The 41,529-nt window shown below is 39.5% G+C and carries 41 protein-coding genes, 1 pseudogene and 1 riboswitch; of the genes and pseudogenes, 37 read left to right on the top strand and 5 right to left on the bottom strand.

What is annotated here, in order from left to right:
* Positions 1-270: 270 nt before the first annotated feature.
* The gene (gene mprF, locus EP1_RS10710; protein WP_067627232.1) at positions 271-2,853 is read right to left on the bottom strand and encodes a bifunctional lysylphosphatidylglycerol flippase/synthetase MprF; all 2,583 of its coding nucleotides are present in this window, start codon (positions 2,851-2,853) and stop codon (positions 271-273) included.
* 3 nt (positions 2,854-2,856) lie between these two features.
* A complete protein-coding gene (locus EP1_RS10705; protein ID WP_067627238.1) occupies positions 2,857-3,579 on the bottom strand; it encodes an alpha/beta fold hydrolase in 723 nt (240 codons plus the stop codon).
* Between the two features lie 184 nt (positions 3,580-3,763).
* Here EP1_RS10705 and EP1_RS10700 point away from each other — a divergent pair, with 184 nt between their 5' ends.
* The 12 genes from EP1_RS10700 (at position 3,764) to EP1_RS10645 (ending at position 15,544) form a co-directional block, all read left to right on the top strand.
* The gene (locus EP1_RS10700; protein ID WP_067627230.1) at positions 3,764-4,399 is read left to right on the top strand and encodes a lysozyme family protein; all 636 of its coding nucleotides are present in this window, start codon (positions 3,764-3,766) and stop codon (positions 4,397-4,399) included.
* Between the two features lie 151 nt (positions 4,400-4,550).
* Positions 4,551-6,371, top strand: a complete 1,821-nt coding sequence (dnaG, locus tag EP1_RS10695) for a DNA primase (protein ID WP_067627228.1) — start codon at positions 4,551-4,553, stop codon at positions 6,369-6,371.
* A gap of 22 nt (positions 6,372-6,393) precedes the next feature.
* Complete coding sequence (gene rpoD, locus EP1_RS10690; RefSeq protein ID WP_067627226.1) at positions 6,394-7,503, top strand: RNA polymerase sigma factor RpoD; 1,110 nt, start codon at positions 6,394-6,396, stop codon at positions 7,501-7,503.
* 286 nt (positions 7,504-7,789) lie between these two features.
* Positions 7,790-9,676 (top strand): cell division site-positioning protein MapZ family protein, encoded by a 1,887-nt coding sequence (locus EP1_RS10685; RefSeq protein ID WP_067627224.1) that lies wholly within the window; start codon positions 7,790-7,792, stop codon positions 9,674-9,676.
* Between the two features lie 117 nt (positions 9,677-9,793).
* A complete protein-coding gene (locus tag EP1_RS10680) occupies positions 9,794-10,651 on the top strand; it encodes a CvfB family protein (RefSeq protein WP_067627222.1) in 858 nt (285 codons plus the stop codon).
* Between the two features lie 113 nt (positions 10,652-10,764).
* Complete coding sequence (gene fur / locus EP1_RS10675; RefSeq protein ID WP_067627220.1) at positions 10,765-11,220, top strand: ferric iron uptake transcriptional regulator; 456 nt, start codon at positions 10,765-10,767, stop codon at positions 11,218-11,220.
* A 113-nt stretch (positions 11,221-11,333) separates the two neighbouring features.
* Positions 11,334-12,224, top strand: coding sequence for a site-specific tyrosine recombinase XerD (xerD, locus tag EP1_RS10670; RefSeq protein WP_067627218.1), 891 nt, complete (start codon positions 11,334-11,336; stop codon positions 12,222-12,224).
* Between the two features lie 13 nt (positions 12,225-12,237).
* Positions 12,238-12,597, top strand: coding sequence for a GNAT family N-acetyltransferase (locus tag EP1_RS10665; protein ID WP_067627216.1), 360 nt, complete (start codon positions 12,238-12,240; stop codon positions 12,595-12,597).
* A gap of 7 nt (positions 12,598-12,604) precedes the next feature.
* Positions 12,605-13,351, top strand: coding sequence for a segregation/condensation protein A (locus EP1_RS10660; protein WP_067627214.1), 747 nt, complete (start codon positions 12,605-12,607; stop codon positions 13,349-13,351).
* Complete coding sequence (gene scpB / locus EP1_RS10655) at positions 13,348-13,929, top strand: SMC-Scp complex subunit ScpB (RefSeq protein WP_067627212.1); 582 nt, start codon at positions 13,348-13,350, stop codon at positions 13,927-13,929. Before EP1_RS10660 ends, scpB begins: the two co-directional genes overlap by 4 nt.
* Positions 13,929-14,645 carry a pseudouridine synthase gene (locus EP1_RS10650; RefSeq protein WP_067627209.1) on the top strand — a complete coding sequence of 239 codons (717 nt, stop codon included), beginning with the start codon at positions 13,929-13,931 and terminating at the stop codon, positions 14,643-14,645. The genes scpB and EP1_RS10650 overlap by 1 nt, the downstream gene beginning before the upstream one ends.
* A gap of 66 nt (positions 14,646-14,711) precedes the next feature.
* A riboswitch (FMN riboswitch) is annotated at positions 14,712-14,830 on the top strand.
* Positions 14,831-14,950: 120 nt separating this feature from the next.
* Positions 14,951-15,544: an ECF transporter S component gene (locus tag EP1_RS10645; RefSeq protein ID WP_067627206.1), complete on the top strand. Its 594-nt coding sequence runs from the start codon at positions 14,951-14,953 to the stop codon at positions 15,542-15,544.
* Between the two features lie 61 nt (positions 15,545-15,605).
* Here EP1_RS10645 and EP1_RS10640 read toward each other — a convergent pair whose 3' ends face one another.
* Positions 15,606-15,818, bottom strand: coding sequence for a ferredoxin (locus EP1_RS10640; protein ID WP_067627204.1), 213 nt, complete (start codon positions 15,816-15,818; stop codon positions 15,606-15,608).
* Between the two features lie 29 nt (positions 15,819-15,847).
* Between EP1_RS10640 and EP1_RS10635 the strand changes: the two genes are divergently transcribed.
* The 11 genes from EP1_RS10635 to EP1_RS10585 all read left to right on the top strand — a co-directional run bounded on the left by EP1_RS10635 (position 15,848) and on the right by EP1_RS10585 (position 27,259).
* Positions 15,848-16,834 (top strand): helix-turn-helix domain-containing protein, encoded by a 987-nt coding sequence (locus EP1_RS10635; RefSeq protein WP_067627202.1) that lies wholly within the window; start codon positions 15,848-15,850, stop codon positions 16,832-16,834.
* A complete protein-coding gene (locus EP1_RS10630) occupies positions 16,825-18,219 on the top strand; it encodes a RecQ family ATP-dependent DNA helicase (RefSeq protein WP_067627200.1) in 1,395 nt (464 codons plus the stop codon). Before EP1_RS10635 ends, EP1_RS10630 begins: the two co-directional genes overlap by 10 nt.
* A 68-nt stretch (positions 18,220-18,287) precedes the next feature.
* Positions 18,288-18,944 (top strand): LysM peptidoglycan-binding domain-containing protein, encoded by a 657-nt coding sequence (locus tag EP1_RS10625; RefSeq protein ID WP_067627197.1) that lies wholly within the window; start codon positions 18,288-18,290, stop codon positions 18,942-18,944.
* Between the two features lie 60 nt (positions 18,945-19,004).
* A complete protein-coding gene (gene cmk, locus EP1_RS10620) occupies positions 19,005-19,676 on the top strand; it encodes a (d)CMP kinase (RefSeq protein ID WP_067627195.1) in 672 nt (223 codons plus the stop codon).
* A 146-nt stretch (positions 19,677-19,822) separates the two neighbouring features.
* On the top strand, positions 19,823-21,040 hold the full coding sequence (gene rpsA, locus EP1_RS10615) for a 30S ribosomal protein S1 (protein ID WP_067627193.1): 1,218 nt from the start codon (positions 19,823-19,825) through the stop codon (positions 21,038-21,040).
* Positions 21,041-21,488: 448 nt separating this feature from the next.
* Positions 21,489-22,799 (top strand): ribosome biogenesis GTPase Der, encoded by a 1,311-nt coding sequence (gene der / locus EP1_RS10610; protein WP_067627190.1) that lies wholly within the window; start codon positions 21,489-21,491, stop codon positions 22,797-22,799.
* Between the two features lie 227 nt (positions 22,800-23,026).
* Complete coding sequence (gene hbs / locus EP1_RS10605) at positions 23,027-23,302, top strand: non-specific DNA-binding protein Hbs (RefSeq protein WP_010744623.1); 276 nt, start codon at positions 23,027-23,029, stop codon at positions 23,300-23,302.
* 232 nt (positions 23,303-23,534) lie between these two features.
* Complete coding sequence (locus tag EP1_RS10600) at positions 23,535-24,245, top strand: hypothetical protein (protein WP_245630605.1); 711 nt, start codon at positions 23,535-23,537, stop codon at positions 24,243-24,245.
* Positions 24,246-24,400: 155 nt separating this feature from the next.
* The gene (locus EP1_RS10595) at positions 24,401-25,453 is read left to right on the top strand and encodes a hypothetical protein (RefSeq protein ID WP_067627188.1); all 1,053 of its coding nucleotides are present in this window, start codon (positions 24,401-24,403) and stop codon (positions 25,451-25,453) included.
* Positions 25,454-26,701 carry a tetratricopeptide repeat protein gene (locus EP1_RS10590; protein WP_067627185.1) on the top strand — a complete coding sequence of 416 codons (1,248 nt, stop codon included), beginning with the start codon at positions 25,454-25,456 and terminating at the stop codon, positions 26,699-26,701.
* Positions 26,702-26,713: 12 nt separating this feature from the next.
* On the top strand, positions 26,714-27,259 hold the full coding sequence (locus EP1_RS10585) for a YpiB family protein (RefSeq protein ID WP_067627183.1): 546 nt from the start codon (positions 26,714-26,716) through the stop codon (positions 27,257-27,259).
* Between the two features lie 43 nt (positions 27,260-27,302).
* Here EP1_RS10585 and EP1_RS10580 read toward each other — a convergent pair whose 3' ends face one another.
* Positions 27,303-28,193 (bottom strand): YitT family protein, encoded by an 891-nt coding sequence (locus EP1_RS10580; protein ID WP_083507540.1) that lies wholly within the window; start codon positions 28,191-28,193, stop codon positions 27,303-27,305.
* Between the two features lie 281 nt (positions 28,194-28,474).
* Here EP1_RS10580 and EP1_RS10575 point away from each other — a divergent pair, with 281 nt between their 5' ends.
* From EP1_RS10575 to lepB, 13 genes are all read left to right on the top strand, one after another.
* Positions 28,475-28,825, top strand: coding sequence for a nucleotide pyrophosphohydrolase (locus EP1_RS10575; protein ID WP_067627181.1), 351 nt, complete (start codon positions 28,475-28,477; stop codon positions 28,823-28,825).
* On the top strand, positions 28,822-30,051 hold the full coding sequence (locus EP1_RS10570; RefSeq protein ID WP_067627179.1) for a CCA tRNA nucleotidyltransferase: 1,230 nt from the start codon (positions 28,822-28,824) through the stop codon (positions 30,049-30,051). Before EP1_RS10575 ends, EP1_RS10570 begins: the two co-directional genes overlap by 4 nt.
* A gap of 29 nt (positions 30,052-30,080) precedes the next feature.
* A complete protein-coding gene (locus EP1_RS10565) occupies positions 30,081-30,440 on the top strand; it encodes a thioesterase family protein (RefSeq protein ID WP_067627176.1) in 360 nt (119 codons plus the stop codon).
* 74 nt (positions 30,441-30,514) lie between these two features.
* On the top strand, positions 30,515-30,967 hold the full coding sequence (locus tag EP1_RS10560) for a hypothetical protein (protein ID WP_067627174.1): 453 nt from the start codon (positions 30,515-30,517) through the stop codon (positions 30,965-30,967).
* A gap of 165 nt (positions 30,968-31,132) precedes the next feature.
* A complete protein-coding gene (locus tag EP1_RS10555) occupies positions 31,133-31,702 on the top strand; it encodes a MarR family winged helix-turn-helix transcriptional regulator (RefSeq protein WP_067627172.1) in 570 nt (189 codons plus the stop codon).
* A 79-nt stretch (positions 31,703-31,781) separates the two neighbouring features.
* Complete coding sequence (locus tag EP1_RS10550) at positions 31,782-33,656, top strand: ABC-F family ATP-binding cassette domain-containing protein (RefSeq protein WP_067627170.1); 1,875 nt, start codon at positions 31,782-31,784, stop codon at positions 33,654-33,656.
* A gap of 65 nt (positions 33,657-33,721) precedes the next feature.
* Positions 33,722-34,216 carry a dihydrofolate reductase gene (locus EP1_RS10545; RefSeq protein ID WP_067627168.1) on the top strand — a complete coding sequence of 165 codons (495 nt, stop codon included), beginning with the start codon at positions 33,722-33,724 and terminating at the stop codon, positions 34,214-34,216.
* Between the two features lie 109 nt (positions 34,217-34,325).
* On the top strand, positions 34,326-35,165 hold the full coding sequence (locus EP1_RS10540; protein WP_067627166.1) for a DegV family protein: 840 nt from the start codon (positions 34,326-34,328) through the stop codon (positions 35,163-35,165).
* A gap of 157 nt (positions 35,166-35,322) precedes the next feature.
* Positions 35,323-36,174 (top strand): SGNH/GDSL hydrolase family protein, encoded by an 852-nt coding sequence (locus EP1_RS10535; RefSeq protein ID WP_067627164.1) that lies wholly within the window; start codon positions 35,323-35,325, stop codon positions 36,172-36,174.
* Positions 36,174-36,818: a YpmS family protein gene (locus EP1_RS10530; RefSeq protein WP_067627161.1), complete on the top strand. Its 645-nt coding sequence runs from the start codon at positions 36,174-36,176 to the stop codon at positions 36,816-36,818. The genes EP1_RS10535 and EP1_RS10530 overlap by 1 nt, the downstream gene beginning before the upstream one ends.
* A gap of 32 nt (positions 36,819-36,850) precedes the next feature.
* Positions 36,851-37,072, top strand: coding sequence for a YozE family protein (locus EP1_RS10525; protein ID WP_067627159.1), 222 nt, complete (start codon positions 36,851-36,853; stop codon positions 37,070-37,072).
* A gap of 82 nt (positions 37,073-37,154) precedes the next feature.
* On the top strand, positions 37,155-38,576 hold the full coding sequence (locus EP1_RS10520; RefSeq protein ID WP_067627156.1) for a S41 family peptidase: 1,422 nt from the start codon (positions 37,155-37,157) through the stop codon (positions 38,574-38,576).
* A 28-nt stretch (positions 38,577-38,604) separates the two neighbouring features.
* Positions 38,605-39,153: a signal peptidase I gene (gene lepB, locus EP1_RS10515; protein ID WP_067627154.1), complete on the top strand. Its 549-nt coding sequence runs from the start codon at positions 38,605-38,607 to the stop codon at positions 39,151-39,153.
* Positions 39,154-39,240: 87 nt separating this feature from the next.
* On the opposite strand, the gene EP1_RS10510 is transcribed toward lepB, so the two are convergent.
* Entirely contained in the window at positions 39,241-40,170 is a 930-nt protein-coding gene (locus EP1_RS10510) for a dihydroorotate oxidase (protein WP_067627151.1), read from the bottom strand.
* Between the two features lie 766 nt (positions 40,171-40,936).
* Here EP1_RS10510 and EP1_RS10505 point away from each other — a divergent pair.
* A pseudogene (locus EP1_RS10505) lies at positions 40,937-41,529 on the top strand (cell surface protein); the annotation flags it as partial.

Raw genomic sequence — 41,529 nt, 5'->3', positions numbered from 1 at the left:
TGTTTTTTTAAACTAGATTCAATTGCAAAAGAGGGGCTTTCATATTTTCCATAGTACAAAATGATAACCATACTGGAAAGTTCGCTATACATGAAGAGCTGGAGCTCGCTGATTCTTTAATGGCTTTTAGTGGGGGAGATAATTTTCTGCTGAAAAAAGAGTCAGCCTAGTTAAATAGCAAATAATCATAATAAAACAGACGAAGAAACTCTGCTTATCAAAACTGATAAGTTGAGTCTTCGTCTGTTTGTTTAATAACTCCAAGTTTTATTAGGATTTCAAAAATAAGTGGCGTAATCCGCGTTCTTTCTTTTCGCCTTGAATCGGGGCGTTGTCGGTAATTAACAATGCGATCATTACATAACCAATCCAGCTGTCGCGGGAATACAAAACGTATTCTGAAAACCATTTATTGGCATATTTGTCTTTATATTCTTTTAAACCGCCAAAAGAATAAAAACGGGAGCCAAAATTATATACTAGATAGGCGATTCTTTCTTGCGTAAAACTTTTTCGAGAAGTTCCCACGTTGGCCAAAGGAGCCATGCCTAAATCGAAATATTCAAGTCCCATTTCATCGCGCGTGTATTGAAATAAGTTGATGAATAGAAAATCCATCGTACCGCTAGGCGCTCGTTCAGGACTGTGGCGCATCAAATCGATCGTTCCAATCGAATCAGTATAAGTAGGCATGAAATTCGCAAATGCGACAATTTCTTGCTGATCGTTTCTGATTACGGCAATGGGTGCACGTTGTAAATAGTCATTCGAGAAGAAACCGAGGGAAAAGCCCTTTTCTTTCCGTCCATCCAACCATTCATCTGAGATAACTTTTAAAGTGGTCATTGTTTCAGCAGAAAACGGTGGTTTAATAACATCAAACTGGTACCCTGCTTTAAGAACTTTGTTAAAACTAGCACGCTGACCCTTCATTTTTTTTCCGCTTAAGGTAAAATCTGGCAAATGAACGTGAGCTCGTTCGCCAAACTTGATAAAATCATAGCCAAATTCGTGAAGGATCATGACCATCTCTTCGCTATTTTCGTAAAAGACCGGCAAATAATTGTAACGATCAACTTCATTGATCAAAGCTTCCACAGCTGCTTCAAAATCATCCTTTTTTCCTGAAGGGTCACCCATAACTAAGATTTTATTGTTAAAGGTAGATAATTGAAAGAAAACAGTGTCTTCTACGCCATCATTATAGTAAAAAACTTTTTTATCGTTTAAAAAGACAAGTTGGCTATCGGGATTTCCGCCATAAGTAGTTAAAATATGTTGAATCCGTGCTTCGTCGGGGGTCTCACCGATTTGAATTCGCTTATTTTTCAAAAAACGAATCAGCAATAAAATAATGAAAGCTACTACTAAGATAGCGACAAATCCGACGAACCAGATTTTCTCACTAGGAAATAGGAAAAATTCTGGTAGATGATGACGATGATGAATGTTTGGACTGTTGTAAACACCAATAATGATGTATAAAATTGTCAGTCCACCGATAATGATTCCATCAATCGTCAACCACTCAGCCGAGTATACTAATTGCTCGCGAAACAATTCATTTTTAGAGAAAATAACAAAAAGTAGTAACAATGCTAAAAATGTTCCTGTTGAAATTCGAAATCCAGCTAAGATCGAATAGGAAAAGGTTAAGGCCACGATAACAATCGTAGGGATGTAGGCTCGTTTTACACGTGCCGAGATCCCGCGGCCGACCACAATCAATAAGAAGCCAAGCAAAATTGCTGGGAAAACAACGATTACGCGCGAGCGAATCGGATTCAAATGCTGCAGGAATGGCATCCGAATAAAAGCTTCAGGAATTGTTGCCGATAGAACCAACATGATTCCTGTAAAATACAATAGGATCGTCTCCAGTTTATGTGCCAGCTCTTTTAATAGGCTGACGGGAATTCCTTTGTAGCGCATATTGATAGTACTACCGAGACTCTTAAAGAATAAAATCAAACCAATAGCAAAAGGAATTAAGTAATAAAATAAACGAAATAGCAAGAGCCAAGCCACCACAGTTTCTCTCGGAGTTCCTAAGGCGGAGAGACCGATGATCATCATTAAGTCAAAACTACCCAACTCACCAGGAATCATTGAAGCGATCCCAATCACTGTTGCAGCGATAAACAACGGTACGACATCCCGAATACTGACATCGACGCCCATTAAAAGTCCAGTAGAGATAAAGCTGACTAAGACACCGGTCCATTCAAGCAGAGAAGTACCGATTAACTGAAGACGTTGAGAACTTTTCAGATCACCCAAATATTCGCCTTTCCCGAATAAACTCAAAGTAAAAACAATCGGGAAATATAAGCCGCCGCCGATTAGCCAGATCCAATATTGGCGCAGATACTGATTATGATCGTCGAACATCACGAGGAAAAAAGAGATCAGCGCATAAATAGACAGGCCTGACATGGTGAAGACTAAAATTTTCGACAAAGCCTGGACTACTTTTTTACCAGAAGTTTGCTTGCCATAAAATTCTGACCTTAGACCTGCACTGACAAAGCCGCCAAAGCCAGCGATATTATTTAAAGTATTGACTAGCCAGCTAGTTTCAAAAATGTATAGTTTTTTAGGTTTTTGTTCCAAAATATTGTTCAAGGTAAAGTCATAACCGATCATCGGTATGACAGAAACCAAGCCAATCAAAGCCATCAGTAAAATGTTCCAGATGCTAATTTGGCTAAAAATTGTTGAAAGCTGATTAAAAGAGATTGTTTTTGCGATATTAGATAATTCAAAGATAACGATAATAATCACGGAAAGTAAAAAAATCACTTTTAATTTACTTAGATGTGCTTTGAACCATGCAATTACCTTTTCCACCAAAAATCACTCCTTCTCAATTAGAAATTGCAAGACTTCTTGATTGAAACGCTTTGGATTTCTGCGGGCAAACATGTGTCCTTGACCCGAAACGATCGCGAAACTAGCATTAGGAATCGACCTAGCAATATACATAGAATGCTGGGTTTTAATCGAATCATGCTTGCCGACAATTACTAATGTAGGTGCTTGGATTTGTTCCAGATCGGCAGTAGATAAACCAATATCCCTAAAAAGCAGTCGAAGAATTGGTAAAAAGTTCCGCATCCCTGTATCCACAAAAGCTCCGATCCAAACGATAGCGTATTGGACATAACTCAACAGATGAGGGATTGTTCGGACGCCGCTGGGCACGGTGTTGCCGGCATTTAAAATCAAATGGTCAACTTTTTTAGGATAGAGACGGGCAAAAACCATTGCCAAATTAGCGCCATCGCTGAAACCTAAGAAATCAGCATGTTCAAGTTTTTCTTGCTCCATGATGGTCGCAAGATCTGTTGCCATTAATTGAAAGCTCGTTTCTTTTTGGGTATTCGTGGAGCGTCCATGTCCCCGGCTATCGACAACATAAACGTTAAAATGCTTGCTAAAACTGTTTAACTGTTTAGAAAAATATTTTCCGCTGCCGCCATTTCCATGAAGTAAAAAAAGGGCCGGACCTTGGCCGTATTTTTCATAATAAATTTCTGAACCATCACGCATATTTGCGAATTTCTTTTCATTTTTCACAACATCACCTACCAACCATAAGTATACCGATTTTTTCCACTCTTGCACATTAATTTAATTATCAGACGATAGGAAAACTTTAGAATAATTAATTAAATATAAAGCTGTTGATTAATGCTTTCAAAAGTTTGTTAAGTTCTTGTAGTATGAATAAAGAAAAAAAGAAGATGGTTGGGCAGATTTTATGTTGAAGATAATTGGGAAAATTCTAAAAATAATTATTACACTGGCAATTCTCATAGCGCTTATCGCTGGAGGGATTTTTACAGTTCGAACATATAACACTACTAAAATAGTCAATAGTTACCGGAATGACGTGCAACATTTAGCTGAACAAACCGGAGTAGGAGACTACACCGATATCATTTTGGGAATAATGTACACCGAATCCAAAGGAAAAGGGACGGATTTGATGCAAAGCTCCGAAAGTGCCTATGGTAGTCGGGGTAAGATTACGAGTCAGCAAGAGAGCATCGAAAGCGGCGTTAAACATTTTGCTGAAAGTTATCAGCAGGCTCAGGCTGCGGGCTGTGATTTAGAAACCGCAATTCAAGCTTATAATTTTGGAACAAAGTACATTCAATACGTCCAAGAACACGGCGGTAAAAACAGTGTAGAGCTCGCTGAAAAGTACTCGCGTGACGTATTGTCACCAGGCTATGGCAATGACCAACAGCACACGTATCGTTATATGCAGCTGCAGTCGGTTTTATACAATGGCGGTTATTTATATCAAAATGGCGGCAACATGTTTTATGCGGAGATTGTTCAAATGAACCAACGTTTTATTTCCTTCTTTGAAAGGTTTCAACATGCTTAAATTAATGAGCGGAAAACTTGTAATAATAAAGAAATATGCTAAAATGATAACTGTATAAATTTGTCTAAAAAAATCGCGCTGATCGGAAGATGAATTGGGGCGATTTTTTACAGCTGTTATCATATTTTTTGGGAATTGGAGTGAGGATTTTTTGGCGCAAAGAATTCCCCCACAAGTTATTGATGAGATTCGTGAAAAAACAAATATTGTCGAAGTGATTGGGCAGTATGTGCAATTAAAAAAATCCGGCAAAAATTATTTGGGACTTTGTCCATTTCACGAAGAGAAAACACCATCCTTTTCAGTTGCCGAAGATAAACAGATTTTCCACTGTTTTGGTTGCGGCAAAGGAGGTAATGTCTACACGTTTTTGCAGGAACTTGAAGGAATTAGCTTTCCTGAAGCAGTCAAAAAAGTTGCGAATATTGAACAAATTCCTTTAGATATTGAGATTTCAAGTGAACCGGTCAATCAGACATCTACGGATCATCAACAATTGATTGCTTTACATGAACGGACGCGTGATTTGTACCACCATTTATTGATGAATACCAAAGTTGGCGAAGCCGCGTTAACGTATCTTCATGAGCGAGGCTTAAGTGATGAATTAATTCGTGAATTCAAAATTGGTTTTGCACCGAATCAGCGGGATTTCTTGGTTCAGGTAGCTCAGCAAGAAAAAGTCAATACCGATTTGATGGAACGCAGCGGATTATTTATTCGTCGTGACGATGGTAGTTTCAGTGATCGTTTTTACCAGAGGGTAATGTTCCCCTTGAATGATTTTCGAGGCAAGCCAATTGGCTTTTCGGGACGGCTGTTGAAGACGCAAGATTTTCCGGGTGAGGATCAGCCCAAATATTTGAATTCACCAGAAACGGAGTTATTTAATAAACGCCAAGTTCTATTTAACTTTGATAAAGCCCGTAATGAGATTCGCAAGCAAGGTGAAGCTATCTTGTTTGAAGGTTTTATGGATGTGTTGGCGGCCTGGCAGGCAGACATAAAAAATGGTTTGGCTTCAATGGGAACGAGTTTGACGGAGCAGCAGATTTCAGCGATTGAACGGGTAACGGGACAAATTGTGATTGCTTATGATGGAGACGATCCTGGTCAAGCAGCAACTGATCGGGCGCTATCGATTTTAGGTGCTCATAGCCGCTTAAACTTGATGACGGTAACAGTACCGGAAAAACTCGATCCGGATGAATATCTGCGGAAATATGGTGTGACTGAGTTACAAAATTTATTGCAACACGGCCGACAAACACCGTTTGCTTTTAAAATGCATTATCGAAAAAAGGGTTTGAACTTGGAAAATGAAGCAGACCGTTTAAATTATTTAGAAGCGGTCATGCACGATTTAGTTCAAGTGCAGTCGCCGATGGAACAAGATCTATATTTAGGGCAGTTAGCCAATGAGTTTCAGTTGACTCGGGAGAGTTTGAAACAGCAGCTGCAAATGGTCCGGCAGACAATTCGTACCGAACGACGCCAGCAACAAGCACCGGTTTCTCCGGTTTCGGTGCAACCCGTCAAAAAAGTCTTGACCAAAGAAGAGAAAGCGGAACGAATGCTGTTGTATCGAAGTATGAATGAGTCTTCGATTCGTGAACAATTGGTTCAAACGGGATTTCAATTTATCCACGATCAATATCAAGAATTGCTTCTTTACTTAGATAGTTATATGATGGTTCATGGAAATTTTGTTTTAGCGGACTTCCTGAATTATTTAAAAGAGAATGAGATGAAGCAATTAGCCATCGACATCTCTATGATATCCATGTCAGAAGATAGTAATGAGCGAGAAATTTATGACTTAATGCGGGTGGTTTCACAATCTGGCATTGCTGAAGAAATCAAACAACGACAAAAAGAGCAGCTTGAGGCCAGAAAAAGCGGGAACCAACAGCGGGAATTAGAACTGACCGTTCAGATTATCGAATTGACGAAACGCTTGAAACAAGCCTAGAAGTGAAAGGGGCATTTATTTTATGGCAGATGTAAAAAATAAAAAAGAGTACGAAAAAGCGGTAGCAGCCTTAATTAAGGAAAAGAAACCAATGGGTCAAGTGGTGTATGATGAGTTGACCAATCGATTGGCGACTCCGTATGAATTAAATGCTGACGCAATGGATAAATTGATTCAAAAAGTTGAAGACGCGGGTGTCAGCGTAGTCGACGAAAATGGTGAACCTTCTAAGGCGAGTTTGAAACAAAATGAAAAAACAGCAAAAGCTGCGCAAAAAGAAGATTTATCGGCCCCAACTGGTGTCAAAATCAATGATCCGGTTCGTATGTACCTTAAAGAAATCGGCCGTGTGTCATTACTGACTGCGGAAGAAGAAGTTGAACTTGCGCTATTAATCGAACAAGGCGATCAAGAAGCGAAGCAACGGTTGGCTGAAGCAAACTTGCGTTTAGTAGTAAGTATCGCTAAGCGTTATGTTGGTCGAGGTATGCAATTTCTTGATTTGATTCAAGAAGGAAATATGGGTTTGATGAAAGCCGTTGAAAAATTTGATTACCGGAAAGGTTTTAAATTCTCAACTTATGCGACTTGGTGGATCCGCCAAGCCATCACTCGTGCGATCGCAGACCAAGCTCGGACAATCCGTATCCCAGTTCACATGGTTGAAACGATTAATAAATTGATTCGCGTTCAACGTCAATTATTGCAAGATTTAGGACGGGAACCAACTCCGGAAGAAATTGGTGCGGAAATGGACTTGCCAACCGAAAAAGTTCGTGAAATTTTAAAAATCGCGCAAGAGCCAGTCTCATTGGAAACACCGATTGGTGAAGAAGATGATTCCCACTTAGGTGATTTCATTGAGGATCATGGAGCAACTAGCCCAGCAGAACATGCAGCGTCTGAAATGTTGAAGGAACAATTGGAAGATGTTTTGGATACCTTGACTGATCGTGAAGAAAATGTTTTGCGTCTACGTTTTGGTTTAGATGATGGTAGAACACGTACGTTAGAAGAAGTGGGCCGTGTCTTTGGTGTTACGCGTGAACGGATTCGACAAATTGAAGCCAAGGCATTGCGGAAATTACGTCACCCTTCACGTTCAAAACAATTAAAAGATTTCTTAGAATAGCCTCTTTAAACTCTTTGAGAGATTTCTCAAAGAGTTTTTTTACTGTTCTGATTGAAAATACAGAAGATCTAAGTGCTTAGCAGAAATGCCGCCTGTTTTTTTCGAAAACACTCCTGCTAATCGCTAGTTGTTAAGAGCTTTTCCTAGATAAAAGCCTTTAAAAACAAGAAAAATCCATTGGAATTGAAATTTATTATTTTTGATTAATTCATTCGAAAATTGCTTGGAACATCCCCAAACATATGATAGATTAAAGCATACGATTGAAAAAAAGGAGCCGATTTCATTGCAAAAATGCCCCAACTGTGGTTTTGAGCCAGTCGAAGGATATGCGACTTGTCCGAAGTGTGGCTTTTCCTTACAGTTAAATGATCAAAACAATGAAGATAAAAACGATACAATCGAATGGTCTGAATTAGCTGAATTGCCAATTGAATCTGTCCAAAAGATGTTTAAAGAAAACGAGGATAAGCTGAAAGAAGCGGATGAAAAAGCAACGGTCGAAGAACCGATTGAAATGAATCCGATTTTGGCACAGTATATTCGTGAGCATAAAGAAGGTTTCGTTGCCTCAGATAATGATAAAAGTGAAATGGAAGTTGACGAAGAAAAATTTGACAGTGCTAAAAAACCGGATACGGATAGCCCGGTAGAAGTTGAAGCGTCAGAAATTTCAACGGCTGAATCGAAGTTGCCAACAGAAGAAAAAGATTCTAGTGAGTCAGAAGTCACAACAGAATCAGAGACCCTTGAAACAGCAGAGTCAGAAGCAGTCGAATCTGAGGAAAAATTTTCTACTACAACTGAAAAAGAAGCCATTACTGAAACGCCAACCGAATCCGAGGAGCCAGTAGAAGTAGAACCGGCGAAAGGTGAAGAATCAGAACAAACAGTAGAACCAGAAGTCACAGCAGAACCAGAGGCGCTCGAAACACCAGAGCCAGAAATGCTCAAATCTGAGGAAGAACTTTCTACTGCAACTGAAGAAGTAGAAATAGCAGCTGCTACTGAGACGCCCGCTGAATCTGAGGAGCCAGTAGAAGATATAAAATCCGAGAAAACTGCAGAGCCAGAAACACTAACTGATGCTGACGGAAATCTTTCCGTAAAAGATTCGGACACTTCCACAAAAACACCAAAGAAAAGTCGAAAAAAACGCTATATCACTTTAGCAGCACTGGCGGTTTTAGGAATTGGCGGAGGCTACTACTATCATCATGAAAAAGAAGTAGAAGCGCAGCGAATTGCAACAGTTAAAAAGGAAAATAAAGCGCTTGATTCAATTGCCGCCGATATTGCAAGTTATTATACCAATAAAGATCAGACCTTTTTAGTGGCGGATAAGGTCAATCAGGATCCTAGTAGTATTTCGGAAGAACTGGCTCAATATAAGGATAACAAGCGGTATGATGAGTTAAAAAGAGAATACGACTCGCTCACAGATAAGCAAAAAGCTGAACAAGCGGTTAATCAATTATTCGCTAATCCGGTGATTAATGGCGAGAAACTTGCTGAAAAGCCGTTACTTAAAGTAGCAGAACCTGTTAATACAACCGTCAATACTGATGATCAAGCCTTTAATAATTTATTGAATCAGGCAATCGATCTTGCAAAAGATCAATATAGTAAGGTCGAAGCAGCTAAAAAAGCGGCGGACAGTCTATTGAAGGATGGCAAGGTAATTGATTCTGTCAGTCGTGATCAATATAATGCGGCTAATAATGCAGTCAAAGCAGTGGCGAATCAAGCCTTAGTTCAATCTCAAAAGGATGAATTGACAAAAGTCGATCAAATGTTAAAAGATAAAGAGAAAAAAGCGGCTGATGAGAAAGCTGCAGCAGAGAAAGCCGCCAAAGAAAAGGCAGCTCAAGAAGCTCAAAAAAAAGCTGACACCGACACTAGTCAAGCCGGAGATACAAGCAGTGATGCTTATGCTTGGGCTCCTGGAGTCAAAGAGAAGGTGATTCAGACTTGTATCTCACGAGGCTACATCGTTGAAGGCGGTTATAGTCTGGAACCAGTAAAAATTGAAAACGGTGAAGGATACTACAATCTGTACGCCACTTCGAACCGAGCGTCGTTAACGAAAGGTTATTCGAATTCTGATTTACCGATGTATTTAGTTACAATCAACTGCAAAACTGGCTGGTTCAAAGGAAATGGACCAAATTAAAATAAAAAATAGGGCTGGGGAGGAATATCTTCCCAGCTTTACTGCTTGTTTTTTAGATTAAGCTCAACCCAAAGATATGTTTAATGTCTTTATTATGATGTGTTAGGAGAAAATGGAATGAATGAATTATTAGGTCAAGTATTTACCGGATTAATCATTGATGAAAATGATACGATGTATTTAGTCCAAAAGAATGGAGTAACTTTTCAGTTACTTAAAGATGCAGCAGAACCGCATGAAATCGGGGAATCTATCGAAGGTTTTGCCTATGTGAATCAAAAGAAAGCTGCCATGTTCACAACTACTATCCCGCAAGTTCGAATCGGTCATTATGCCTTTGGTGAGGTAACGGATGTTCGCCGTGATTTAGGTGTATTTGTAAATATCGGTCTACCGGATAAAGATTTAGTTGTTTCGCTGGACGAAATGCCAACGATGAAGGAGCTATGGCCTAAAAAAGGTGATCGTTTAATGATTAGTCTGCGGGTCGATGACAAGGATCGGATGTGGGGCGTTTTAGCAGATGAAGCGATTTTCCACTCACTGAGTCGTGCCGGGAATGCTGAAATGCAAAATGAAAATAAAAAAGGAACAATCTATCGTTTAAAAGTCGTGGGTTCGTACTTGCTGACAGAAGATTTCTATCTAGGTTTTGTCCATCCGGATGAACGCTATCAAGAACCGCGTTTAGGTGAAGTTGTAGAGGCGCGAGTAATTGGTGTTCGTCCTGATGGGGTCTTGAATATGTCATTGAAACCCCGCAGTTATGAAATGATCAATGATGATGCGGCGATGATTTTGACGTTATTGCAACGCAATTCTGAACATAGTCTGCCATATTGGGATAAATCGGCTCCTGAAGAAATTAAAGAAGCTTTTGGAATCAGTAAAGGTCAGTTTAAACGGGCAATCGGTCATTTGTTAAAAGAAAAATTGATTGAGCAATCAGAAGGACAGATTCGTTTAAAAAGCTAATTGAGAATGTTCTTGCATAAATATAGTGGATAAACTATAATAATTCTAAGAAAAACAGCGGTTTTCTATCCTGTTGTTTATAATAATTCTAAAATAGAAAAGGGAGGGTTTCTTTGAACGCAATCCTAGCCTTACAAAAAACCAAAAAACAACTTCATGATTCTGGCTTCAAATTAACTCCTCAGCGTGAAGCAACGGTTCTCGTTTTGTTGGAAAATGAAAAGGATCATTTGTCCGCTGAAGAAATATACTTTCTAGTTAAGAAAAAAAGTCCAGAAATTGGTTTAGCAACTGTCTACCGGACCTTGGAAATTTTGACTGAGTTGCACATCGTTAACAAAATTAGTTTTGATGACGGGTTGGCTCGCTATGATCTTCGAAAAGAGGGGGCAGAGCATTTTCACCATCATTTACTTTGTCTTGAATGCGGCAATATTGAAGAGATTGAAGAAGATCTTTTAGGAGAAGTTGAACGCGTGGTAGAATCTCGCTATCATTTTTTAGTGAAGGATCATCGCTTGACCTTTCATGGAATTTGTCAAACTTGTCAAGCAAAAAAAGAAGCATAAAGTTACAAGCTAAAAATGAATTAAGTTATAATGAAATTATAACGTCCCTTGTAAAGATACGTGCTATCATTTCAAGGGACTTTTTGTTATGATAAAGCGAAAGTGGTGAAAAAATGGATGAACAAATAACAGAATATCTGCATTATTTATCAGTTGAACGTGGACTTTCGGAAAATACGCGGACTAGTTATCAAAGGGACTTGCAGCAATACTTGTCATTTTTGCAAGAGCAGGGAATTAGCGAATGGCAAGCCGTGGATCGCTATACCGTGGTGGCTTTCTTAGCCCAATTGACTGAAGCTGGGAAGGCCTCTACTACAATCACGCGAATGATTTCCAGTCTTCGTCGCTTTCATCAATTTTTGCGTCAAGAGCGTTATACGGATCATGACCCGATGCAGCATATTGACAGCCCGAAAAAAGCGCAAAAACTTCCTCAGACCCTTTCGCTAGCTGAAGTTGAACGGCTAATTGCCACTCCTGATACGACGACCGATCTAGGAATTCGAGATCGTGCGATTCTTGAGGTGATGTATGCAACGGGGCTGCGGGTCAGTGAGTTGATTGGCTTGAAACTTGGGGATATTCATTTAGAGATGGGTCTTTTACAGACTGTTGGGAAAGGCGACAAAGAGCGAATCGTTCCCTTGGGGGATTATGCGATTCATTGGCTGGAGCGTTATTTATCAGAAGTTCGTCCTTTACTAACTAAAAAGACTCCTAATGAAACATTTCTCTTTGTAAACAACCATGGTCACGGACTGAGCCGCCAAGGAATCTGGAAAAATCTGAAGCAGTATGTCATCAAAGCAGAGATCACTAAAGATGTGACGCCGCATACTTTACGCCATAGTTTTGCCACGCATCTATTGGAAAATGGGGCTGATTTGCGGACGGTTCAAGAGCTGTTAGGTCACGCGGATATCTCGACAACCCAGATTTATACCCACATTACCAAACGGCGTATGACAGAAGTCTATAAAGAATTTTTCCCACGGGCTTGAAGGAGGAAAGAAAATGCTTACTCAATATCGAACGAATCAACGAAAAATCGCGATGGGGCTGTTAAGCTTTCATGATAATTTGAAAGACCAACGACATCTTTTAAAGGAAATTGATACATATGAAGCAGATGATCGCTATCAGCTTTTTTGCTACTACGATAAGGACTCTGAAAACGTTCAGGGAGTCATCGGTATCAGCGAATTAGATGATCAAGAGATCGTTTTGCATGATATCAGTTTAAATCCTTCTTATCGTGGCGAAGGAGTCAGTATTATGATGATGAATGAGTTGCAAGAAGTCTATCCCGAACGGAAAATCATCGGTACACCAGCGACTTCACCTTTTTTAGCAAAATGGCAGGAGCGTAAGTAAAAGTAAGATGGAAACCATTAATTTAAAATTAGATGTTTTTGAAGGGCCGCTAGATCTGCTACTGCATTTGATCCAACAGCTTGAAATTGATATTTATGATATTCCGATTGCGGAAGTGACTGAACAATATATGAATTTTATCCATACAATGAAGACTTTGGAATTGGAGTTGGCGGGTGAATATCTTGTCATGGCGGCAACGTTGATGTCAATAAAAAGTCAGCTACTTTTACCTAAACCAGAAGTGACCTTTGACTATGCGGATGAAGAAGGCGAGGATCCGCGGGAAGCGTTGGTTCAGCAGTTGTTAGAATATCGCAAATATAAATATGCAGCAACTGTCCTATCAGAGAAGGAACAGGAAAGAAGTTTATTTTATACTAAGACACCGATGGATCTCTCAGAATTTGAAGACGAAATCCTACCGCTGCCGAAAAATCAGTTGAATACGATTGATCTTTTTTTGGCGCTACACGATGTCTTGCAACGAAAGAAGAAAAGTCAGCCGCTGAAAACGACCGTTTTATCTGAAGCAATCACAGTTGAACAAAAAGTCAATGAGATTGGTCAGCGTTTAGCCCAATTGTCTAAGGAGGATGGTCTGCCATTAGAGGCCTTTTTTGTAGAGTATACGAAAGATGAGCTGATTACTACTTTCATGGCGCTGTTGGAATTAATGAAAAAAGGGCAGGCAGTGGCGACACAAGCAGAAACCTATGCGCCAATCTTGATTTTTAAAGGAGCCAATCAATGAACGAGTTAAGTCAAATCGAAGCGATGCTTTTTGTGGTAGGTGAAGAAGGAATTGGGCTGGAAGAGCTGGCTTTTACTTTGAAACGTTCAACGTCAGAAATCTATCAAAATATCATTGATTTGAAAAAAAAGTATGAAGAAGATGAGACGGTAGCATTGACTATTTTAGAGGTAGGCAATCATTTTGTACTGACGACTAAAAAGGAATTTGCACCGTTACTAAAAGAGTTTGCTCGCTCGCCAATGGCTAATCGTCTGAGTCAAGCGGCATTGGAGGCATTGTCGATTATTGCTTACAAACAGCCTGTGACTCGTTCGGAGATTGATGAACTACGGGGCGTGCAGTCAAGTGGAGCAGTTCAAACGTTAGTTGCCCGACAACTGATTGAGGAAAAGGGTCGCGTAGACGGACCAGGTCGCGCGATTTTATATGGAACCAGTGAGTATTTCATGGATTATTTTGGCTTGAAGGACATAAAAGAGTTACCAGATGTTCAACAAATGGAAGAAGATTTAGCGGATGAGGATGAACCTTTGGATTTATTTTATGACCGCTTTAAAGAAGAGGATGAAAAATAATGGAGAGATTACAAAAAGTTATCGCCCACGCAGGAATTGCATCTCGTCGTAAAGCCGAAGACTACATTACTGGTGGTCGGGTTAAAGTCAATGGCGAAGTAGTTAAAGAGCTAGGGACCAAAGTTGGGAAGAAAGATATCGTTGAAGTCGATGGTGTGCCGATTTACCAAGAAGAACCGGTTTATTATTTATTTTACAAACCGCGTGGAGTAATCTCCGCGGTTACGGATGATAAGTCTCGCAAAGTTGTGACTGATTATTTTGCGGCAGTACCGGAACGGATTTATCCAGTTGGCCGTTTGGACTATGATACATCTGGTATTTTACTTTTGACCAATGACGGTGATTTTTCACAACGTCTAGCTCATCCAAAGCACCAAATTGATAAAGTTTATGTGGCAAAAGTCAAAGGTTTCGCAGAAAAGAGAACGCTCCTACCTTTAACAAAAGGAATTAGGATTGAAGGGAAGAAAACCGCACCCGCCCGTTTTGAGATTCTTTCCACCGATAAAAAGGCTGGAACGAGTATCATTGAGCTGACGATTCACGAAGGTCGTAATCATCAAGTCAAAAATATGCTGGCAGCAGTTGGTTTACCAGTTCAAAAATTGAAACGGGAACGTTATGGCGATTTGACCTTACAAGGGTTACGTCCAGGTGAATTTCGTCGGTTGAATACAAAAGAGATCAATAGTTTGTTGAACCAATCGAAATAATTAAAATCATTTACTTGTATTTTGATAGTAAAGTTGCTATAGTAAGAGTACAAAAAAATAATTAAGGTTCGTCTTCAGGGGCAGGGTGAAAATCCCGACCGGCGGTGATAGTCCGCGAACTGCGCAAGCAGCCGAATCGGTGCAATTCCGATACCGACAGTACAGTCTGGATAAAGAAGATAGAGCTTATTTGAGTAATTCTGTATTCAAGTAACTCTATGCTTTTTCTGAAGCATAGAGTTTTTTGTTTGCACTCGTTTACTCAAATAGTTCGATGAAGATGATTCCGAAATGGAGGATTTCAGATGAAGAACTTAAGATTACAAAAAATGACAGCAGTAGCAGTGGCAGCAGCAATGGGATTGATTTTGCAATTTATTGCTTTTCCAATCGTTCCGATGTTTCCTTTCCTAAAGTTAGACTTTAGTGATATTCCGGTTTTGATTAACATGTTTATCTTTGGTCCGCTGACCGGGATTGCAACTGCGTTTATTCGTTCCTTATTACATTTAACGATGACTGGCTTTTCCTTTGATAATATGATTGGTGACGTTGCCAGTTTCTTTGCCTCAACGTTGTACACGTTGCCGATTTTTCTGCTATTTAGAGAAAAGACCCAAGCAAAACGGATTATGGGTTTGGGCTTAGGAATCTTAGCAATGACGCTCTTTATGAGTATCGCCAATTACTTTGTCATTACACCGCTTTACTTGAAGGCGTTCGGTCTGACCGCTGGACAAATGTTAGGCATGGGTTTAGGCCGTTACATTTTAGTGGGAATCGTCCCATTCAATCTACTTAAAGGAACAATTGTCAGTGTAGTCTTTTTAGTTCTACATGCTAAATTGCTTCCATGGTTGTCGAAAAAGACGCTGACTTCACAGCATCATTCGATATAAATGACTAAAGCAAAAAATCTCAGACAAAAACGTCTGAGATTTTTTTAATTGATGTATGTTATTATGAATCCTGATATAAGATGGCGTGGGCAGGACAGCGTTTGGCAGCCTGAATGACCGCAGCTTGCTGTGGTTCAGGGATAAATTCATGGGTGGCTTCCGACTCGCCTACAAAAAGTACTAAGCCATCGTTTGTATAATCAAAAATTTCTGGCGCGATCGTTTGGCATAAACCGCAAGCGATACAGCGCTCAGGGACAATTTCGCATTTCATTTTATTCACCTTCCACAGGAGCGTTTACTATGACTTTTTTTATTTTAACGTTATTTCAGACGGGCTACAAGTTAAGAATCTCTACCTTACATCATTTATTGACCGGTAAACGGACAAGTTCAGTTTTGTTGCATGGTTTTTTCTATAAAAATCTAGCTTATTTGGGTGCTTTGCCTGATTTAACGGCGGCTGTTTTTCAAAAAGCGATACAAGAATTAGCTCAAAAAGAGTTGATCGTTATTGAAGAAGGCTTTGGTTGCTTGACCGCGCAAGGGGCTGAGTATTTAGCGCGTCAAAGGATTGATTTGCAAGGGATCAATAATTTACGCTACGGCCGCATGCGTGAGGAGGTTTGGCAATTGTTACTTTTCGCTGTGCAAGTAGTGAGTCAACTATCTTTCAGTGAAAAGAATTATTTGCCAATCGAGAATCGGCCGTATTATTTACAGTTGATAAAAACTTGGTTGGCTCACTCTGATCCGGGACTAACGGAGCGTTTTCCTGAAGAACTAGTCCAGATTTTCAGTCAGCTGCCAACTGAAGTGGCCAATTTTTTGGCAAATCAATTCTCAGGCTATCATCAGCAGGGGAAAACAACGTTTCAGTTATTACCGGAAAACTTTCGTGTAGAGCCGTGGGACCAGCTGTATCGTCAGCGTGCGATTGATCTTTTTTTGGCGCAAATAAAAGAGGGGGAGTTAAGCCGCTTATTAGCCCCTTTGGATCAGCAGAATCTTAATCAAAGTATGCTAAAAACCAGAGAATACTTTTTAGCAGATAAGACGATTGAAGAAATATTAAGGTTACGTCATTTAAAACCGGGCACAATCAATGATCATTTTATTGAATGGGCCTTATTAGATGAAGCTTTTCCTTTTGATCATTTTAAACGAGTTGATTTTGCGGGATTAACCGAAGCGCAAGTAATTGGTTTACACTATCAAGACTATTCAGTGTCCTATTTAAATTTTCGCTTATCACAAATCTATTATCTGAGGGAACAGCCATGGAATTGAAACGTGTTTTAAAAGAAAAATTTGATTATGATCAATTTCGTCCGGGTCAACAGGAGATCATTGAAACCATTTTAGCAGGAAAATCAGTCTTAGGAATGTTGCCAACGGGAACGGGAAAATCTTTGTGCTACCAATTGCCGGGCTATTTGTTGGAAGGAACAGTTGTTATTATCTCTCCGCTGATTTCGCTAATGGAGGACCAAGTGAGTCAATTGCAACGCCTAGGCGAAAAAAAAGCAGTAGCACTGAATAGTCTGCTTTCAAACTGGGAAAAACAATGGCTGTTAAATGAAGCACATAAGTACAAATTTATTTTTATGAGTCCTGAAATGTTTCTGAGTCCTGCAGTTCAAAAAAAATTGAAATCGATGAAATTGGCTTTGGTGGTCGTGGATGAGGCTCACTGCATTTCGCAATGGGGGATTGATTTTCGCCCGGAATATTTGAAGCTGTCAGAGGGAATCCAGGCGATTGGGGCTTCACTAGTTTTAGCCCTCACTGCAACAGCGACCCAAAATGTCCGCAGCGATATTCAAAAGTTGCTGTTTAGCAATCAACCGGCACAAGAATACATTTATTCCGTTGATCGTCCCAATATTCGTTATTTTGTCTATCAAACAGACAAAGCACAAAAACTTCAGAAATTGGTTGCCTCGCTAGCAGGGTCTGGAATTATCTATTGTGCCACTAGAAAGAAAGTTGAAGAGTTATACCAAACCTTTAAAGGGCACCAAGCGATTGCTTATTATCATGGCGGTCTCAGCGGGCAAGAACGGCGAATGTTGCAGCAACAATTTTTATCAGGGAAGTTACGGATTTTAATCGCGACTAATGCCTTTGGAATGGGAATTAATAAAGAAGATATTCGTTTTGTGATTCATTATGACTTGCCGGATTCGCCTGAAAATTATTTGCAAGAAGTCGGACGTGCCGGAAGAGATGGCCGTCCCAGCCAAGCGATTTTATTGTATGAAACTGGCGATGAGTACATCCATCACTTTCTTCAAGAACAAACAAATCAGTCAAAAAAACTATTTGAAATCAAACAAAAAATGAGCGATCTAGTCTTTGAGGATCCTTTAATTAAGAAATGGGAACAATTTTTCCCTAAAGAGAGTGAAGCATTAGTCACTTTATTGAATCAGCGCGCGACAACCAAGAAACAGCAGTTGCAAAAAATGCTAGATTATATTGCTAGCACAACTTGTCGACGCGATTTTTTAGTTGCTTATTTTGATGAGACGCTCACCGCAAAAAATCCTGACTGCTGTGATAATGATGGTGCTACGCTCACCCTGAAAAATTTGGAGCAACAACAGCTGGAGCAACAACTAGGCTGGAAAAAAATTATTCAAAAAATTTTTAAAAATACTGAGAAAGATTGAAAATCGACACCACACTTTCAAGAGCTATGGTATAATACATGGCGATAGCATTTAGGAGGTTAGAGAAATTGAGTAGAAAAGATCGCTATAATGATACGAACAATGAACCGTGGGATCAACATATTTATGAATCTGATGGTGAAGAAGAAACTTATTCACGCAGCCAATCTCGTCGTAGTGGCGGAGGAGGAAACAAAGGCGGCGGAAACACTAAATTTTTGACGATTCTGGTCGCGTTATTGTTAGCCCTTATTTTGATTCCAGCTGGTGCCTTTTTCTGGATTACTCGCGGAAATGACAAACCAGCGGCCTCTCCTGAGAGTACCACGCAAGTTTCAAAAGTATCTTCGACAGAAAAATCAAGTACTAAAGAAAGCAGCACCGAAGAATCTACAGCATCAACGGATACAGCTGATCAACAAGCAGCCCAAGAAGCTGCTCAAGCAGCGTCTGAGTCTCAAGCCCAAGCGCAAGCAGCAGCAGAATCGCAAGCGGCAGCAGAAGCAGCAGCTTCTCAGTCAGCGGCAGCAGCAGCCCAACAAACAACGCCAAGCTCAAGCTCGCAAGATGATGCAAATGCTCAGTATGGGACAGTTCAAGCGGGTGAAGGGCCACAACAAATCGCGGGACGTTATGGCTTAAGTGTTGATGAATTCTTAAAACTTAATGGTATGGATAGAAGTAACTTCTATTTTGATCCCGGCCAAGAAGTCCGTATTAAATAAGTTGAATATCCTGCCGTAATCGAATTCGATTACGGCTTATTTATTGAAAAGAGGCAGAGTATGGAAAAGATTTCAATTGCAATTGATGGTCCAGCATCGTCAGGGAAAAGTACCGTAGCAAAAATTTTAGCAAACGATTTTCATTTTATTTATGTTGATACCGGTGCGATGTATCGGGCAATTACTTTTTTAGCGATCAAACATCACGTCGCTTTTTCGGATGAATTGGCTTTGGCAGAGTTGACAAAAAAATATCCCATCACTTTTAAACAGTCGCGGCAAGGTCAACTAGTTTTTGCGGATGATGAAGAAATTACCCAAGCGATTCGTCAAACGGATGTGACCGCAGCCGTTTCAGAAGTCTCAGCTCATAGTGCCGTGCGAGAGGAACTTGTTGAGGCACAGCGTCAGTTGGCCAAGGCCGGCGGAATCGTGATGGACGGACGTGATATTGGCACGACTGTCTTGCCGCAAGCAGAGGTAAAGATTTTTCTAGTAGCAAGTGTTGAAGAACGAGCACAACGACGTTACAAGGAAAACAAAGAAAAAGGCATCCAAATGGATTTTGAGTCTATCAAGGAAGCCATCGCTAAACGTGATTATTTAGATTCACATCGGGAGGTTTCACCACTTGTTCAAGCGGCGGATGCTGAGCGGGTCGATACGACTGGAATGTCAATTGATCAAGTAGTAACGAAAATTAAAGAGGTCATCACTTCAAAAGGTTTCTAATTTATCGATAAAAAGTAAAAATAAAGCGAATATCTGGCGATTTTTTAGAAAAAAAGAAGAAATCGCTTTATTTTTCATGTGGATTATTCTAAAATAGAAGATGTAGTGTATTTTACGCAGAATTGGTGGCAAGGAGGACAAACGACATGACAGATTTAGAACAAAATTCGATGGAAAACGAAAATGTATCCATGGAAGCAGCAATGGAAAGTGTGAATGAAGTTCAAGTTGGCGATATTGTTAAGGGTGAGGTGCTTGCCTTAGAAGATAAACAAGTTATCGTTGGGATTGAAGGTGCAGGGGTAGAAGGTGTTGTTCCTGCGAAAGAACTTTCAACATTACCTGTTGAAGATATCAATGAAGAAGTCAAGGTTGGCGATATTCTTGATTTGGTCGTTATTTCTTCTATTGGAAAAGACAAAGAAAACGGAAGTTATCTTTTGTCTAAACGCCGTCTAGACGCGAAAAAAGTTTGGGAAGATATTGAAAAAGAATTCAAAGACGGAAAAATTATCGAAGCACCAGTAACTAGCAGCGTTAAAGGTGGGCTAGTCGTTGATGTAGGTGTACGTGGCTTTGTTCCGGCATCCATGATCGATGATCATTTTGTTGATGATTTTTCAGCCTATACTGGAAAAACACTGAAATTCAAAATTATTGAAATCGAACCTTCAGAGAATCGTTTGATTTTATCTCATAAAGCAGTGGTTGAAGCTGAAAAAGCTGAGAAGAAAAAAGAAATTTTAGCCGACTTATACGAAGGTCAAGTAATCAAAGGTCAAGTTGCGCGTTTAACTGACTTTGGTGCATTCATTGATCTTGGCGGGATTGATGGTTTAGTTCATGTTTCAGAGATTTCACACAGTCATGTGGCAAAACCAGCCGACGTATTAAGTGTCGGTGACGAAGTAGAAGTTCAAGTTCTTTCTGTAGATCCTGAAAAAGAACGGATTTCATTATCAATTAAAGCAAACTTGCCTGGACCTTGGACAGATATCGAAGAAAAAGCGGCACCGGGATCGGTCCTTGAAGGAACGGTTAAACGTTTAACGAGCTTTGGTGCGTTTGTTGAAATTTTCCCAGGAGTCGAAGGATTAGTACACATTTCGCAAATTTCACACAAACATATTGCAACACCGCATGAAGTTTTGCATGAAGGTGATCAAGTCCAAGTGAAAGTTTTAGAAGTGCATCCTGAAGATCATCGTGTTGCTCTTTCAATCAAAGCTTTGGAAGAAAAACCTGAAGAAGCAAAAGAAGAGCCTGCTGAAGAAGAACATTATGAATTACCAGAAGAAAATACTGGTTTTACAATGGGCGATATCTTAGGTGAGGCCTTGAAAGACACTGATTCAGAAGAATAGAAATAGATATTTTAGGGCAGGCCAGTTTATCGGCGTGCCCTTTTTATTAATTTAACAGATGAAAAGGTCTCCTTCTCTTGCAAGAAGGAGTTTTCTTCGTTAAACTAAGGAGAATTTGAAAAAATGTGGTTGTTCGTTCTTTTCAAGGCTATTTGAAGAAAACGAGCAATTTTCGAATCTTAAATAAAAGTTTGCAAGAATCTGCCAATCGCCATTCGGAATTCTCGACTTAAACATCGAGGCTGGGGCAGTTACATAGTGAACATCAACCTTATTTTTCACTTGAGAAAAATAAATACATTAAAAGGAACGAGGATGCCAGTCCAACTGTCAGCAAAGGAACTGGAAATAAACAGAATTTACTAGTTGGATGGTATACGGAGTGAAGCTCAACCTTATTTTTCGCTTGAGAAAAATAAATACATTAAAAGGAACGAGGAGTTAAGTTATGTCAAATCCTACAATTGCTATTGTTGGTCGTCCAAATGTGGGCAAATCAACATTGTTTAACCGGATCGCTGGAGAACGTATTTCGATTGTCGAAGATACCCCAGGGGTTACGCGGGACCGAATCTATGCCAAAGGTGAATGGTTGGGTCATGAATTCTCAATCATTGATACCGGCGGAATTGATATCGGTGATGAACCGTTTATGGAGCAAATTAAGCAGCAAGCCCAAATCGCGATTGATGAAGCCGATGTCATTTTACTGGTGGCAAGTGGTAAAGAAGGCGTGACGGATGCAGATGAAGCGGTAGCGAAGATTTTATACCGCAGTAAAAAACCAGTCATTCTAATGGTCAATAAAGTCGATAATCCAGAGATGCGTAATGATATTTATGAATTTTATGCATTAGGTTTGGGTGAACCGTATCCTGTTTCAGGAAGTCATGGACTAGGGTTAGGGGATGTTCTGGATGAAGCAGTTAAAAATTTCCCAACCGATAACGAAGATGAAGAAGATGAAACAATCAAATTTAGTTTGATTGGCCGTCCTAACGTAGGTAAATCTTCTCTGATCAATGCGATTTTAGGTGAAGATCGCGTAATCGTCTCGGATATCGAAGGAACAACTCGCGATGCGATCGATACCAAATTTGTTGGTGAAAGTGGACAAGAATTTACGATGATCGATACTGCAGGAATGCGTAAACGAGGAAAAGTCTACGAAAATACGGAAAAATATTCCGTTATGCGAGCAATGCGGGCCATTGATCGTTCAGATGTTGTGCTAGTTGTTTTAAATGGTGAAGAAGGGATTCGGGAACAAGACAAACGAATCGCCGGTTATGCCCATGAAGCAGGTCGCGGTGTGATTATCGTTGTTAATAAATGGGACTTGGTTAAAAAGGATACAAACACCATGAAGGAGTTTGAAGAAGAGATTCGCGAAGAATTTGCTTATTTGGATTACGCCCCAATCGTTTTTGTTTCCGCAGTGACGAAACAACGGTTAAACAAGATCCCGAACATGATTGAAGAAGTCAGCATGAATCAAAACTTGCGGATTCCATCTTCAGTCTTAAATGATGTGATTATGGATGCGGTGGCAATTAATCCAACACCAACGGATAAAGGCAAGCGTCTGAAGATTTTTTATGCGACTCAGGTTGCAGTAAAACCGCCAACCTTTGTAGTATTTGTGAATGAGGAAGAATTGATGCATTTCTCATATGCACGCTTTTTAGAAAACCAAATTCGGAAAGCTTTTGAATTCGAAGGAACACCGATAAAAATAATTCCTCGCAGAAGAAAATAGGTATTTTAACACACTTTTATTTTAGTGACAACTGATTTTATTGAATGCTAAAACAACCATGAATTTTAACTGATAACCCGCTAAAAACCTTGCTAACATAAGGTTCTTGTGCTATCGTTATAAAAGAATATTGACCAAATCAATATTTCTTTGCTGATGACTGGACCACTCAGTTATCGGTTGGTGTTTAAGCATCAATACTCATTTCTCAGGAGGTGAATTCATTCATGGCAAACAAAGCAGAATTGATCGAAAAAGTTGCAGCAGCTACTGACTTAACTAAGAAAGACGCTACCGCTGCTGTCGACGCTGTATTTTCAACTATCCAAGACGCATTAGCTGAAGGTGAAAAAGTTCAGTTGATCGGCTTCGGTAACTTTGAAGTACGTGAGCGTGCGGCCCGTAAAGGACGTAACCCACAAACTGGTGAAGAAATCGAAATTCCAGCAAGCAAAGTACCTGCATTCAAACCAGGGAAAGCTTTAAAAGACGCAGTTAAATAATTGCAACAGTAAACCCGTTGTGGCTTTCGAGCTGCGACGGGTTTATTTGTGACTAAAAATTGACAAGTGGAGAAAAGGGGGCAGAAGTTTTAACGAGCTTGCTGCCTTAATTTATTATAAATAGTAATAAAATTGTTCGCCGTTGTAACAACTCCCCGTTTTTTGCGAGTTTATAACTTAATTTTCAATTTACGAAAGGCTTTCCATCAGCTAAAATAAAATAGAGAGTAAAATGGAAAAGCAGAAAGTAGGTGGTGCAATGGCAAAGGAGCGACTATTTTATGTCGAAAGAAACGATTCCTGGCATTCTTATGAATTTCTTGCTCAAAGACAGAACGATCCTAAGTGGCGTGCGGCCTTTTTAGCAGCGGAAACTTTGTTGGAACAGGAAGATCATAAGCGAAAACGCCGTAATTTTATAATATTGGTTGTATCACTTCCGGTGGTCTTGTTAGCAGTCCTAGTTGGATTATATTTTTATGGTTCTTCTGATGATGAGGCTATTCCAAAACGGGAGATCAGTTTGAACGATACAACCACAGTGTCAACGGAGTCCTCTGGAACAGCCGAAACAACTGTCGATACAGAGAGTGTCGGACAAGTTTTACTGACACCGTGGGGGGAGCAGGTGACTGTCTTGCGTATCTTGTCTAACGGTGAACGTGTCATTAAAGAAAGTTACTCGCCCTCCGATTTAAACAATGACGGGGTACTGACTTTTGAGGAACTCTCTCAAGTGGAAGAAGCCGCCAATCACGGTCAACAAAATCAGCAAGTACCTCAGCAAGAAAATAATCAGCAACAAGCACCACAACCAAGTCAGTCGGATAGTCAAATACCGCAAACTAGTCACCCAGAAGAACAGACTCAAATGACAACAGTGGGTCAATCTGACAATGCACAGGAGCGCTCGTTGACCGAACATCAAGATTCTGATCAGTGAATGAAATTGGCTGATTTCTTCTGCCAGTAGTTGTTTAATTTCTAATTTTTAGTCTTTCTATTAAGAATAAAGTAATAAAATGTCTAACGGCCTTTCGCAGATTTGTTGCGGGAGGTTTTTTTGTAGTATAAAATAAAAGAAACGGGGTGAGAATAGTGGAAGTGACTTATCGCAACAAACAAAATGAGACCAAAGTCATTTATGGGGAAACGGTCGCTTCAATGATGCGGAAAAAGGATTTGGAAAATAAACAGATTCTTTTTTGCGGCAATCAGCGCTACTATGATTTATATGCGGAAAAATTGCGGCAGTTTATCCCTGAGACAAGTACTCATGAATGGTTTATCACACCGAATAACCGCTATTGCAACACGATGGATACTTTTCAGGAATTGATTCATTTTATTGATCGGTTTAATCGGTCGCAAGAGACTCTTTTCTTGGGGATTGGCAATGAAGGTGTGATTGAATTATTAGGCTTCACACATCATGTCACGAATTTTCAAGCGGAGTTGTGTTTTCTGCCAGTCTCACTGCGATCCTTCGCCCAGAGCCTCTCTTTTTCAGCTCAAATCGTTTCAGCTAAAACCTTGACGACGGTTATGGAAGTTGACGAGACTCCTCAGAGTATTTTGTTTGATCATACCTTAGCTGATCGGCAAACAACTGGGAAAATGGTCGATCTCTTGACGTTGATTCGTTGCGGAATCGTTTGCGACTACCCATTTTTGCAAAGTCTGTACGTAAATTTTCCAACGCGAGAAGCACTGTTGCAACATTCTTTTGCGGCTTTTAGCGAGACTCTGATTAATTATTATCAGACAAAAAGTGAGCAGTTGCGAGATTTCGGTAAAACGTTTGAGAAGGCCTTTTTTCAAACCGAGAATGGTTCCTTATTATCAAATAGTATGAAGGCGATGTTTGGCTTGCTATTTGAACTAGCTTGGAATGTTAAAACAAGCAATCTTCATTTCAATTTCAAAAATTTTATGATATGGTTGGTGCGATTGGGCTTCCCCATTGTCATGCCCGCGGATATTTCATTGGCTGACTATGGTCAGCAGGTGATTCTTTTGGCAGAAGAACGGCCACTGACAGAATTGCGCCAAATCGGTGAGACTGGCATGAAGAAGGTTCCAAGCCAAAAAGAATTACTGCAAACATTTGAAGCGTATCAAAAAATCGTAACAGAGATCAGAGGAGAATAAATGTCAAGTTATAGTGAAAAAATGCTGGCCGCTTTGAAGGCTGAGGATTTAACAGAAGCAAATTTAATGTTTGAAGAAGCGCTAAAAAAAGACGAGTCAGAAATGCTGGCTAGTTTAGCGGAGGAATTGAAGGGATTAGGCTTTTTAGAGGAAGCAAAGCGGATTTTAGAAAAACTGGTGGCTGATTTTCCAGCTGAAGACGTATTTTATCTTTCATTAGCAGAGATTGCGATTGAAGATGATGATATTGACGGTGCCTTTGAATATTTAGAAAAAATTGATCCAGCGAGTGAAAGTTATTTAGAGAGCTTGCTAATCACCGCCGACTTGTATCAAGTTTTAGGGATTCCTGAAGTAAGTGAAGCCAAATTATTACAAGCGAAAACATTGGCGCCAGAAGAACCACTGATTACCTTTGCGTTAGCAGAACTGCATTTTTCGAATAATCAATTAGGTGAGGCAATCAATGAGTACAGTCAGCTACAAAAAGACGGAATTGATGAAATTGCCACTATCTCCATCGATGAACGGATTGGTTCTGCTTATAGTATGTTGGGAGGTTTTGAAGAAGCGCTTCCTTTCTTAGAACGGTCTTTGGAAAAAGAACATACTTCCGATCGGTTGTTCCAATTAGGTTTTACTTATTACCAGCTGCATGATCATCAAAAGGCGATTAATTATTTGCAAGAAGTCATTACGCTTGATCCAGAATATCAAAGTGGCTACTACTACTTGGCTGATAGTCTGAAGGAAGAGGAACTTTTAGAAGAGGCCTTACAAACTGCTGAGGCAGGAATCAAAGAAAATCCTTATCAAGTCGAATTGCTACATTTGGCTTCAGAAATTGCGTATCGCTTGCGAGACAGTCAGAAGGCAGAAGAACTATTGTTACAAGCACTTGAAACAGGTGATAAGACAGATGAAACGTTATTAACTTTGAGTAACCTCTATCTAAATGAGGACAAGCCAGACAAGGCGATTGAAATGATTAGCCAGATGGATGAAGAGGGCAATCCTTATGCTGCTTGGAATTTGGCTCAGGCCTATAATGAATTAGAAGATTTTGATGCGGCGCGGACGTATTACAAACAAGCTTATGAAGACTTGGCACATGAGCCGGATTTCTTAAAAGCATATGGTCTATTTTTAAGAGAAGACGGTCAATTAGAAATGGCGCGGACTGTTTTAACAAATTATTTACAGCAGGAACCGGGGGACTTGGAAGTACAATCCTTACTAGAAGAGTAGAGAGGTGAGAAAATGATCGATGTAGCTGAAAAGCGTGAATTTCTCGTGTGGTTGATTAACAATGTAAGTTTTCAACGGCGAGAAGTAATTTGGATTTTGAACTATTTAATTAATCACGAGGCGATTTTACGGAATGTTCATATCGTCGAGCAAGCCTTGGAAACAAAGCGGGGACTGGTCTTTCGCGATATCAGTCAACGGGAAGAAGCGATGGTGTTTTCAATAGAAGGACATCAATTTTCAAATAGTGATCAAATTTTTCATGAGATTCGTCTGCATTGGCAGCAACCTTTGTATCTAGAATGTATTTTCCCCAATTCTTGGCAAAATGCCCAGTATTTATCGGTGCTTGAAGACAATCCTGCGCTTTCATGGAATGACACGGTCAGTCAAGAAATTGTTTCCGAAGTTGAAAATTTTTTGAAGCAGCAAGAACAAGAAGCTCAAATCAATTTGCTGAAAAAACAAATTGATTTGGCCTTAGAAGCCGGTGATAAAGAAGCGTTCTTAACTTTATCTGATGAATTGAGCCGCTTGAAATTGGCTTTATACGAATAAAAAACCAGCACCAAGACAAAATTAATGTCTTGGTGCTGGTTTTTTAACTACTTCGTTTTAACGTAAAACGTCGCCGCTGAGGTCTGAGGTAAGTGAAACCTTCTCCCTCGACATCATGAACATTGCTGATTAGGATAAATGCTTTTTCATCAACGGAGTGTACAATCTTTTTGACTTCATTGATTTCTTGTTGGGAAACTACGATGTAAACAATTCGTTTTACTTCAGAAGAGAAGCCGCCTTCGCCATGAAGATAAGTAACCCCACGTTCTAGGTGAGACATCAATAATTCGGCGATTACATTACTTTCATTTGAGATGATCATGACACCCTTAGCAGCGTACCCACCAGAGGAAAGCATATCAACTACTTTGCTGAAAACAAAGGAGACGATCAAAGTATACATCATTCGTTTCAAATCTAAATAAGTCAGTGAGCAAAGTAAAACGACAATATCAAAAACTAAGAGTGACTTACCCATGGTAAAGCCGATCTTTTGCTCGAGAATTCGCGCAATCACGTCCGCACCACCAGTTGTTCCGCCGTTGCGATAAACTAAGCCGCTACCGAAGCCAGCAAATAATCCAGCTAAAATAGAGACAATAAATAGATCATGATCTAAATTAATTTGTAGAGGAATTCTTTGCCAGATCCATAAAAAGACCGACAAGCAAACAGTTCCTAAAATTGTATAGTAGAAAGAACGTTTCCCCAAAATTTTTCCGCCAATTAAAATCAATGGGATATTAATCAGCAGGGTAGTGTAAGCTGGGTCAATGCCAAATAAAGCACGAATAATCAAGGTAATACCCGTCACTCCACCTTCTGCCAAATGATTGGCAATATTTAAATAAACGAGACCAAATGCATAAATCGCTGTTCCTACGATAATAAATGAAATTTCTTTGATTCGCGTTGCCATAGTTGTTTCCATATGACACCTCCTAAATTGATAGAATACAATACGTGCTTCGCAAGCTATAAAAAAGCCCTAACAAACGAACGTATGAAACGTTGTGAAATTCCGCCGAAAGCCAAAAATAGCGAGTGCGTATTTCTGACTATAATTACTGTTAAATTCATCGGAATTCGACAAATAAAAAAATAGAATTCACAAAATTCATCCTCAACCAACATAGCATGAATTACAGATAGTTACAACAACATGATAGGAAACAAATCTGTTTTTTGATAAGATAGGTTTGAGGTGGTTTGATGAATGAAAAGACAATGAAAATCATGCAGCAAGAAGTTGATGATTATATCCAACAATTTAAAGCTGGTTATTTTTCGCCGTTGGGTCAAATGGCTCGTTTAACGGAAGAAGTCGGTGAATTGGCTCGCGAAGTCAATCATTATTATGGGGAAAAAACTAAAAAAGCCAGTGAAAAGACGAATACAGTGGCTGAAGAGCTGGGTGATGTGCTTTTTGTCACGATTATTATGGCAAATTCTTTAGGAATTGATTTGACGGAAGTCTTTAATCAAAATATGGAAAAATTTAATCAACGCGATCGTTTTCGTTTTGAGCGAAAAGATGGACTGACAGCAGGTGATGAAGCATGAAGTTAGAAGCATTTCCGTTAGAATTTCAAGGAGCGATGCCAATTCTGCGTAAATTACAAAGCGCTGGTTATGAGGCCTACTACGTGGGAGGCAGTGTTCGTGATATTTTGTTGAATAAACCGATCCATGATGTGGACATTGCAACTAGCGCCTTTCCTGCTGAAGTAAAAGAATTATTTCACCGCACGATTGATGTGGGGATTGACCATGGAACAGTGATGGTAATCACTAAAGAAGCAACCTATGAAGTAACCACCTTTCGGACCGAGTCTACGTATCAAGATTATCGTCGGCCAGATCACGTAGAATTTGTGCGTTCGCTAAAAGAGGATTTAAAACGTCGTGATTTTACTATCAATGCCTTAGCTGTCGGAATTGATGGTACAGTAATTGATTTGTTTGATGGATTGGAGGATCTACGTAATAAGGTTTTACGAGCGGTAGGCAACCCCTATGAGCGCTTTCATGAAGATGCTCTGCGAATGATGCGGGCCTTGCGGTTTGTTAGTCATTTAGGTTTTACATTGGAACCGAACACCTTTGAGGCAATCCAAGAATATCATTCTTTACTGGCAAAGATTTCAGTGGAGCGAATCAATGTGGAATTTGTCAAATTTATGATGGGCTCCTTTAGATCGGCGGGACTACGTTCTTTTGTGGAGTCAGAATGCTATATTTATTGTCCAGGATTACGAAATTACGGTGAAGCATTATTAAACTTTGCTGAACTTCACGGGCCAGCGATTCCGACAGAGCGTCAAGCTTGGACCTTGTTGATGACGATGTTGGAGCTAACGATTTCTGACATTCGTAATCTGATGAAGGAATGGAAGTGTTCGAATCAATTAATCAAAGAAGTGACTCAAATGGTGCCAGCTTTGCGATTCCGTTTAAAAGCTGAATGGGATAACTGGAGCTTATATCAATTAGGTCGGGAATTAGCACTTTCGGTGGAGTATTTATTGTATTATTTTGACCGTGAGCCGAATTTAGCAAAGATTCGACTGCTTTATCAGTATTTACCGATTCATTCATTGAAAGAGTTAGCCGTAAAAGGCAACGAAGTGATGGAACATTTTACTTATCGGCGCGGCCCGTGGATCAGTGAGACGCTCCATACGTTAGAGCAAGAAGTCGTGGAAGGTCGCTTGAAAAATGAAAAGGCTGAGCTTTTGGCGTTTGCCGATCAATTTTTAAAAGCGAATAGTTCTTTATTCAATAGTTGAGAATCTAAGTAAAGAAAGAGGGCACCTCTATGAAAAAGCTAACAAAGGATTATCAAGTTGGAACAGATCAGACGGCACAGGCGATGGGATCGGGCGATTTAGAAGTTTTAGCTACCCCGGCGCTAGTTGCGATGATGGAAAACTGTAGCAAACTTTTATTGTCTGCTGAACTGGTGGCTGAACAGACCAGTGTAGGATTCAAAATGAATCTCAAACACTTAGCTCCTACGACGGTTGGCGCAGAGGTCACCGTGATAGCGGAAATTGTCGAAGAGGATGGGAAAAAGATTTCTTTTTCCATAGAGGCCTATGACAAGGATCAATTGATCGGTCAAGCAAGTCATCAGCGTGTAATTGTCGATAAAACTGCCTTTTTGGCAAAATTGTAATAGAAGCACAACATGTGACCGTTTACTTAAGGTATGCTAAACTTGGTTTAGATTAGTAGTGAGGAGAATGTAGAATGGCAAGAGAAATGACAGCATTAAAATTCTTTTTCCGCAATGGGGAAACTTGGACAATCGATCGTCGTTATATTGGAGATCTGTGGATCAAACAGATTACGACTAGCTTCGGCCGCATCCATGGTAGCGAATTTGTAGAAATTCACCCATGTGCCGGTTTTAAAATTGAAGTTTATCAAGAAGGCGACCATGTTCAAACGTCTGATATTAATCTAGGCGGTTTAGAAATGGGCATGTTTGAACGTGCACGTAAATTTGAAGACATCGAACGGATGGAAATCATTTATCGTTCGGGACATCCAGATTCTGTTTACTTCCCATATAAAGACAAAGATAACGAAGGCTTAGACAACGTATATCAATCAACGAAGGTCTCCGAAAAAACGAAGAGTTTATATATTGTGATTGATCCAACACAAAATGTTGATGACGTGTACAGCAACCACTTTTAAGCATGAGACAAGTATCTGAAAAGATACTTGTTTTTTTATATTCAAAACTAGAAAATTTAAAGAAAGTGATAAGGTACCTGAACAAAGCGAAATAACGCTTGAATTCTTAGTAAGGTACCTGTATTATATATCTGTAAGGTACCTTATCAAAGAGGAGAGAGTTCAATGGAAAATCAAATGAATGAGCAATTTATGAAATTACAACATGACTTACGACGTTACTATCACCGTCAAATGGCAAAAAATCAAGGATTTGGTCCTCATCGCGGGCAAGGCCGTGTTTTAGCACTGTTAAAAATGAATCCTGAAATCACTCAAAAAGAGTTGACCTTTGTTTTAGGAATGCGTCCTCAGTCGGTTGGTGAATTATTACAAAAACTTGAGGATAAAAATTTTATCACTCGTGAAGCTTCTGAAGAAGATCGACGAGTAATGATTATTCGATTAACGGATCTTGGGAAAGCTGAAGCTGAAAAAGTAACTGAAGCACCAGACTTTGGCGAAGAACTTTTTGCTGATTTTACCAATGATGAAAAAGCTGAATGGTCACGCTTAGTTGAAAAGTTTAGCGAAGCTTTAAAAAATCAATTGGGAGAAGAAGAGGCTGAAGAATTTTTCGGTGGTGGTAGAGACTTTGCTGGCGGACATCATCATGGTCATGGTCCCCATGGATTTGGTGGCTCCCATGGTAGAGGACATGCCCATTTTCATTCTTTCGATGATTTCAGTTGGTAACCAAAAGCTGTGAAGGAAAAATTTCCTTTACGGCTTTTTTTTGTTACAATGACAAAGAGAAATTTGAGGATGGTTCAAGATGAAAGAATTGAAAGTTACAGAACTTTATAAGACGTTCGGCGATAAAACATTATTTGATCGGATCTCTTTTTTGATTCACGAAAAGGATCGAATCGGTTTGATTGGGGTCAATGGGACTGGCAAGTCCAGTTTATTAACGATTTTAGCTGGTAAGGATAGTGGTGATGGTGATCTATCGGCGATTGAGAAAGCCAGTGATTATCGGATCGGCTACCTAGCTCAGGAACAAAATTTTGCAGCCGAACTATTGGTTTTAGATGCAATATTTCAAGGAAATAACCCATTGATGCAAACCGTTCGCGCGTACGAAAAGGCATTGCTGCAATTAGCAAATGAAAACACGAGTGAAGTACAACGAAAGTTTTCATTGGCTGAAGAAGCGATGAACAAACAAGATGCTTGGACGGCAGATAGCGAAGCCAAAGCGATTTTGAATAAATTGGGCATTGATACGTTGGATAAAAAAATTAGTGAACTTTCCGGTGGACAAATCAAACGTGTGGCGCTAGCGCAAGTTCTAATTGATGCACCTGATTTATTATTACTGGATGAACCAACCAATCACTTGGATTATGATGCGATTCAATGGTTAGAAAGTTATTTGAAAAGCTATCCGGGCTCTTTATTGATGGTCACGCATGATCGTTATTTCTTGGATCGGGTGACCAATCGTATTTTTGAACTTTCCTTTGGTAAACTATATGAATATCAAGGAAATTATGAGGCTTATTTAGTTGAAAAAGCTGAACGCGATCGCGTGGCGGTTGAACAAGAAGGTAAAAGAAAACAGCTCTATAAGCAAGAATTAGCGTGGATGCGAGCGGGAGCAAAAGCTCGAACTACTAAGCAACAAGCTCGAATCAATCGGTTTGAAGATTTGAAGGAAAATCTGCATCAAGTCAAAACTGATGGTCAACTTGAAGTGAATATTGCCACGACCCGCTTAGGAAAAAAAGTGCTGGAGCTGAAACAGGCCTCGTATCAAATTGAAGGCAAAAAGATTTTAGATCATTTTGATTTACTAATCCAAACAAAAGAGCGTTTAGGGATTACCGGGAAAAACGGGGCAGGCAAATCGACTTTATTGAATATTTTAGCGGGACGACTGCCTTTGGACAGCGGTGTATTGGAAATTGGTGAGACGGTCCGATTAGCTTATTATACGCAGCAAAATGAGACGCTAGACCCCAATAAACGGATGATCGCTTATTTGCAAGAAGCGGCTGAGGAAGTCAAGCAACGGGATGGCTCACAAATCAGTGTAGCTGAAATCTTAGAGCGTTTCTTATTTCCACGCTTTATGCATGGAACTTTGATAGGTAAGTTGTCTGGTGGCGAAAAACGACGCCTCTATTTATTAAAACTATTGATTCAGCAACCCAATGTTTTGCTGTTGGATGAGCCAACCAACGATCTGGACATTGCAACTTTAACAGTCTTAGAAGATTACTTACAAGAATTTTCTGGTGCAGTGATTACGGTTTCTCATGATCGGTATTTCTTAGATAAGGTAGCTGAAAAATTATTGATTTTTGAAGGAAACGGGCAGATTACTTCATACTTTGGTTCGATCATCGACTACTTAGCTCAACAGACACCAGTAAAAGAAGAAAAAAGTCCAAAGGTGAAGCCTCAACCAAAAGAGCGTAAGAAAAAACTTTCCTACAATGAGCAAAAAGAATGGGAAAGTATTGAAGACGATATTGCTTTATTAGAAGAAAAAATTGATGAATTAACCGAAGCGATGAATCATCAAGGGGATGATTTTACAAAGTTACAAGACTTGCAAAAAGAGATTGATCTGACCGAACAAACATTAGAAGAGAAAATGACCCGCTGGGAATATTTGAGTGAGATCGTTGAAGGAAACTAATTCAAACGATTCAGCACGTAGTGACAGCGAGGATTGCTTTAAACGGAAGATTTAGGAGGAGCTGTATGTTGATCGCGATTTGGGCGCAGGATAAGAATGGCTTGATTGGGAAAGAAAATCAGTTGCCTTGGCATTTGCCAAATGATCTGCGTTTTTTTAAGGAAACGACCATCAATCATACGTTAGTGATGGGGCGAAAAACGTTTGAAGGAATGGGAGGCAGACCACTGCCTAATCGTCAAACGATTGTTTTGACCAGAGATAAGAAATATCAAGCTGCAAATGTGTTAGTTATGCATTCGTTGTCAGAAGTACTTGATTATGATCAAAAGACTGCTGGAACGACGTTTATTGCAGGTGGATCAGCCGTTTATCAGGAATTTCTACCTTATTGCGAACGCATTTATCGGACCTTTATCGAAGAAAGTTTTGAAGGCGATGCCTATTTTCCAGCTGTTTCTTGGGATGATTGGCAGTTGGTGGAACGTAAATTAGGTCAAAGGGATGAAAAAAATCCTTATCGTTACTATTTTGAGCGTTATCAAAAAACCGGGTCATAATGATTCGGTTTTTCAAGATTTATAAAGAAATAGTTTCAACAATGATTTATTTCTGCAGTTTTGATATACTAAAATTAATTTGAAACTAGGTATGGAAAGAAGGATCAGAATGCCAACTGTTAAAATTGTAACTGACTCATCCTGTACGATCGAACGATCTGTCCGTGATGACTTAAATATTACTGTGATTCCGTTATCAGTGATGATTGATGACGTAGTTTATCCGGATGATGACGCATTAACCGGGGAGCGCTTTATGGAAATGATGGCTCAATCAAAAAATCTACCCAAAACAAGTCAACCACCAATTGGTTATTTTGCGGAGCTTTATGATGAATTAGGAAAAGACGGGAGTCCGATCGTTTCGATCCATATGTCCCATACACTGAGCGGAACTGCTGAAGCAGCACGTCAGGCTACCTTTTTAAGTAGCAGCAATGTCACTGTAATCGATTGCGGCTTTATTGACCAGTCGCAAGCATTTCAAGTAATCGAAGCCGCAAAACTTGCTCAGGCTGGAGCTTCTTTAGAAGAGGTATTAGCAGGTGTTGAGCGAGTGAAAAACCACAGTAAACTATTTATTGGAATATCTTCTTTGGATAACTTAGTTAAAGGCGGTCGAATCAGTCGTGTGACAGGAGTTATCTCCAGTGTGTTGAATATGCGGATCGTTATGGAGCTTGAAGCAGGTGAGCTGTTACCAATCACAAAAGGACGTGGGAAAAAAACTTTCAGCAAATGGTTTGCGTCTTTTAAAGATGAGCTAACAAAGGTCAACGTAAAGCAAATTGGGATTTCTTATGCTGGTAAGTTGGATTTTATTGATGAAGCCAAACAGGCGTTACAAGAAATGTTTCCTGACATGCATATCCCTGTGCTACATACTAACCCAATCGTCGCAACTCATACAGGTCCCGGGGCTTTTGCGATCATGTATTATACCGATTAGTTGAGTCTGCCTCTAGAAATAGAGGCATTTTTTTAATATCAGAGCTCAAAAAATTAAATTTCCTTAGTAGTTCAAACTAAGATTAACCAGTTTTACAATGTTAGGTTTAAACTATGGTTGCTGATTGTTCAACAGCTTTTGGTAAAGGAGTAGATAAATGAAACGATTTTCGACAATTATGATTCCCGTAATAGTAGCAGTCGTTACTCTGCTGGTTCTATTTTTGACGATTCCCAAAGCTGAATCCCGTCTTCGAGTGGTCCAGGATAAAACCTCGGATTATAAGAAATCTGTTCACTTTGTAGCAGTGGGGGATTCGCTAACTGAAGGAATCGGTGATGAAACTAAACGCGGAGGCTATGTGCCTTTAGTGGCAAATCATTTACAACAAAAATATGAATTGACTTCTATTGAAAAGGATAACTACGGGATTTCTGGTGAACGTAGTGATCAAATATTAAAGCGAGTCAAAAAGGATTCTGATTTACGGAACAGTTTAGCCAGTGCAGATTTTATTACAATGACTGTTGGTGGAAATGACCTTTTTCAAGCCTTCCAAAAGAATATTACCGCTAAAAGCGCTAAACAATTTGATCGTTCGATAAAAAAATATGGAAAATCAGTTGAAGCAATTTTAACAGAAATGCGAGACTTAAATCCCAAAGCACCGATCTACGTGGTAGGAATCTATAATCCTTACTATTTAAACTTTCCTGACATCAAAGGCATGCAGACCGTGGTAGATAATTGGAATACTGAAACAGAAAAATTGACCAAAGAAACGACAAATTGTTTTTTTGTTCCGATTAATGACCTGTTGTATAAAGGGATTGCTACAAAAGACAGTAATAACACGAGTGAAAGTTCAAATGGTGAAGTTAAAAACAATGTTTTATATGATGAAGACAACTTCCATCCAAATAACTTAGGCTATCAATTGATGGCCACGGCGATTCAGGAAAAAATTGTGGATACCCAAGATTTATGGTTAATAAAGGAGGGCAATTAATGGAAGAACCCAAAAAAGAAACGACCATAAGAACGAAAACAACGGAAAAAATCAATCGCTGGAAAATTGCTTTTCTAGTTTTAGTGGGGATCCTTTTAGGTGGTGTCATCTTTGCAACCGTGCGTGTATTCACCGTGCGTGAAACGAACTTGCCACCTAGCAGTGAAACCACAGTACCTAAAGGTTCACCTGTGTTGACCATGAATACCAATAAGAAAAAATTAAATACGGTGATGGAATACTTTTTAAATGATCTGCAAAAAGATTCGGCGGTTAAATATGAATTCTATTTAGAAAATCAAGCAATGTTAAAAGGTCAGTTCAAACTTTTAGGAGCAAAAGTTGATTTTTATCTTTACTTTGATCCGTATGTTATGGATAATGGCAATATTCAATTGAAGGCTCGCGATCTATCAATCGGAACGTTGAATCTACCGGTGAGCCAAGTGATGGCGGCTATTGAGCGCGGCTATAAATTTCCTAAATGGGTATCCATTGATCCTGACGAGCAGACGGTTGTTTTAAAGTTAAATCAATTCAAATTGAATAACGGTATGTTTATCAAAGCCAATCATATTGATCTAGTGGGCGATGATATTCAATTTAGTTTGTATTTACCTAAAGAAAAAAAGACGAATGATTGACAAAATCATGAATAACCAGCGAGGTGAATGAATTGCGCAGAAGTTTTTATCATTATATCTTGACCGAACGTGGCCACAATCTGCATGATCCAGTCGAAGCGTTCGCTGGAGCAGTGGCTAAAGATATCATGTTTCCTAAACAGTCAGAGGATTACCATGAAATTACCGATTACTTAGAGTTGAGTGTCGATTATTTAGCTTCAATGGATCTATTTGATCAAGTTTGGGAGAAATATTTAGAAAACAATAAATAATTAAGAAGGAAAAGTTGTGGAAGGCTTTTCCTTTTTTTTCTAGCGTGCTATCATGAAAAAAAGGGTGAAAGGAAAATGCGCCTTGCAGAAAAAAACAATACCAGTATCGATTTTTTTAATTTCGATCGTGTGCACGATCGTGATTACCGCAGTAGTGACACATTTTATTGATCAGAAACAAACGATGGATAATGATTCTGTCGTAAAAATTACCCGTAATGATTTAGATGATGTTCAGGATTTATATGATCTGATCAGTACAAATTATGTAAATCAAGTCGACAAAGAGAAGTTGATTCAAGGAGCTTTAAATGGCATGGTGGAATCGTTGAAAGATCCTGAATCAGAATTTTTGACTGACCAAGAGAATCAAGAATTGAATGCAAAAGTAGCTGGAAGTTTTGAAGGGATTGGGGCCAATTTACAGCTGGAAAACCGTCTGCCGGTGATTGACCGCGTTCCAGTAAAAAATTCACCTGCTGAAAAAGCCAAGTTAAAGGCTGGTGACATTATTTTAGAAGTAGACGGCCAAAAGACCCAGGATAAATCTCTGGACCAGATAGCAACGATGATTCGTGGGGAAAAAGGGACGCAAGTCAAACTATTGATTCAGCGAGATGATGAGAAATTTGAAGTAGCCATCGAAAGGGATGTTGTTCCTGAAGATACGGTCAAAGGAAGTCTTGATGTGAAAGATCAGTCGATCGGCTCGATCGAAATTGATAATTTCCGTGAAACGACTGCCTTAGAATTTCGGACGATTGTTGAAGAGCTGCGTAAAGCAGGCGCCAAATCTTTCGTAATCGATTTACGCCAAAATTCTGGTGGTTTGATGGCAGAAGCTGAGCGCGTAGCCAGCTATTTCCTAGAAAACGGTGATACAATTGCTCAGTTCTCTAATAAGAAAAAAGTAATTTCGATTGATAAAGCCGGGAAAAAAATTGATCAAGGGTTTAAGGTCAAAGAACCGACGATTTTCTTGATTGATCAAGAAAGTTCTTATGGTGCCGAATTATTAGCAGCGGCAGTCAAAAATAAGAACTACCCCTTAATCGGTGTGCGGACTTTTGGTAAGGGAACCGTTCAAAGTATTAGTTCAATCGGCGATAATAATTACGTTCTATTAACAATTATGAAATGGTATACTCCAGATGGCTCATCCGTTGAAGGAAAAGGCGTGGTGCCAACGATTGAAGCAGATTATCCCGAATATGCCAAACTCCCACCAATCTCCAAACAATCAAATTGGCGTTTGGGTGATTCGGGAGATGCTGTGGAAAATATTAACACGATACTAAAAGCTTTAGGGTATCCAACTGAAGGAAATTTGTTTAATCAAGCTACAAAAGATGCCGTGGCTAAGATTCAAACCGAGAATAATTTATCCGCCACTGGCGCATTAGATCCTAAGACAATTGATGTTTTACAAGAAAAAGTCTTTAAGCTAGTGAAAGCGAATGATGTTGCCTATGAAAAGGCCCTTGAAGTATTGAAAAAGAAATAATAGTATCGGTTTTGAGGGAGGAAAGGAATTGAAAAAACTACTGACAAGAGCCCATTTATGGTTGGGAATCAAATACTTTTTGATTGCTCTTTTTGTAGGAGTAATAATTCGTGGTTTTTTATTAATTCCCGTTCCCGTGACCGGTAATTCAATGAATCAAACCTTGGCCCAAGGGGATATGGTTTTGATGGAAAAATTCAGTAAGGTTCGACGCTTTGATGTGATTGTTTTTCAGCAGCCGGACGGAACCATTTATATTAAGCGAGTGATCGGTTTGCCAGGTGATGACATTCGTTATGAAAAAGATCAGCTTTATATCAACAATCAAAAAGTCGGAGAACCCTTTTTAACGAATAATCGTAATCATGATCACCAAGTCTCACCTTATACAACCGATTTTCAATTGGAAGAATTAATCGGTGAAAAGCGCTTGCCAAAGAATGAGTATTTTGTTTTAGGCGACAATCGTCGAGTCTCAAAAGATAGTCGCTCGTTTGGGACCGTTGAAAGCAGTGATATTTTAGGAAAAGCGCAAGCAGTCTATTTTCCCTTAAAGCATATCAAGCTTATTTCCTAAAAAAATTTTAATAATCGCGAATAAACAAGATGGCCTCGATTTCTTCTTTTAGAAATTAAAGCCATCTTGTTTTTAGTAATTTGTAAATTAACTTGTTTTTATTTTCCCTCGAAAGTCTTCAATCGATTGGTAGCCTTTTTGTTCCATAAGGTCAGCTAATTCATTTGCCAAGCGGGAAAATATTTGTGGACCCTCACGATGCAAGGCTGTTCCTACTTGGACAATTTGAGCACCACATAACAAGTGTTCAAACACATCCTGTCCGGAGTTGACACCACCGGTCCCGATGATTTTGATTTGTGGATTTAGTCGTTGATAAAAACCGTTCACATTCGCTAAGGCAGTCGGTTTCACATAGGCGCCACCAATTCCACCAAAACCATCTTTTGGCTTAATGACCGTCGTTTCAGTGGCCGTATCGACATAGAGACCGTTTCCGATACTGTTAATGGAATTTATGAAAGCGAGGGGAAATTGATTTAAAATCTTTGCCATCTGATCGAAGTGGACTAGATCAAAGTAAGGCGGAAGTTTGACGCCTAACGGTTTAGTAAAGAAACTGAAGATCTTGGTCAAAATTTGTTCAGTTAAAGGGAAATCATAAGCGATTTGCGGTTTTCCAGGCAGATTTGGGCAAGAAAGGTTCAACTCAGTGATACCTGTAAAAGAACTTGCTTGAATTTTATTTAGCATATATAAATTTTCCTCAAAAGTCATGCCAGCAACCGAGAAAAATAACGGTTTGGCTCCTTCCAAATTATTTGAGGAGACGTAATCTAAGTAATAATCAAAGCCATTGTTGGCTAGACCGGTTGAATTGATACTGCCCAGAGGAAGATCCGCATAGCGGGGATGAGGGTTTCCCACTCTGAAATGTTTGGTCGCACTCTTTGTAACGATTGCTCCTGCGGCGGAATCTGCTAAGTTTTGCAGTTCTTCCGTTGTTGTACAGTGGACGCCAGAAGCATTCATAATTGGACTGGTTAATGTATAGTTTAAGAACTGAGTATTCAGCATATATTTGTCTCCTTAGTGTTGGAATAATTGTTCGATTGAGAAAGTTTCTCAATTAGAAACGTATCATAGTGGTATTGTTTTAGTCAATTTTAATTCCCCAAACAAGTTGATTGCTATTTTTCAAAACTAGCGAGTATTTAATATTTTAACAATTTGTGGTAAAATGCCAAGGATGCTTAGCGGTGAAAAAATGACTGGTAGAAATACTCAGCAAAACGCACGTGGAGGCTGCTTAAATCGCCTTCTGAGAAAGAATGTAAGTTGAAAGGAAGTGCCTAGTATATGACTATTCAATGGTTTCCTTCTGACAAATAGTAGTTTACTAAGTTTTAGATATTGATTTATAAATTTCATGTAATATTTCTTTCTCCTATCATCGTAATAACGGTGAAAAACTATAATTTTTGTGTTATTTATAATGAATGTTAAAATTACTATTTTTTAAAGTTAGAAACCATATTGTTCATAGTTTTATATGAATGTCCCAAACTGTCCCATATTTTGTCCCATGTAATTAGCGTTTACTATTAACAGCATGGATTGACAAGCTAAATCATATTTGAGCATATAATAAGTAAATTTCTTCATAAGAACGTAACATAGTTTGAACTTCATTTAATAACGAATAAGTAATTTCTAAGACATCGCAAGTTGATGTCTTTTTTATTTGCTTTTTAGTCATACAAGATGAGTACAGAATCAATTTAGAAAGACACGTAAGATAAAGCAACAACAAAATAGTATCTTTATGAAAGGAAAATACACTATGAAAAAACCAAGATTTAAGAATTGGCGCCTGTTTGCGGCGTTGGCTCTATTAGGTCAAACAATTGGCGGCTCTCTTGGTCCAACGATTGCCTTTGCCGAGAAGATCTCCCATCCACAAACAGTAACGGTGGAACTGGATTTGGCGCATCAATATGCGGTTGAAGGCACTTTTAGTGACGGCCGGCCCATGTCAGAAGTCACCGTTCCACACTATGCTGTCTACAATGGTGTGAAACAAGATATTTTCTGTATTGAACCAGGAGTGCCAATTTACAATGAATTCACGCCAGGTTATGAGAAGAATCCACTGCCGGATATGCCGGAGAAAGCAAAACTAGTTTCTGTTTTATGGAAGAATGCGGGCACAGATGTGGATACCCATATCGTGGCTCAGAAGATGATCTGGCAAGAAGTCAATGGCTACACGCTACACTCCATCAAACGTTCCGATGGTAGTGCAGTAAATATTGCCGCCATTGAAGCAAAAATCAATCAAGCCATCACGGATTATCAGAAGAAACCAAGCTTTCATAATAGCACGGTGAAAACCGTGTTAGGTCAATCGACAACTGTGACCGATACAAATGGTCT

Source organism: Enterococcus pseudoavium NBRC 100491, assembly GCF_001544295.1.
Classification (GTDB): domain Bacteria; phylum Bacillota; class Bacilli; order Lactobacillales; family Enterococcaceae; genus Enterococcus_A; species Enterococcus_A pseudoavium.
The sequence above is the reverse complement of the archived record's forward strand: the minus strand, read 5'-3'. Positions and strand labels throughout refer to the sequence as shown.

Bases quoted from the DNA above. Each gene is read 5' to 3' on its own strand.
- EP1_RS10700 (WP_067627230.1), top strand. From the start codon at position 3,764: ATGTTGAAGATAATTGGGAAAATTCTAAAAATAATTATTACACTGGCA.
- rpoD (WP_067627226.1), top strand. From the start codon at position 6,394: ATGGCAGATGTAAAAAATAAAAAAGAGTACGAAAAAGCGGTAGCAGCC.
- EP1_RS10680 (WP_067627222.1), top strand. From the start codon at position 9,794: ATGAATGAATTATTAGGTCAAGTATTTACCGGATTAATCATTGATGAA.
- xerD (WP_067627218.1), top strand. From the start codon at position 11,334: ATGGATGAACAAATAACAGAATATCTGCATTATTTATCAGTTGAACGT.
- EP1_RS10665 (WP_067627216.1), top strand. From the start codon at position 12,238: ATGCTTACTCAATATCGAACGAATCAACGAAAAATCGCGATGGGGCTG.
- EP1_RS10660 (WP_067627214.1), top strand. From the start codon at position 12,605: ATGGAAACCATTAATTTAAAATTAGATGTTTTTGAAGGGCCGCTAGAT.
- scpB (WP_067627212.1), top strand. From the start codon at position 13,348: ATGAACGAGTTAAGTCAAATCGAAGCGATGCTTTTTGTGGTAGGTGAA.
- EP1_RS10650 (WP_067627209.1), top strand. From the start codon at position 13,929: ATGGAGAGATTACAAAAAGTTATCGCCCACGCAGGAATTGCATCTCGT.
- EP1_RS10645 (WP_067627206.1), top strand. From the start codon at position 14,951: ATGAAGAACTTAAGATTACAAAAAATGACAGCAGTAGCAGTGGCAGCA.
- EP1_RS10640 (WP_067627204.1), bottom strand. From the start codon at position 15,818: ATGAAATGCGAAATTGTCCCTGAGCGCTGTATCGCTTGCGGTTTATGC.
- EP1_RS10635 (WP_067627202.1), top strand. From the start codon at position 15,848: ATGACTTTTTTTATTTTAACGTTATTTCAGACGGGCTACAAGTTAAGA.
- EP1_RS10630 (WP_067627200.1), top strand. From the start codon at position 16,825: ATGGAATTGAAACGTGTTTTAAAAGAAAAATTTGATTATGATCAATTT.
- cmk (WP_067627195.1), top strand. From the start codon at position 19,005: ATGGAAAAGATTTCAATTGCAATTGATGGTCCAGCATCGTCAGGGAAA.
- rpsA (WP_067627193.1), top strand. From the start codon at position 19,823: ATGACAGATTTAGAACAAAATTCGATGGAAAACGAAAATGTATCCATG.
- der (WP_067627190.1), top strand. From the start codon at position 21,489: ATGTCAAATCCTACAATTGCTATTGTTGGTCGTCCAAATGTGGGCAAA.
- hbs (WP_010744623.1), top strand. From the start codon at position 23,027: ATGGCAAACAAAGCAGAATTGATCGAAAAAGTTGCAGCAGCTACTGAC.
- EP1_RS10600 (WP_245630605.1), top strand. From the start codon at position 23,535: ATGGAAAAGCAGAAAGTAGGTGGTGCAATGGCAAAGGAGCGACTATTT.
- EP1_RS10590 (WP_067627185.1), top strand. From the start codon at position 25,454: ATGTCAAGTTATAGTGAAAAAATGCTGGCCGCTTTGAAGGCTGAGGAT.
- EP1_RS10585 (WP_067627183.1), top strand. From the start codon at position 26,714: ATGATCGATGTAGCTGAAAAGCGTGAATTTCTCGTGTGGTTGATTAAC.
- EP1_RS10580 (WP_083507540.1), bottom strand. From the start codon at position 28,193: ATGGAAACAACTATGGCAACGCGAATCAAAGAAATTTCATTTATTATC.
- EP1_RS10575 (WP_067627181.1), top strand. From the start codon at position 28,475: ATGAATGAAAAGACAATGAAAATCATGCAGCAAGAAGTTGATGATTAT.
- EP1_RS10570 (WP_067627179.1), top strand. From the start codon at position 28,822: ATGAAGTTAGAAGCATTTCCGTTAGAATTTCAAGGAGCGATGCCAATT.
- EP1_RS10565 (WP_067627176.1), top strand. From the start codon at position 30,081: ATGAAAAAGCTAACAAAGGATTATCAAGTTGGAACAGATCAGACGGCA.
- EP1_RS10560 (WP_067627174.1), top strand. From the start codon at position 30,515: ATGGCAAGAGAAATGACAGCATTAAAATTCTTTTTCCGCAATGGGGAA.
- EP1_RS10555 (WP_067627172.1), top strand. From the start codon at position 31,133: ATGGAAAATCAAATGAATGAGCAATTTATGAAATTACAACATGACTTA.
- EP1_RS10550 (WP_067627170.1), top strand. From the start codon at position 31,782: ATGAAAGAATTGAAAGTTACAGAACTTTATAAGACGTTCGGCGATAAA.
- EP1_RS10545 (WP_067627168.1), top strand. From the start codon at position 33,722: ATGTTGATCGCGATTTGGGCGCAGGATAAGAATGGCTTGATTGGGAAA.
- EP1_RS10540 (WP_067627166.1), top strand. From the start codon at position 34,326: ATGCCAACTGTTAAAATTGTAACTGACTCATCCTGTACGATCGAACGA.
- EP1_RS10535 (WP_067627164.1), top strand. From the start codon at position 35,323: ATGAAACGATTTTCGACAATTATGATTCCCGTAATAGTAGCAGTCGTT.
- EP1_RS10530 (WP_067627161.1), top strand. From the start codon at position 36,174: ATGGAAGAACCCAAAAAAGAAACGACCATAAGAACGAAAACAACGGAA.
- EP1_RS10510 (WP_067627151.1), bottom strand. From the start codon at position 40,170: ATGCTGAATACTCAGTTCTTAAACTATACATTAACCAGTCCAATTATG.